The organism is Rubellimicrobium arenae (assembly GCF_017916275.1).
GTDB lineage: Bacteria > Pseudomonadota > Alphaproteobacteria > Rhodobacterales > Rhodobacteraceae > Rubellimicrobium > Rubellimicrobium arenae.
Genome location: NZ_JAFMST010000003.1, coordinates 393,826 through 445,360, shown reverse-complemented (window position 1 = coordinate 445,360; position 51,535 = coordinate 393,826). Strand labels below are relative to the sequence as shown.

43 protein-coding genes (1 of these 43 cut by a window edge) are annotated in these 51,535 nt (G+C 68.5%); 17 read left to right on the top strand and 26 right to left on the bottom strand.

Annotated elements, in window-relative coordinates; translation table 11 throughout:
• Window positions 1-528: 528 nt before the first annotated feature.
• Window positions 529-1,728 (top strand): NnrS family protein, encoded by a 1,200-nt coding sequence (locus J3P31_RS06845; protein ID WP_210527661.1) that lies wholly within the window; start codon window positions 529-531, stop codon window positions 1,726-1,728.
• A gap of 282 nt (window positions 1,729-2,010) precedes the next feature.
• Complete coding sequence (locus tag J3P31_RS06840) at window positions 2,011-2,586, top strand: nucleotidyltransferase family protein (RefSeq protein WP_210527660.1); 576 nt, start codon at window positions 2,011-2,013, stop codon at window positions 2,584-2,586.
• Between the two features lie 3 nt (window positions 2,587-2,589).
• Here J3P31_RS06840 and J3P31_RS06835 read toward each other — a convergent pair whose 3' ends face one another.
• From J3P31_RS06835 to J3P31_RS06815, 5 genes are all read right to left on the bottom strand, one after another.
• On the bottom strand, window positions 2,590-3,426 hold the full coding sequence (locus J3P31_RS06835; protein ID WP_210527659.1) for an aromatic ring-hydroxylating dioxygenase subunit alpha: 837 nt from the start codon (window positions 3,424-3,426) through the stop codon (window positions 2,590-2,592).
• Between the two features lie 78 nt (window positions 3,427-3,504).
• On the bottom strand, window positions 3,505-4,440 hold the full coding sequence (locus tag J3P31_RS06830) for an ABC transporter permease (protein ID WP_210527658.1): 936 nt from the start codon (window positions 4,438-4,440) through the stop codon (window positions 3,505-3,507).
• A 3-nt stretch (window positions 4,441-4,443) separates the two neighbouring features.
• Complete coding sequence (locus tag J3P31_RS06825; RefSeq protein ID WP_210527657.1) at window positions 4,444-5,496, bottom strand: ABC transporter permease; 1,053 nt, start codon at window positions 5,494-5,496, stop codon at window positions 4,444-4,446.
• Window positions 5,496-7,076 (bottom strand): ABC transporter ATP-binding protein, encoded by a 1,581-nt coding sequence (locus J3P31_RS06820; protein WP_246849302.1) that lies wholly within the window; start codon window positions 7,074-7,076, stop codon window positions 5,496-5,498. The genes J3P31_RS06825 and J3P31_RS06820 overlap by 1 nt, the downstream gene beginning before the upstream one ends.
• Window positions 7,076-8,197 carry a BMP family ABC transporter substrate-binding protein gene (locus J3P31_RS06815; protein WP_210527656.1) on the bottom strand — a complete coding sequence of 374 codons (1,122 nt, stop codon included), beginning with the start codon at window positions 8,195-8,197 and terminating at the stop codon, window positions 7,076-7,078. Before J3P31_RS06815 ends, J3P31_RS06820 begins: the two co-directional genes overlap by 1 nt.
• A 309-nt stretch (window positions 8,198-8,506) precedes the next feature.
• Here J3P31_RS06815 and J3P31_RS06810 point away from each other — a divergent pair, with 309 nt between their 5' ends.
• From J3P31_RS06810 to J3P31_RS06755, 12 genes are all read left to right on the top strand, one after another.
• Entirely contained in the window at window positions 8,507-8,782 is a 276-nt protein-coding gene (locus J3P31_RS06810) for a hypothetical protein (RefSeq protein ID WP_210527655.1), read from the top strand.
• Window positions 8,782-9,444 (top strand): Rieske 2Fe-2S domain-containing protein, encoded by a 663-nt coding sequence (locus J3P31_RS06805; protein WP_210527654.1) that lies wholly within the window; start codon window positions 8,782-8,784, stop codon window positions 9,442-9,444. Before J3P31_RS06810 ends, J3P31_RS06805 begins: the two co-directional genes overlap by 1 nt.
• 2 nt (window positions 9,445-9,446) lie before the next feature.
• Complete coding sequence (locus tag J3P31_RS06800) at window positions 9,447-10,073, top strand: glutathione S-transferase family protein (RefSeq protein WP_210527653.1); 627 nt, start codon at window positions 9,447-9,449, stop codon at window positions 10,071-10,073.
• 27 nt (window positions 10,074-10,100) lie between these two features.
• Complete coding sequence (locus tag J3P31_RS06795) at window positions 10,101-11,024, top strand: LysR family transcriptional regulator (RefSeq protein ID WP_210527652.1); 924 nt, start codon at window positions 10,101-10,103, stop codon at window positions 11,022-11,024.
• Between the two features lie 108 nt (window positions 11,025-11,132).
• A complete protein-coding gene (locus J3P31_RS06790; RefSeq protein ID WP_210527651.1) occupies window positions 11,133-11,633 on the top strand; it encodes a thiamine pyrophosphate-binding protein in 501 nt (166 codons plus the stop codon).
• On the top strand, window positions 11,630-12,238 hold the full coding sequence (locus tag J3P31_RS06785) for a thiamine pyrophosphate-dependent enzyme (RefSeq protein WP_210527650.1): 609 nt from the start codon (window positions 11,630-11,632) through the stop codon (window positions 12,236-12,238). Before J3P31_RS06790 ends, J3P31_RS06785 begins: the two co-directional genes overlap by 4 nt.
• Entirely contained in the window at window positions 12,238-13,761 is a 1,524-nt protein-coding gene (locus J3P31_RS06780; protein WP_210527649.1) for a GMC family oxidoreductase, read from the top strand. Before J3P31_RS06785 ends, J3P31_RS06780 begins: the two co-directional genes overlap by 1 nt.
• Window positions 13,758-15,140 carry an amidohydrolase family protein gene (locus J3P31_RS06775; protein WP_210527648.1) on the top strand — a complete coding sequence of 461 codons (1,383 nt, stop codon included), beginning with the start codon at window positions 13,758-13,760 and terminating at the stop codon, window positions 15,138-15,140. Before J3P31_RS06780 ends, J3P31_RS06775 begins: the two co-directional genes overlap by 4 nt.
• 1 nt (window position 15,141) lies before the next feature.
• Window positions 15,142-15,996, top strand: a complete 855-nt coding sequence (locus tag J3P31_RS06770; protein WP_210527647.1) for an aromatic ring-hydroxylating dioxygenase subunit alpha — start codon at window positions 15,142-15,144, stop codon at window positions 15,994-15,996.
• Complete coding sequence (locus J3P31_RS06765) at window positions 15,996-19,049, top strand: molybdopterin cofactor-binding domain-containing protein (protein WP_210527646.1); 3,054 nt, start codon at window positions 15,996-15,998, stop codon at window positions 19,047-19,049. The genes J3P31_RS06770 and J3P31_RS06765 overlap by 1 nt, the downstream gene beginning before the upstream one ends.
• Entirely contained in the window at window positions 19,049-19,525 is a 477-nt protein-coding gene (locus J3P31_RS06760) for a (2Fe-2S)-binding protein (RefSeq protein WP_210527645.1), read from the top strand. Before J3P31_RS06765 ends, J3P31_RS06760 begins: the two co-directional genes overlap by 1 nt.
• Window positions 19,516-21,024, top strand: coding sequence for an aldehyde dehydrogenase family protein (locus J3P31_RS06755; protein WP_210527644.1), 1,509 nt, complete (start codon window positions 19,516-19,518; stop codon window positions 21,022-21,024). Before J3P31_RS06760 ends, J3P31_RS06755 begins: the two co-directional genes overlap by 10 nt.
• Here J3P31_RS06755 and add read toward each other — a convergent pair.
• From add to J3P31_RS06740, 3 genes are all read right to left on the bottom strand, one after another.
• Window positions 20,988-22,031 carry an adenosine deaminase gene (gene add / locus J3P31_RS06750; protein WP_210527643.1) on the bottom strand — a complete coding sequence of 348 codons (1,044 nt, stop codon included), beginning with the start codon at window positions 22,029-22,031 and terminating at the stop codon, window positions 20,988-20,990. The two genes, J3P31_RS06755 and add, sit on opposite strands and share 37 nt — an antisense overlap.
• The gene (locus J3P31_RS06745; RefSeq protein ID WP_210527642.1) at window positions 22,028-23,854 is read right to left on the bottom strand and encodes an adenine deaminase; all 1,827 of its coding nucleotides are present in this window, start codon (window positions 23,852-23,854) and stop codon (window positions 22,028-22,030) included. The genes add and J3P31_RS06745 overlap by 4 nt, the downstream gene beginning before the upstream one ends.
• Window positions 23,855-24,089: 235 nt before the next feature.
• Window positions 24,090-27,878 (bottom strand): PAS domain S-box protein, encoded by a 3,789-nt coding sequence (locus J3P31_RS06740; RefSeq protein WP_210527641.1) that lies wholly within the window; start codon window positions 27,876-27,878, stop codon window positions 24,090-24,092.
• 470 nt (window positions 27,879-28,348) lie between these two features.
• Here J3P31_RS06740 and J3P31_RS06735 point away from each other — a divergent pair, with 470 nt between their 5' ends.
• Together J3P31_RS06735 and J3P31_RS06730 are read left to right on the top strand one after the other, a co-directional pair.
• Window positions 28,349-29,299, top strand: coding sequence for an MYG1 family protein (locus J3P31_RS06735; protein WP_210527640.1), 951 nt, complete (start codon window positions 28,349-28,351; stop codon window positions 29,297-29,299).
• A gap of 92 nt (window positions 29,300-29,391) precedes the next feature.
• Entirely contained in the window at window positions 29,392-30,495 is a 1,104-nt protein-coding gene (locus J3P31_RS06730) for a THUMP domain-containing class I SAM-dependent RNA methyltransferase (RefSeq protein WP_210527639.1), read from the top strand.
• A gap of 27 nt (window positions 30,496-30,522) precedes the next feature.
• Here the strand turns inward: J3P31_RS06730 and J3P31_RS06725 are convergent, their stop codons facing one another.
• From J3P31_RS06725 to J3P31_RS06700, 6 genes are all read right to left on the bottom strand, one after another.
• Window positions 30,523-31,308 carry an SDR family oxidoreductase gene (locus J3P31_RS06725; protein WP_210527638.1) on the bottom strand — a complete coding sequence of 262 codons (786 nt, stop codon included), beginning with the start codon at window positions 31,306-31,308 and terminating at the stop codon, window positions 30,523-30,525.
• Window positions 31,309-31,447: 139 nt separating this feature from the next.
• Window positions 31,448-32,500 carry a tRNA 2-selenouridine(34) synthase MnmH gene (mnmH, locus tag J3P31_RS06720; RefSeq protein ID WP_210527637.1) on the bottom strand — a complete coding sequence of 351 codons (1,053 nt, stop codon included), beginning with the start codon at window positions 32,498-32,500 and terminating at the stop codon, window positions 31,448-31,450.
• Window positions 32,501-32,551: 51 nt separating this feature from the next.
• Entirely contained in the window at window positions 32,552-33,616 is a 1,065-nt protein-coding gene (selD, locus tag J3P31_RS06715) for a selenide, water dikinase SelD (protein WP_246849303.1), read from the bottom strand.
• A gap of 166 nt (window positions 33,617-33,782) precedes the next feature.
• Window positions 33,783-34,751 carry an alcohol dehydrogenase catalytic domain-containing protein gene (locus J3P31_RS06710; RefSeq protein ID WP_210527636.1) on the bottom strand — a complete coding sequence of 323 codons (969 nt, stop codon included), beginning with the start codon at window positions 34,749-34,751 and terminating at the stop codon, window positions 33,783-33,785.
• A gap of 123 nt (window positions 34,752-34,874) precedes the next feature.
• Complete coding sequence (locus J3P31_RS06705; RefSeq protein ID WP_210527635.1) at window positions 34,875-35,069, bottom strand: hypothetical protein; 195 nt, start codon at window positions 35,067-35,069, stop codon at window positions 34,875-34,877.
• Window positions 35,070-35,216: 147 nt separating this feature from the next.
• Window positions 35,217-36,332 carry a 3-deoxy-7-phosphoheptulonate synthase gene (locus J3P31_RS06700; protein ID WP_210527634.1) on the bottom strand — a complete coding sequence of 372 codons (1,116 nt, stop codon included), beginning with the start codon at window positions 36,330-36,332 and terminating at the stop codon, window positions 35,217-35,219.
• Between the two features lie 403 nt (window positions 36,333-36,735).
• Between J3P31_RS06700 and J3P31_RS06695 the strand changes: the two genes are divergently transcribed.
• The gene (locus J3P31_RS06695; protein WP_210527633.1) at window positions 36,736-37,902 is read left to right on the top strand and encodes a hypothetical protein; all 1,167 of its coding nucleotides are present in this window, start codon (window positions 36,736-36,738) and stop codon (window positions 37,900-37,902) included.
• A 60-nt stretch (window positions 37,903-37,962) separates the two neighbouring features.
• Here the strand turns inward: J3P31_RS06695 and J3P31_RS06690 are convergent, their stop codons facing one another.
• From J3P31_RS06690 to J3P31_RS06635, 12 genes are all read right to left on the bottom strand, one after another.
• Window positions 37,963-39,189, bottom strand: a complete 1,227-nt coding sequence (locus J3P31_RS06690) for a lytic murein transglycosylase (RefSeq protein ID WP_210527687.1) — start codon at window positions 39,187-39,189, stop codon at window positions 37,963-37,965.
• Window positions 39,190-39,299: 110 nt separating this feature from the next.
• Window positions 39,300-39,776, bottom strand: coding sequence for a Cys-tRNA(Pro) deacylase (gene ybaK / locus J3P31_RS06685; RefSeq protein ID WP_210527632.1), 477 nt, complete (start codon window positions 39,774-39,776; stop codon window positions 39,300-39,302).
• 252 nt (window positions 39,777-40,028) lie between these two features.
• On the bottom strand, window positions 40,029-40,991 hold the full coding sequence (locus J3P31_RS06680; RefSeq protein ID WP_210527631.1) for a substrate-binding domain-containing protein: 963 nt from the start codon (window positions 40,989-40,991) through the stop codon (window positions 40,029-40,031).
• Between the two features lie 389 nt (window positions 40,992-41,380).
• Entirely contained in the window at window positions 41,381-42,334 is a 954-nt protein-coding gene (locus J3P31_RS06675; RefSeq protein WP_438270289.1) for an ABC transporter substrate-binding protein, read from the bottom strand.
• A 39-nt stretch (window positions 42,335-42,373) separates the two neighbouring features.
• Window positions 42,374-43,381, bottom strand: a complete 1,008-nt coding sequence (locus tag J3P31_RS06670) for an ABC transporter permease (protein ID WP_210527630.1) — start codon at window positions 43,379-43,381, stop codon at window positions 42,374-42,376.
• Complete coding sequence (locus J3P31_RS06665; protein WP_210527629.1) at window positions 43,378-44,886, bottom strand: sugar ABC transporter ATP-binding protein; 1,509 nt, start codon at window positions 44,884-44,886, stop codon at window positions 43,378-43,380. Before J3P31_RS06665 ends, J3P31_RS06670 begins: the two co-directional genes overlap by 4 nt.
• Window positions 44,887-45,178: 292 nt before the next feature.
• Complete coding sequence (locus J3P31_RS06660; RefSeq protein WP_210527628.1) at window positions 45,179-45,685, bottom strand: hypothetical protein; 507 nt, start codon at window positions 45,683-45,685, stop codon at window positions 45,179-45,181.
• A 1,130-nt stretch (window positions 45,686-46,815) separates the two neighbouring features.
• Window positions 46,816-47,628, bottom strand: coding sequence for a TIM barrel protein (locus J3P31_RS06655; protein ID WP_210527627.1), 813 nt, complete (start codon window positions 47,626-47,628; stop codon window positions 46,816-46,818).
• Between the two features lie 659 nt (window positions 47,629-48,287).
• On the bottom strand, window positions 48,288-49,346 hold the full coding sequence (locus J3P31_RS06650; protein ID WP_210527626.1) for a fatty acid desaturase family protein: 1,059 nt from the start codon (window positions 49,344-49,346) through the stop codon (window positions 48,288-48,290).
• Window positions 49,343-50,179 carry a TIM barrel protein gene (locus tag J3P31_RS06645; protein ID WP_210527625.1) on the bottom strand — a complete coding sequence of 279 codons (837 nt, stop codon included), beginning with the start codon at window positions 50,177-50,179 and terminating at the stop codon, window positions 49,343-49,345. The genes J3P31_RS06650 and J3P31_RS06645 overlap by 4 nt, the downstream gene beginning before the upstream one ends.
• On the bottom strand, window positions 50,176-51,396 hold the full coding sequence (locus tag J3P31_RS06640; protein WP_210527624.1) for a Gfo/Idh/MocA family protein: 1,221 nt from the start codon (window positions 51,394-51,396) through the stop codon (window positions 50,176-50,178). Before J3P31_RS06640 ends, J3P31_RS06645 begins: the two co-directional genes overlap by 4 nt.
• A 10-nt stretch (window positions 51,397-51,406) precedes the next feature.
• On the bottom strand, window positions 51,407-51,535 hold the 3' portion of the coding sequence (locus J3P31_RS06635; protein ID WP_210527623.1) for an ATP-binding cassette domain-containing protein. It continues 663 nt past the right edge of the window; 129 of the gene's 792 nt are visible here — the last part of the coding sequence; the start codon falls outside the window, past its right edge; the stop codon is at window positions 51,407-51,409.

The following is a 51,535-nucleotide window of genomic DNA, read 5'->3' as shown; positions in this document are numbered from 1 at the left end:
CCCGATATGCAAACGTCCAGTCCGTCGTTGCCAACCAACCCGGAACCGCCCGCATATCCCTTCAATGCGTCATCCATGTCAAACAGCCAGACCCCCGACGCCGATACCCAGCCCGCCCGCCCAAACCGGACGCCCAAGCCAGGATCCTGTCAGAAATCCCCCGCGCCCCGTCCAGCTCGCCGCCAGATCACCGCCGCAGTCCCGGCCCGCGCCCTCAGCGCCGCCGGTGACGGGCTATCTACGGATTGCCCCCACCCCGCGCAAGAGTAAAACCACTCCCCACCCCAAAGTTTTTTGCCCCCCATCCCCCACCCCCAGAACACAGAGCCGTGACCGCCACACCGACAACGCCGCCCGCACAGGAGAGGGCCAGGCTAGACGGAGTTTGTCCCCACGCAACGTCTGGCCCGATAGTTTGTGGGACTCTCCAGCCAGCCCGTCCATGCTCGCGGATGGCTGTCAGTCGGGGACCCGCTCCTCGTCGACCCGTTCCGCAGCAGCGACCTTCGTCAGCACCGGAGCAACCCGATGTCCTCTCGTTTCCCTTACATGGGGCCACCTCTTCTCAGCCACGGCTTCAGGCTCTTCTTCCTCGTCGCAGCCCTGTTCGCAGGGGCGTCGGTCCCCGCCTGGATCATGATCCGAGACGGCCTCATGGAGATCAGGGGTCCTTTCCTGCCCGCCGACTGGCATATCCACGAGATGATCTTCGGCTATGGCGCGGCGGTCCTTGCCGGCTTCCTGTTCACCGCAATTCCCAACTGGACCGGACGGATGCCGATCCGGGGCTGGCCGCTGGCGGCGCTCGCCCTGATCTGGCTGGCTGGCCGGCTCTCGGTCGCGGGGCTGATCCCTCTGCCTCCGGCGGGGATCATGGCGGTCGATGGGACCTTCCTGCTCGCAGTCAGCCTAATGGCGGTGCGCGAGATCGTCTCGGGCCGGAACTGGCGCAACATGCTGGTCATCGGGCCGGTCTTCGTGCTCCTGGCAGCGAATCTGGTCTTTCACCTTGAGGCCATGTGGAACGGTTCAGCCGACCTGGGCCGGAGGCTCGGCCTCGGAGTCATCGTGTTCCTGATCCTCCTGATCGGAGGACGGATCACCCCGAGCTTCACCCGCAACTGGCTTGTGCAACGGGGGGAAAATCGCCTTCCCACTCAGGTGAACCGCTTCGACGGCATCTGCCTGGCCTTGACGGCGGTTGCCCTACTGTCCTGGGCCGCAGCTCCGGCCAAGGCTGCCGGCACGGCGCTCATCGTGGCGGGGCTTCTCCAGGCCGTGCGACTCGCGCGGTGGCGGGGCTTTGCGACCTGGCGCTCGCCGCTGCTCCTCATGCTCCATGCCGCCTTCGCGTTCGTTCCATGCGGGTTGGTGGCAACAGGGTTGGCCTGTTGGGATGTCCTGCCAGCAGCAGCAGGCCTCCACCTCCTGGGCGTGGGCGGGATCGGGGGAATGACCCTCGCCGTGATGATGAGAGCCACGCTCGGCCACACCGGTCGGGATCTGAACGCCGGACCATGGCTCGTCGCGGCGTTCCTGGGCATCGCACTGGCCGCCGTCCTGCGGTCTGCCCTGCCAGACGCCATGGTCTTCGGGGTCACGGGGCTGGAGCTTGCGGCGGCATCCTGGACCCTGGCCTTCGGCCTCTTCATCGTCCGGGCAGGTCCCTGGCTGATCGGACCGCAAGCCGCTTCAAGAAAGGCCCGCGCCGTCCCGACCCCTCCATGATGAGACCGAGTACTGGTCACGTCGCTGTCTGCCGGGAGGGCTGATGGGTGCCGGGCGCAACACGCCCCGAATACATCTCCCTGGAAGGACAGGTCGCCGGTAGGGCATCATCGCTCCGGATCACTCACGACTGTGGATGCTGAGCTTGATGGAACTTCGGATCGCGCCGCTTCGGCCCTGGCGACCAGCCCTGCGCGACGTGGCTCCCTCAACTGGTCCGGTCGCCCCGCCATCCGCCACCCGACTCAACTGGCCCGACCGTCATGCCTTGGTGACGTTCGCATGAGAACGGCCGGAGTCCTCCTCGCGGCCGGGGCCTCCCGACGCTTCGGCCAAGCGGACAAGCTCTTGGCCGTTCTGCATGGACGCCAGCTCATCCGTCAGGCTGCCGATGCGGCAGATGCCGCGCAGCTCGACCTGCGGATCGCCGTGACCTCGTCCGACGAGGTGGCCAAAGCTCTTCCGGAGTTCCGGATCAGCAGGGTCGCCCCGGACCAGCCGCAGTCCACCAGCCTGGCCACCGGGATCATGGAGGCCATGGATCAGGGCGCCGACCGTGCGGTCGTCCTGCTGGCCGACATGCCGCTGATCACGGCGGATATGATCGATGGGGTTATCGAACTGGCAGGTGACGGGGTGGCCGCCATCACCGACGGGCGGCGCGTGTGTCCCCCGGCATGTTTTCCACGGGATCTCTTCCCCGAACTGACGCGCGTCTCGGGCGATCAGGGCGCGCGTGCGTTGCTCTCCGGGTTGGGGCCGCAGCAGCTGCTCAGGGTTCCGTCCAGCAGCCTGGTAGATATCGACACCCTGGAGGATCTGGACCGGCTCAGCCGCCCCCGCGGAACGCGGGCCTGACCGTCAGGCCGCGCCCAGAGTCGTTCCGTACACCAGCCCCTTTTCCTTGAGCCAGCGGCGATAGGCGACCGATGATGCGTCGGCCCGCGTCGGTATCTCGGCGCGTGGCTCGAGGGGGAGGAGAACCGGCCTCTGATTCTCGAGGATGATGCGGTCCTGAAGGAAGATGACCTGCTGGAAGCCGATCAGGTCGGCGCTCCGGGCCTCGTCGTCGATCAGGAACATCACCGGATGGGCCCGACAGCGACCCGGATCGAGCGGCTGGACGAACAGGCAGATCACGTCCCAACGGTCGGCAGCCATGGGACAGGTCTTGTAAAGGAGGACGGTGAACGGCGTCGTGATGCGGTAGATGTAATCCGTCTTGATCGCGCCCTCCGCCGACAGCGCCGCCCGCGGCTGGACAAAGGTGCAGTTCGTGGCCCAAACCTCGTCGACATCCCGGCGGATCTCGCAGTCGTAGTGTTCCACCTCGGTGTGCGGCTCGGAGCCGAGGATGTCGGTATGGACGAAGGGGAAATGCGCCATGTCGAGAAAGTTCTCGACGATGCGCAGCCCGGAAGCCTTCACCGCGATCGCCCCGCAGGGCACGTACCGGCGGTCGGGCTCTTCAGCCTCGGGGATCGAGGGCACGTCGCTGGGCGGCTCCCCGAGCGACGTCCACAGATAGCCGTACCTTTGTCGCGTCGGCAGGTCACGACCTTTGGCCGTCACCACGATGCGTTCGTCGCGATGGACCGAGAGGTCCGTTCCAAGCAGCCGGTTCCGGCTCTCCCCTTGGGGGATGTCGGCCAGGTTCTCGATGCAGTACCACTGATCCAGTGCGGCTTTTTCGGCCATGATCGTTCCTCAGGTCAGTCCCGGGCGCCGGGCATGTGTCGCAGGTCCCTGCCCCGTGTCAAACGGCCCGGCCACGCGTCAGCGAAGGTCACGGAAGAAGGGGAGGCTCAGCCCGGCCGGGGCCGCCATGATGCGGCGCATGCGCTGGAACGCCAGGACCGGCACGATGATCAGGGCGATCGTCCCCAGATAGGGCAGCATCGACAGGATCGAGGCTGCAACGGGCCAGTTCCGCGCCTGCCCGACGAAGCCCAGCGCCGTCACGAAGCCGAACATCAGCGCCGCCGCCACGGCGCTGAGCGGCCGGAAGCCTGCAAAGATGACCAGGGCCACCGCGATCCAGCCCCGTCCCGCCACCACGCCCTCCGACCAGGACGGCACGAAGGCGAGCGTGAGATAGGCTCCCGCGCCGGCCGCCATGGCCGAGCCGATGGCCGTGTACCAGAACCGGAAGGCCATGACGGGGATCCCGGCGGCGTCTGCGGCGGCCGGATTCTCCCCCACCGCGCGCATGTTCAGCCCATGGCGGGTCCGGAACATGAGCCAGTGCAGAAACAGCGGCAGGACGATGTAGATCACATAAACAAGGACGTTGTGGCTGAACAGGGCACGCCCGACGAACGGCAGATCGCTCAGGCCGGGGATCGATACGGGCCCGAAGGTCGCCGGCGCGGGCATGCCTGAATAAGCCTTGCCGACCGTGGCCGCGAGCCCTGTCCCGATCAGCGTGAGCGCGAGCCCGCAGAGCACCTGGTTCGCCCGCACCACCACGGTGGCGAGCGCGAAGACCATGCCGAACAGGAAGCCGACCAGCAGGGCGGCCAGAAGGCCCAGCACCGGGCTGAGGGTGGCCAGCACGGTCGCGATCCCGGTCACGGCCCCCAGCGCGATGAGACCTTCGACCCCGAGGTTCACGACGCCGACCCGCTCGGCCAGCACCTCGCCCAGCGCGGCCAGCGCAAGGACGCCGCCCGCCAGGAACGCCGTCTGGATCAGTCCCGCCAAGACATCCATCGCTCAAGCCCTTTGTGCCGTGGTGCGGATCACGCGGTAATGCGCCAGCTCGTCCCCGATCGCGGAGAAGAGCAGGATCAGTCCGGTGACCGCCAGCACCGTGTTCGTCGTCAGTCCCTGGGTCTGGAGGATGATGCCCCCGTTCAGGATCACGGCCATCAGCAGGGCCGAGGCGAGAACCCCGAGAGGGGCGGCCCGCGCCAGAACCGCCACCATGATCCCCAGATACCCGTAGTTGTTGGAAATGCCGCCCTGCAGGCGTCCCACCGTTCCGGCAACCTCCATGACGCCGCCCAGGCCGGCGATGGCTCCGGACATCAGCATCACCGTGATCAGATGCCGCCTGACGGGGATCCCCGCATAACGCGCAGCACCCGGGTTCGAGCCGGAGATCCGGATCTCGTAGCCCCACCGGGTCAACGCGAACAGGATCGCCAGCGCCATCGCCATAGCCACGGCCACGGGGAAGCCCCAGTGGACGATCCCCCAGAACTCGGGGATGGCCACGGGCAGGCGGGCCGTGGTGGCGAGGGCGTGGCCCGAGGGGTCCAGCCAGGGCCCCGTCGCCACATAATACACCAGCAGGAGCGCCACGAAGTTGAGAAGCAGGGTCGTGATCAGCTCGCTCACATCGGCGTAGGCGCGGGCCAGGGTGGGCACGAGGATCCAGGCCGCGCCGCCCAGGGCGCCGCCAAAGACCATCAGAGGCAGGACCATCCAGACGGGTCCCGGCACGAACAGCGCAACCCCGGCCGCACAGAACGCGCCGATGTTGAACTGACCCTCGGCCCCGATGTTCCAGGCGCCGATCCGGAGGCCGACGGCGACGGCCAGGCCGGTGTAGATCAGTGGCGTGAGCAGAAGGCCCAGATCCTCGATCCCGAAGCGGGAGCCGAAGCTGGACGACACGACCTCAGCCCCGAGATCGAACGGGTGGAACCCGGCGGCCGCGGTGACGAGGCCCGCCACCAGCAGGGCAAGGATCACCGAAACGGCCCGCGCGAGAAATGCAAGGCGCGGCTTGGCCGAGGGAAGTCGCTGAAGACGCCAGCCCATCATGCCGCCCTGTCGCGGCGCTGTCCGCCCATCATCAGCCCGATGTCGTCGAGATCGGCCGCGGCGGCTGGCACGATGCCCATGATCCGCCCGTGAAACATCACAGCGATGCGGTCCGACAGGTTCAGCAACTCTTCCAGCTCCTCGGAAACCAGCACCACCGCCACGCCCTGGTCGCGAAGTTCGGTGAGGTAGCGCATCATCATGTTGATCGCCCCGACATCGAGGCCGCGGCTCGGATAGGCGGCAACGATGGCCCGTCGGGCGATCCGCATCTCGCGGCGGGCGACCAGGCGCTGCTGGTTCCCCCCCGACAGGTTGCGGACCGGCATGGCAAAGTCCGGCACGACCACCTCGGCCGCGCCAGCGATGCGCCGGGCAAGATCGAGCGCGGCGCGCGGGCTGTACCATGGCCCCCGCGACACCGGGCGGTCCCGATACTCCCGCAGGACCGCGTTCTCGGTGATCGACAGCCCCGCGGCGACGCCGCTGGCCAGCCGGTCCTCGGGGATATGTCCCACGCCCATCGTGGCCACGGCCCCGGGACCGGCCCGCGAGATGTCCGCTCCGTCCAGCAGAACGCGGCCGGAGGTCGGCGCGGCGAGCCCGGTCATGATCTGGCAAAGCTCCCGCTGACCGTTCCCGGCCACCCCGGCGACCCCCAGCACCTCGCCGGCCCGGACCTCCAGGCTGATGTCCTGGAGGACGCCCTTCAGAGCGACGGCTTCGAGCCGGAGCACGGGCGCACCCGGCCCCGCGATCCCCGGCGCGCGCGTCCGCATATCGGTGAGGACGATCTCGCGCCCGACCATCATCTGCGCGAGCGAACGCTCGGTGCAGTCGGACGCCCATCGCGTGGCCACGTTCCGCCCGGCGCGCAGCACGGTGACCCGATGGGCGATCTCCAGCACCTCATCGAGCTTGTGGCTGATGAAGATCACGGCATTGCCTTGGGCGACAAAGGCCCGCAGCGCGGCGAACAGGTCTTGCGCCTCGCCGGGGGTCAGCACCGCCGTCGGCTCGTCGAGGATCAGCACCTTCGCATCCCGGGACAGCACCCGAAGGATCTCGACCCGCTGCTGCTCGCCCGTCGAAAGGTCTGCGACCGTCGCCTCGGGCCGGACGGCCAGGTTCAGCCGCGCCGCGAGTTCGGCCGTCCGCGCCTCGAGCATCGCCGCTCCGACCCGGGCCGGGGTCCGATCCCAGCCCAGGTGGACGTTCTCGGCCACGGTGAAGGCCTGCACGAGCTTGAAATGCTGGTGCACCATTCCGATCCCGGCGCGGATCGCATCCTGGGGGGAGGAAAAGGTCCGCGGATAGCCGGCGACGACGATCTCGCCCGAGTCGGGCTGGTAGATGCCCGTCAAGACGTTCATCAGAGTCGACTTGCCTGCGCCGTTCTCCCCCAGGAGGGCGTGGATCTCGCCGGGGAACACCTCGAGGTGGACGTCGGCGTTGGCGATGACGCCGGGGAACACCTTTCCGACGCCCCGAAGGGCAACCAGCGGCGGCGTGCCCGGATCGAGCCCGAGCCGGTGCCGGACATCCACCTCGTCGAGCATCGCGCCGCCCCCGTCCATCAGGAGTCGAGTCCCGACACGCCCTCGATCGACCAATCCCAGTTGTACAGCTCCGTCTCGGTCATGGTCTGCCCGGCCGCGATCCGGATGTTGCCCTTGGAGTCCTTGATCTCGCCGGTGAAGGGGCTCCATCCCGATAGGATCTTGTCCCGCGCGGCATCGGCCTGCGCGGCGACCTCGGCCGGAACGGACTGGCCCCAGGCGTCGCGATCCACGCCCTGCCCCATCGGCAGGATGTCCTGCGACGGCGTCCACTCGCCAGCCAGACGGCGGCGCACCTGCTCCACGTAGTAGGCGCCGAAGTCGACGACGATCGAGCTGACATAGGCGTTGGGCCCGTAACGGCGGATGTCGGTATTCCACATCACCGCCTTGGCGCCGCGCTGCTCGGCCACCTGGAGATAGGCGGCCTCGTCCATGATCCCGAACAGGAGGTCGCAGCCGTTGTCGATCAGGGCGGTGCCGGCCTGCGCGGCCGCCTGCGGGTCGAACCAGCTGTTGATGACGATGGTCTGGACGGTGGCGCTCGGGTTCACCGACCGCGCACCCATCAGGAAGGCGTTGGTGCCGGAATAGACGGACGGCACCGGGAAGGAGGCCACGTAGCCCAGCTTGCCTGTCTTGGACAGCAGCCCGGCGGCCACGCCGGTCACGTAGGACGGGTACCAGTGCTGCACGTAATAGGTGCCCAGGTTGTCCATCGGCGACCGGCCATCGCATTCGAAGAAGGCCACCTCGGGGGCACGGGCGGCGACGTCGTACAGGAAATCGCCGTAGTTCGAGTTGGCGAACACCATATGCGCGCCCTCGGAGACGAACTGCCGGTAGATGCGGCTCGCATCGGCGGAGTAGGGAACGCTCTCGACATAGATCGTCTTGAGTTTTGGATAGGCGTTCTGGACCGCCTGACGGCCCTGGTCGTGCGCCCAGGTCCAGCCTTCGTCGGCCGTGGGACCGACATAGCCCCAGGCGATCACCGCCTCCTCCTCGGCCACGGCCGGCAGCGGCCCGGCGGCACGCGCGGGCTGGATCAGGCCCGTCCGGGGCAGCATCAGGCCGAGCCCCGCCGCCGCGCCCATGTTGAGGAAGCCACGCCGCGAGAGCGGTCTGATCAACGTCATCGGTCCTTACCTCACTGTCATTCGGGCCTCTGTCCCCGGCCCCTGCGTCCCATGGCCGACCCGGTTCAACGACCTGGAACCAGCCGATGGGGATCAGCTTCCAGAGCCGTCACGTTCTGCCTAGTCGTATTCTTTCGACCCTTCCGTTGCGTTCAACGCAACACTTGACGGCCTTGGGAAAGCCCGCCCTTAGTTGGCCAGCAACAGCCGAACGCGGCCCGTCCCGAAAACCAGTTTGCTGAATTTACTGGCATTCTGAGAACTTCGGCACGGACGGTCGGGGCGCTGCGGACGTGGACAGGATGGTCGATGGACAAGGTCGAGGTGTTCGAATTCCGTGGACAGCTTCCGGTCGGAAGCTTTGCGGAATTCGCCCGGCATCGGGCCGGGCGGCTGTCGCTCGGCCTCGAAACCCTGTCGCAGAGCGAGAGCGAAGCGAGGTTCCGGGTCAGCGGCCCGGAGGATCTGGTCGACGCCTTCGAGATGGCGCTGAGCCTTGGTCCTTCCGACTGCCTGGTGCTGGACGTGGTGCGGATGGGAAATGGCCCGAGCGGGAGCAGTGACGGCCCAACAAGGAGGGAGTGATGCAGAAGGGATGGTATCCCCTTGCGCTGTCGCATGCGATCGCCGCGGGGACATCGGCCGGCACCGTGCTGCACGGGCAGGAGATCGTCGTCTGGCGCGACAGCTCCGGCGGGGCGCATACCTGGGAGGACCGTTGCCCCCACCGCGGCATGAAGATGAGCTTCGGCTTCGTTCGGGGCGATCACATCGCCTGCCTTTATCATGGTTGGGAGTATGACCAGGGCGGCCAGTGCCGATACATCCCGGCGCATCCGAAGCTCGAGGTCCCGAAGACCATCTGCGTGAAGACCTATCCGGCGGCCGAGGCGGCCGGAATGATCTGGGTCTGGATGCCCGTGGGGATGCCGGTCGAGGGCGGCCCGGCCGAACAGGAGGCCACGGGGGTGCGCAGCCTGTATCTCGATCGTGCGCTGGACGAGGTGGAGCCCCACCTTTCAGCCGGCTTCGGTGCGTCCGAGGCGGCCCGAGAGGATGGTGTCATCCGACTCGTCACCGATCTCGGACCGCTTCGGATCGGCCTTCAGCCGGTCAGCGCGGACCGTTGCGCCCTGCACATCACCCTGGCCGGAACCGCAGAGCCGGGAACCCTGGTGGCCGTGGCCGCACGGGCCGAGGCGTTCCGACGCCGGGTCGAATCCGCCACGCTCCTTGCTGCCGAATGACCATGCCACAGCTCTACAACTACGACCTCGACGAGAACTGCTACCGCGTGCGGCTCGTGGCCGCCTGCATCGGCCTTCCGCTGGACCTGCATGGCGTCGATGCCTTCCCGGGTCGCGAACACCAGAGCGCGCCGATGCTGGCGCTCAATCCGCTCGGGCGGCTGCCGATCCTCCGGGACGGCGACCTCGTGCTGACCCAGCCGGAAGCGATCCTCCTGCATCTGGCCGAACGGCATGATCCGCAGCGGCGCTTCGTGACCGATGATCCCGTTCGACGGGCCAGGATGATGGAATGGCTGATCTTCGCGGCACGCGACCTGTCGATGGCCGTTGCGGCGCGCACGACATCCATGCTGGGGGAGCCGGGCGACACCGACGCTCTTCGCGCCGGGGCCCGCCGTTGCCTGCGGATCATGGACGACCATATGACCCGCCAGTCGCTTGCCGGTTCGGACTTCTTCGTCGGCCCCGAGGCGACCCTGGCCGATCTGGCTCTCTTTCCGGCCTTTGCGCTGTCGAGGGACTTCAACGTCGATCACGACGAGTTCCCGGCGCTGCGGCTCTGGGCTCGGCGGCTGAGGTCGCTGCCAGGGTTCATCACCATGCCGGGCCTGCCCGACTACCATTGACAGGACGTCCGGTCCGGAGGGCAGCGCATGGATCTTCACCGCCTGGGGCTCATCTCGAGCCGCGTCCAGAACTTCGTCCTGGTGGCGCGGCTCGGGTCCATCCGACAGGCGGCGAAGGCGCTCAATGTCGCTCCGTCCTCGATCAGCCGGACCATCAAGCAGCTTGAGGAGGACCTGACGACACCCCTGTTCGAGCGATCGCAACAGCGGCTCAAGCTCACCTCGGCGGGCGAGCTCCTGTACTACCACATCCGGCAGAGCACCGGAGAGCTGAACCGTGCGATCACCGAGATCAACGATCTCCAGGGCCTGAGGCGCGGAACGGTCTCGATCGCCGTCATCGAGAGCGCGACGCGCGGCTTCCTGCCCGACGTGCTCGCGTCCTTCTGGATCCGCCACCCCGAGATCAGCGTCGATGTCCGGGTCGGCGGATCGCCCGAAGTGGCGAACATGCTCCTCCAAGGCGAGGCCGACCTCGCCATCGCCTTCGACGTGCGTGTGCCACGCAACGCCCGGCGCATCGCGTCGGTCGCCCTGCCGATGGGCGTGATGGCCCCGCCGGGCAGCCGCCTCGCCACAAAGGAGGGCCCGCTCCGCGTCTACGATCTGGCGGGGGAACGGGTGATCCTGTCCGACTCGAGCCTCACCCTCGGGTCCACCGTCGAGGAAGCCTTCTCCGGGTCGTTCGTGGAGTTCTCGCGCCGGGCGCGGACCAACTCGATCGGCCTCATGATCGATCTGGCGGCACGGGGCCTCGGGACCATCCTGCAAACCCGCATGGGCGTGGAGCGGGAGATCGAGCGCGGTGACCTCGTCTTCGTGCCGCTGGCGGACAGCCGGCTGCATCCGCGTCGCCTCCAGCTCCTGTCCCGCCCGAAATCCGAGATCTCCGAGGCGGCTTCCGTGCTGGCCAACAACCTGGCGCAAGCCATCGAGCGCATGGCGCCCTGACGGCATCCCGTTGCGCGCAACGCAACATGAGCATCGAACAACAGCAGCTATGCGGAACACCCACGTCCTGCCATCGTCGCCGTGACATCACCTTCCAGGCAGTGGGACATGAAGCAAAGCGCCGTGGACGCGGTCATTCGCGGGCTCAAGCGGGCGGGGGTCAGCATCGTCTGCTACCTGCCCGACTCGCTCTTCAAGGAACTCTATCCGGCGCTGGATGCGGACCCGGACATCCGAACCATCCGGGTCACCAACGAGGGTGAAGGCGCGGCCATATGCGGTGGCGTGTTCCTGTCCGGCAAAAGGGCGGCGCTCGTGATGGAGAACTCGGGGCTGCGGGCCTCGGTCGAGCCGCTGGCCCGGATGGGGCTGGGGGCAGGCATCCCTGTCGTCATGCTGATGAGCTACCGGGGCGAGCTGGGCGAGAACAACTGGTGGGCCATCCCGCATGGCATCACCATGGAGCCGGTGCTGAATGCGCTCCGCATCCCCTATCGGGTCGTGCGCGAGGAGGAGACGATCGAGCAGTCCATCCTCGACGCCTACAACTGGTCCTACAACGCCTATTACCACTCGGCGGTGGCGCTGGGCGGGAGCATCGTGCGATGAAACGGTACGATTGCATGACCCGCCTGGCCGCGCGGCTGACGGACGAACTCGTGATCCTGTCGCTCGGGGCGTCCGTGGACGAATGGTACAACGCGGCACCGCACATGCGCGCGGCGTCGCTGTTCCAGCAACAGCTGGGCTGCGTGACGCCGCAGGCCCTTGGGCTGGCCGCAGGGCTGCCGCACCGCCGGATCGTGTCGCTGGATACGGATGGCGGGATGATGTTCAACCTGGGCATCCTGGCCACCCTCGGGAACGAGAGGCCGAAGAACCTCTTCGTCGTGGTCTGGGACAATGAATGCTACCAGTCCATCGGCGGTCCGCCCACCCACACCGCTTCCGGTCGGGTGGATATCGCCGCCATTGCCCGGGGGTGCGGGATCACCCAGGCCCATACCGCCCGGACGATCGAGGAGTTCGAGGCCCATTGCGTCGCCGGCCTTGCGGCGGAGGAGCCCTACGTCGTCGTCGCGAAGGTGGCGGGCGCCGTGCAGCCCGACATCCGGCGCAAGCACTCCGACGGGCGCGAGGACAAGTACATCTTCGTGCGCCACGTCGAGGCGACCGAAGGTGTCGTCATCATGGGACCATCGGAGCACAACTGATGGCCACCTTCGACTTCATCGTTGTGGGAAGCGGGTCCGGGGGTTCGGCCGTCACCCGGAGGCTGGTCGAGGCGGGCGCCGAAGTTGCGCTCGTCGAGGCCGGGCCGCCTGGCTTCGGCGTCGAGGAACTGGACGACCCCGCACGATGGGTGTCGCTGGCAAAGGGAGCCTACGACTGGGGCCATGACTACGCGCCCACGGACCGCGTGCTCGGCCGGGTCATCCCGATTCCCCGCGGCCGCGTGCTGGGTGGCTCCACGGCGACGAACGCGATGATGTGGTACCGGGGACACCCGCTCGACTACGACCGCTGGGCCGACACCTCGCCGGGCTGGTCCTTTGCCGAGTGCCTTCCCGCCTTCAAGCGCAGCGAGGACTGGGAGGGCGGAGCCTCGGACCTTCGTGGCAGCGGGGGACCGTTGCGGATCACCCGCAGCCCCGACCCGCATCCGGTGGCGGCCGCCATGCTGGACGGCGCGGCCGAGATGGGGCTGCCGATCCTTGACGACCCGAATGGGCCGTCGAACGAAGGTGGGGCGCTGTCGAACCTGAACATTTCCGGCGGCCGTCGGCACAGCGCGGCGGACGGCTATCTTCGCCCGATCCTCGGGGCCGCCAATCTGACCCTGATTGCCGACAGTCCCGTGATCCGGGTGATCCTGAACGGCGATCGCGCCACCGGCATTGTCCATCGCCTTGGCGGGCGGGAGGTCGTGTCCGAGGCGCGGCTCGGGGTCATCCTCGCCGCCGGGGCGATCGAGACGCCGCGGCTCCTGGTCCTGTCGGGCATCGGGCCGGAGGACGATCTGAAGCGGCTGGGAATTGCGGTCGCCTTGTCCCGGCGGGGTGTCGGGCAGAACCTCCAGGATCACCCCCTTGTCCGGGCCGTCAACTGTCGGGCGCGGGTCCCGATGGGGCGGCCACGCGACAATGGCGGAGGCACCATCCTGAACTGGACATCGGACCCCGCCCTGCCCCAGGCCGACCTCCACGCCTTTCCCGTCCAGGGGCGGAGCGCCGTTCCGGCCGTCCTCGACCGGTATGGGCTGGACGGCGACCTGTTCGCCATTGGCCCCGGTCTGATGCGTTCGCATTCACGGGGCTACCTTCGGGTGCTGACCGCCGAGCCGGAGGGTCCGCTGGAGATCCAGCCCAACTTCCTGGCCGACCCCAGGGACCTTGCCGCGCTCTGCCGGGCCGTCGAGTTCGTGCAGGACATGGTCGAAGGGCCTGCCTTCGCGCATCTGTTCGACGGCCATGCCGCCCCATCGGCCCGGCTTTCGGGGGGCGACCTCGAGGGTTTCGTGCGCCTCGCCTGCTCCACGTTCTTCCACACCTGTGGAACGGCCCGGATGGGTGCGGACGACGACGCGGTCTGCACCCCGCGCCTCGCGGTCCGGGGCCTGCGCGGGCTCTGGATCGCGGATGCCTCGGTGATCCCGGACATCCCAAGCTGCAACACGCACGCGCCTGTCACCATGATCGGTGAACGCGCCGCCACCTTCGTGCTGGAGGACGCATGACACCTGCCCCCGACCTCATCCTGGCCGCGGATGCCGCCGTCACCATGGATGCGGATCTGAAGGTCGTCCCGCGCGGGGCCGTGGCCGTCGCCAAGGACCAGATCCTGGCCGTCGGTCCGCTGGCGGACCTTCAGGCGACCTATCCGGGTGCGCGGCTCCGCGACCTGGGGCGTGCGGTGCTGATGCCGGGCCTGATCAACGCCCATGCCCATTCGGGCTTCCTCCGGGGCACCGCCGAGCACCTGCCGGTCTGGGAATGGCTCACCCGGCACATCAACCCCATGCACCGGATGCTCCGCCCCGAGGAGGCGGAGGCCGCCAGCTACCTTTGCTATGGGGAAAGCCTGCTGTCCGGGGTCACCACGGTCGTCGACATGTGGCGCTTCATGCAAGGCTCGGCGCGGGCCGCCGAGGTGCTGGGCAACCGCCTGGTCGCGGTCCCCTATGTGGGCGAGCATCCCGACTACGACTACTTCGACCGGCTCGACATGAACGAGGCGCTGATCGAGTCCTGGAACGGCAAGGCCGGAGGTCGGATCACGGTCTGGGTGGGGCTCGAGCATCTGTTCTACGCCGATGAGGCCGGGCAGGCCCGCGCCATCGACTTGGCCAAGAAGCACGGGGTTCCCTTTCACACCCATTGCAGCGAGGCCGAGATCGAGGTCGAAGGCTTTCGCCAGCGCTACGACCGCAAGCCGATGCAGGTCTTCGACGACCTGGGGTTCTTCGAATGTCCGCTGACGATGTTCGCCCATGCCGTCTGGCTGGACGAGGAGGAGGTCGAGCTGATCGCCGGCCGATCGGTGTCGATCGCGCACAACCCGGTGTCGAACATGAAGCTCGCCTCGGGGATCGCGCCCGTGGCCGAGATGCTGGCGCGCGGCGTTCCGGTCGGCCTTGGGACGGACGGGGAGAAGGAGAACAACAACTTCGACATGTTCGAGGAGATGAAAGGCGCGTCCCTGCTGGGCAAGCTGCGGTTCCGCGACGCCGCGGCGATGGACAGCTGGGATTGCCTCCGCATGGCCACCTCCCTGGGTGCGCGGGCCATCGGGCAGGAGGCGCGGATCGGCTCGATCGAGCCGGGCAAGCAGGCCGACATCATCGCGGTGCGGGCCGACACGCCGCGCCTCACGCCCTTCTTCGCGGACGGTCCCTGGTTCAACCTCCAGCACAACCTCGTTCACGCCGTCCGTGGCTCGGACGTGACCATGACGATGGTGGCGGGCCAGATCGTGGTGGACGAGGGACGCCTGCTCACGGGGGACATGACCGAGATCATCGACCGCATCCACCGGTTGGCCCCCGGACATTTCTCGCGCCGCGCGGAATGGCTGGCGGCGAACGGCGGCGGAACGGTCCAATGGACGGATGCCTGACATGACCAAGACGACGGATCGGGTGGCGCTCGACCAGTGGTATGCGGTGGCAAGCCTGTCGGACCTCGGCCCGGCGGCGATCCGGACACGGCTGCTGGGGCAGGACATCGAGATCGCCCAGGGTCCGTCCGGCCCCGAGGTGCGCGAGGCCGGATCGGACCGGCTCCTGCCCGTGCAGGAGCGATACTGCTGCCTTTGGACCACGCTCGGTGCCCCCGGGCGCGAGATCTTCGACATCGAGGAAAGCCAGGAGCCCGACCGGCGCGTCGTGCCCTGCGGCTGGGTGACGATGCGGGCCAGCGGCCTCCGTGTCGTCGAGAACTTCCTCGACATGGCGCACTTTCCCTTCGTCCACACCGATATCCTGGGGAGCGAGCCTCATACCGAGGTCCCGAAGTACGACAGCGAGATCCGCCGCGACGTGGACGAGGTCTGGGCGACCAACTGCACCTTCTTCCAGTCCAGGATCGCCGCGACCGAAAGCTCCGGCGACTTCGTGCATCTGACCTATCGGGTGCCCACGCCCTTTGTGGTGATGCTCTACCGCATCTGCCCGTCCTGCCCGTCGCGGCTCGACGCCATCGCGCTCTTCATCCAGCCCATGGAGGAGGGGCTGTGCCGGGCGCAGCCGGTGATGTGGCTGGTGGACGACCTGTCCACGCAAACGGCACTGCTCAGCTTCGAGCAGGTGATCTTCCTTCAGGACCGCATCATCGTGGAGAACCAGCGCCCGCTCCTGCTGCCGCTGGAACCACGGCTTGAGGTTCCGACCCGGGCCGACAGTTCCTCGGTCGCCTACCGCCGATGGCTCAAGGAGAAAGGCCTACGGTTCGGCACGACCGCCGGAGGCCACTGATGCGGGTGGTGCAGCCATCCTGCCTCGACGGCGCTCTTTCCCTGCTCGATGAGCCGGGTGCCAAGGCCATCGCCGGGGGAACGGCGCTTCAGCTCGACTGGGCGCGGGGCGAGCCGCGTCCCGACCTGCTGGTGAACCTTGCGCCGCTCCTACCCTCGGAGATCATCCACCGGGGCGACAAGGTCGAGATCGGGGCGGGTTGCACGCTGGAAGCCCTGCGGCTCGCCGGACTTCCGCTCCTGTCCCGTGCGGCGGCCGATGTGGCAGCACCGGGGGTGCGCCGCCTCGGAACCGTCGGGGGCACGATCGGCTGGGGGGCGGGCGACCTGCTTCCCGCGCTGCTCGTGCTGGAGGCCAGCGTCGTGACGACGTCGGGCGTCGCCATGCTTCGCGACTGGATCGTCCAGCCGAACGGGCTCCTCCTGTCGGTCCAAGTGCCGGTCCCCCCGCCTGCGGCAAGGCTCGTGTGGCGGAAAGTCGGCCTTCGCGCCGCCTTCACCCCTTCCATCATCGCCGTCGCTGGCGCGATGACCTGCGAGGACGGCAAGGTCTCAGTCCTGTCCCTGGCGGTTGGAGGTGGCGCCGTGCCTCCGAGCCGTCTTGAAGACGCCGAAGCCGACCTGATCGGCCGCAGCCCTGACATCGGCACGTTCGAAGGGGCGATCAGCACGGCCTTGCCGGCGGTGGATTGCCCGTTCCGGAGCGCCGCGTATCGGCGCCGCGTGGCCGCGCGCGCATTGACCTGGGGTCTCCTTGCGCCAGCCGGCGACGGCCGCAGGCTAGAACCACCGCGCCGGGCACCCGGTAACTCGTCGGCGCTTTCGCGCGAAAACGAGGGAGACCGGTGGCACATCCGGCCCGACATGCCGGGCAAGGTCGCCGGAACCTGGCCGTATCTCACGGACCTGCGACGGCCGGGGATGCTGGTCGGCCGCATCCTGCGCGCCGCGCATCCCCATGCCCGGATCCGCGGGATCGACGTCTCGGCCGCCGAAGCCTGTCCGGGGGTCCGCGCAGTCGTGACCGCGCAGGACGTTCCTGGGCTCAACGCGTTCGGGATCGTGCTGCAGGACCAGCCCGCGCTTTGCGCCGACAAGGTTCGCTATCTGGGCGACGCGGTCGCTGCCGTGGCCGCGTTGGACGACGCCACCGCCGAGAGGGCCCTGTCGCTGATCCGCGTCGACTACGATCCCCTGCCGGTCGTGGAGGATCCAGAGGCCGCCCTGCTCCCTGATTCCGCCAAGGTCCATGCCACGGGAAACCTTGTCACCGAACTCGGCCTCGTGCGCGGGGAGCCGGACATGGGCTTTGCCTCCGCCGCCCATGTGGTCGAGGACATCTATGAAACGCCCCGCCAGATGCATGGCTTCCTCGAAACCGAGGGCGGCTACGCCGAAGTTCAGCCCGACGGGACGCTGCTCGTGGCGGTCGGGGGGCAGCACGGAGCCCGGGACCGCCTCCAGCTGTCGCGCATCCTGGGATGGCCGGAACAGCGCATCCGGGTCGTGACCAGCCCGACCGGTGGAGCCTTCGGCGGCAAGGACGAGCTGACGGTCCAGCCGGCCCTGGCTCTTCTGGCGCTCAAAAGCCGGGCTCCGGTCCGGCTCCAGCTGTCACGGGCCGAGTCGGTCCTCGCGGGGACGAAACGGAGCCCCATGCGGATCAGGATGAGGACGGCCTGCGACGCCGAAGGGCACCTCCTGGCCCAGGAGGTGGATGTCGTCGCCGATGCCGGCGCCTACGCGTCGCTGTCGCCCGGAGTGCTCGAGACGGCCCTCGAACATGCGGCCGGACCCTATGTCGTTCCCAACCTGCGGACGCGCGGACGACTCGTTTACACGAACAACGGCACCTGCGGGGCCTTCCGCGGCTTTGGCGCCAACCAGATGACCTTTGCGGTCGAGTGCCAGATCGACCGGCTGGCCGCCGCCTGCGGCCTCGATCCCATCGAGATGCGGCGCAGGAACCTTCGCAGCCCCGGCATGCCGGGCGCTCTCGGCCAGGTCGTCGCCCCGTCCGAGCGCCTCCGGGAGATGCTGGACACCGCCGCCGCCAGTCCCCTCTGGGCGCCGCTTAGCGGGCAGGGCGAATGGCTGGGCGGAACGGGCATGGCCCTCATGTGGCAGGGGAACGGGCTTGGAACCCTTCCGCACGACGAAGGCGCCGGGGAGTTGCGGCTGTCACCGGACGGAGCCATCGAGGTGCTGTGCGGGCTCGACGAGATGGGCCAGGGCTTGATGGCGTCGCTGACATCCGTGGTGGCCGACCGCCTGGGCTGCGCCCGCGGGGACGTGCGCCCGGTGATCGGCGACACCGCCCGAACCCCGGATTCGGGCTCGACCACGGCCTCGCGCGGCGGTTTCGTGGTCTGGAAGATCGCCGAAGCGGCCGGACCGACCTTTGCCAGCAAGGTTCTGGCCCTGTCCGCACGCCTGACGGGGATTTCGGACGACAAGCTCAGGATCGTTCCCGGCGGCGTGGGCGAGATCGGACAAAACAGTCCCTCCCCGCTGCTCAGCTTTGCGGAGCTGGCCAGGGTGGCCGGACCCCTCGTCACCACGGTCAGGTTCCCGTTTCCGAAGGCCGATTACACGAAGGGAAACGCCCGGTTCATCTTCGCTTCGGCCGCCATTCTGGCCCGGGTGGCGGTCAGCCGGGTCACGGGCCAGATCCGGGTGGCGGACCTGCACCTGCATACGGCCGCCGGGCCTGTCATCGATCTCGCCTCCTATCTCGGGCAGATGGAGGGCGGCGCGGTTCAGGGCCTGGGCTTCACGCTGACCGAGGATGTCAGGATGGCGCAGGGACGTCCGCTGACGCCCAACCTCGACACCTACGCGATGCCGGGGATCCGCGACATCCCTGACCGGCTGGTCGTCACGGCACTGGAAGACCTCGATCCGGGAGATCCTTATGGCCCGCGGGGTGCGGGCGAACTTGGGATCGGGGCGGTCACGCCGGCCGTCTGCAACGCCGTGGCCCAGGCTGTCGGGGGGTCGCCCGCCGTCATGCCGATCAGACCCGAAACCATCCTGGAATGGCTGGACCGCTGATGATCCGCTTCGAACTGAACGGCCGACCTGTCGCGGTCGAAGCCTCGGCCGATCGCAATCTGGCCGCGCTCCTGCGGGAGGAACTGGACCTGCGGGGCACCAAGCTCGGCTGCCAGATCGGCCGCTGCGGGGCCTGCATCGTGCTCCTCGACGGAGAGGCCGTGAACAGTTGCCTTCTCATGGGGTGGCAGGTGGAAGGACGGCGCGTCACCACCATCGAAGGCCTCGGGGCGCACCCGGCCGGAAGGGCCCTGATGCAAGGACTGACCGAGGAGAACGCGTTCCAGTGCGGCTATTGCGCGCCGGGCGTCGTCATGTCCCTCGCCGGGCTTCTGGCCGGCGAGCCCGACCCCGACGAGGAGCAGGTCAAGGCCGCCCTCGAGGGGAATATCTGCCGATGCACCGGCTACCATTCCATCCTGCGCGGCGCGTTGGCGGCCGTGCGCCACCAGAAGGACCGCTCCCCATGCCTTTGACGCTTCGCCCGCAGGAGCCGCGCACCCCGGGCGCCCGGGCGTTCCTGGCCAGTGGCCCGAAACGGCTGCTGATCGACGGGGCATGGACCGAGACGGCCCGAACCTTCGAGACACATGACCCGGCGACGGGCGTCAAGCTTGCGGATCTGGCGCGCGCGGGGCAGGCCGAGGCCGATCTGGCCGTGGCCGCCGCCGCATCGGCGCTGGGCCGCTCCGACTGGGCCGGCATGACCCCGGCCCATCGGGCAGCCCTGCTCTGGCGCATCGCCGACATCGTCGAGGCGCACGCCGATGAGCTGTCCGAGCTCGAGACGCTCGACCAGGGCAAAACGCTCCGCACCGGGCGGATGGGCGAGATCCCGGCCGCCATCGCGCAGTTCCGGTATTATGCGGGCTTCGCGACCAAGATCCTGGGGACGACCATCCCCACGTCCATCGCGCATCAACCGGCCGGGAAGCAGGTCTTCGCATACACCCGACGCGAGCCCATCGGCGTCGTGGCCTGCATCACGCCCTGGAACTCGCCGCTCCTGATGGCCGCCATGAAGCTGGCCCCAGCTCTCTGCGCCGGCTGCACGGTGGTCCTGAAGCCGGCCGAGGAAACCTCGCTCACGACGCTGCGGCTGGGCGAACTCATGATCGAAGCCGGTCTGCCGCACGGTGTCGTCAACATCCTGACAGGCTTCGGGCACGAGGTCGGGGCCGCGCTGACCGGGCATCCGGACGTGGCCAAGGTGGCCTTCACGGGATCCACCGAGGTGGGTCGCATCCTGATCGGGGCGGCGCGTGGCAATCTGAAGAAGCTCACCCTGGAGCTCGGGGGCAAGTCACCCGCCATCGTTCTGCCCGACGCCGACCTGTCGCTGGCCGTCCCGGGCATCGCGAGGGGGATCTTTGGCAATTCAGGCCAGGTCTGCGTGGCGGGGTCGCGGGTCTACGCCCACCGCAGCCTGCACGACGCGCTGGTCAATGGCCTTGCCGCCGAAGCGAACCGCCTTCCCCTGGGGCACGGCCTGGATCCGGAGGCCGAACTGGGACCGCTCGTGAGCCCGGCCCAGGCCGAACGGGTCGGCGCTTATGTCACCGAAGGCGTAGCCCAAGGGGCCGAGGTCGCCGCAGGCGGCACCGGCTTTGCCGAAGCGGCCGCCTTCTACGCCCCGACCGTCCTGACCCGGACCCGGCCCGAGATGCGTCTCATGCGCGAGGAGATCTTCGGCCCAGTCGTGGCCGTCACCCCGTTCGATGAACCGGAGGAGGCCATCGCCCTGGCGAATGACACGGAGTACGGGCTTGCCGCGTCGGTCTGGACGGAAAGCCTGTCCTCGGCGCATCGCATGGCTGCGGCGATGAAGGCGGGAACCGTCTGGGTCAACTGCCACTCCTACTTCTCGCCCGAGTTGCCCAAGGGAGGCCACAAGGCCTCCGGCTGGGGCTACGAGAATGGCGCGCAGGGGCTTGAGAACTACCTGGAAACCAAGACCGTCTGCATGGTGGTCTGATCCTCCGCCAGGATCGAGGCGATCTCCGCCTCCCATTCGACCCGGAGGCGAGCCTTGTCGCCTTCGGGCAGCCAGCAGCTCGCAAGACCGGTCAGGATCGAGTCGCCGAGATCCCGAAGCGAGAAGCCAAGGTCGCGGTGCGCGATCAGGTATTCCCGCGCCAGCGTCGTGCCGAAGAAGGGCGGATCGTCCGAGTTGATGGTGACGGCCAGACCCGCCTCGCGCATCAGCCGGATCGGGTGATCGGCCGCCGTCAGGTCGCGCCATGGCGTGGTGTAGCGCGTCGTGGTCGGGCAGCAGGTGAAGAGCACGCCGTCCTCCCGGCACCGCGCCACGAGGTCCGGGTCCTGCACCACCGCATAGCCGTGGTCGATCCGACGGACGCCTAGCCTGTCCAGGGACCCTCGGACATAGGCGGCCGGTCCCCCCTCGCCCGCATGGGCCGAGACCTGGAGGCCCGCCGCCCTCGCCCGAGCGAAGACAGGGGCGAAGGGCTCCGGCGGGAACGGCGCCTCGTTGTAGTCGAGGCCGAGGCCGACCATCTCCTCGCAGCGCACCGCCAGGCAGGCGTCGAGATACTCCTCGGCCGCCGCTGGTCCCAGCTCGCGGTTGATGCCCGGCGCGAACAGGGCAGTGAGGCCGAAATCCGCGCGGGCTTCGGCGATCCCCGCGCGGATCCCGTCGAACTGCGTCGCGAAGGGGATGCCGAAATGCGCGTGCGGGCTGATGAAGAACTCCACATGGCGCGCGCCGGACCGGGCGCAGGTTTCCAGCATTTCATAGGTGATGCGGCGGAAGTCATCGGCGGTCACCACCGCCTGGCAGATCCGGCCATAGACGGCCAGGAACTGGGCGAGGTCATCGTAGACATACAGATCCTGCGGCGCAGCGCCCAGCGGGACGCCATTGCGGACGGCCAGCTCCACGGCGGTCTCGGGCCGGATGGCGCCTTCGAGATGCAGGTGAAGCTCGGCCTTGGGCAGGCGGGTCAGCAGGTCCTGGATCATGAGGCCGCCTCGTTGGTGAGGGGCTCGAACACCGGCACGATCTCCATCTGCGGCACCGTGACGAGGCCCATGTCGGTGATGCGGATCTCGGGGATGACCGACAGGGGGATGAGGTTGAACCCCATGTAGGGGATCCGGCATCCCGCCGCGCTCCAGGCGGCCTTGAGCGCCCGCGTCTCCTCGGCCACGTCGGTCACCCGCTTGTCGGACATCAGCCCGGCGATCGGCAATGCGACGAAGGCCGTGACCTGTCCGCCCTGCACCACCGCGATGCCGCCCTGCGCGTCCCTCACGGCCTCGAGGGCAAGCCGCATGTCGCGTTCCGATGTCCCGGCCACGATGATGTTATGGCTGTCATGCCCGACCGAGGAGGCGACCGCTCCGTTCCTGAGCCCGAAGTTGTGCAGGAAGCCGTGGGCCACGTTGCCGTCCGTCTTCCCGTGCCGCTCCACGACGGCGACAAAGGTCAGGTCGTGGGCGTCCAGCGTCTCGGCCCAGTCCTGCCCGGGAACGAGGCGGATCCTGCGATGCGGCAGGACGATGCCCGGCAGTTCGATCCCGATGGCGTTCACGGTGACCGGAGCCTCGGGGAGGGCCGGGACGAGGGGACGGTCATCCGCAACCTTGACGGTCCGATAGGCCGCCTCCGGATAGCGGTAGCGCGTGGACAGGGTCTGGTCGAGCAGCGCGGTGATCCGGCCCCCTTCGACCATCAGTTCGCCCCCATACCAGGTGTTCTGGACGCGCAGGTCGTCGTCGAGCAGGACCACGTCGGCCCGCCGCCCGCCGCCCAGGCCGCCGATCTCCCCGTCCATCCCGAAGCGCGTCGCGCCATGAAGCGAGCCCATCGCCCAGGCCGTCTCGCGGCTCAGGCCCAGGCGCACCGCTTCGCGCGCCACCCAGTCGAGCCCGAAGGTCATCAGGTCGTCGGCGTCCCGGTCGTCGGTGCAGATGCAGAACCGCTTGGGAGACGCGCCGAATTCGGTGATCGCGCCGATGGCCTGCTCGATCGAGTTCCAGGGCGTGGCCGGGTTGCCGCCCCGCAGGAACACCCAGATCCCGGCCTCGGCGAAGTCCTGGGCGATGTCGCGGTCCACGGCTTCGTGGGTGTCGGTGACGCCCGAGGCCGCGTAGCCGGCCACGAAGTCCCGGCCGTAGACATGGCCGGACACCGGGCGCCCGCGCCTGAGGGCCTCGGCGAGGATGGCGTGGCTGCGGGGATCGCCCATCACGACCGGGACGAAGTCCATCTTCTCGCCCAAGGCGACCGCCTCGGGCCACCGGTCGAAGAGGTGGCCGATCTTTTCGGGCGTCAGGTCGCCCCCAGCGGTTTCAAGGTCGGGAGAGGTCGCCGGGACAGTCGACGGCACGGTCAGGAAGATCGAGAGAGGAGCCTGCCGCGCGTCCTCCAGCATCGCCTCGACGCCGGCGACGTCCATCACGTTGCCGATCTCGTGGCTGTCGCAGAAGATGGTCGTCGTGCCGTTCAGCAGCGCGGCCTCGGCATAAGCGGAGGCGGTCACCATGCTGCTTTCCACATGGATGTGCGGGTCGCAAAGGCCGGGCGCGAGGATGCCGCCCCGGGCGTCATAGATGGCGCGCGGCGGGGGAGCCTGCCGATGGGCCCCCAGGGGCTTGACCGCCACGACCCGCCCCGCCGAGAGCCAGAGTTCCTGGGCCGGGGAGATCCGGTCGGTGTAGGTGCTCAGGATCCGCGCGTCGGTGATGACCAGGTCGGCTGGCGCCCGTCCTCCTGCCACGTCGGCCAGGTGGCGCGTCACCTGCCAGAGCGGTTGAACCGAGAAACGCGTGATCGGCGCCATGAACCTTCTCCTCAGATGTCGTGGAGGAGGAGACTGTGCTTTGCAGTCCGCATCAACGGCGACTGGCCCGCTGCGGACTGCCTTTGCCCGGGGTTCGATCGCCTGCGTCACATCCCTTGGGCAGGATGGCGCGCGATTGGGCAGTCGTCCGCCCGTGGGACGACGGAATGCCACCAGATGCGGCAGGCGAGTCGCACCTCCGAGACTGCTGCCCTGCGCCTGGTTGCGTCCGGCGCTAGGCGCCCGCGGCCGAATGTGTGGCGGGCACCGCCTCGAGCATCGCCGCCAGTTCCGCCTCGAGCCGCCGATGGTCGATCGGCTTGGCCAGGTAGCGCCCCCGGTGGAAGACCGGGCTCTGCTGGCGGCCCGAGTAGGCCGAAACGGTCAGGAAGGGCACACCCGCCTCGACCAGACGACGGGCGACAGGCTCGGACGTCTCGCGGCCGAGATTGATGTCGAGCAGGGCGGCGTCGCAGCCGCCTTCGTCGAGGGTCCTCATGGCCTGCTCCACCGTCGCCACCGGCCCGAGCACGACATGCCCCAGGGCCTCGAGGGCCATGGCGACGTCGAGGGCCACGACGACCTCATCCTCGACCACCAGGATGCGGCGGCCCCGCGCGGGCGCGGTGGATGCGGACTCCGGCCTGCGCAGGCCGCCAGCCGGACGGTCCTGGATCGCCCTCGCCTGCACCTTCTCCGTCACATGGGAGATGTCGGCCTCGACCCGCCAGCTCAGGCCTTCGGGCGCGAAATCGACGACCACCTCGGCGTCCAGGGTCGACTTGACCAGGCTATCGATCATGCGTGTGCCAAAGCCCATCGTCTCAGGCGGGGAGACGGGCGGGCCCTCCCTCTCCTCCCAGTTCAGCACGATGAGCTCCCGATCCGAATCCGGCTCGCAGCGGATGGTCCATCCAAGCGCGACCCGCCCCGTGTCGTTCGACAGGGCCCCGTATTTCCCGGCATTGGTTGCCAGTTCATGGAAGGCCATGCCCAGCGTCTGCGCCGCCGCCGCCGTGATGTTGAAGTCGGGCCCGTCCACGAGAACGCGCGTTCCGATCAGGTCCTTGAAGTGGGCCAGCTGCGACAGCGCCAGTTCCCGCAGCGACACGCCCTGCCAGCCATTGGTGACCAGGAGGTTCTGGGCGGCGGCGATGGCCTGGATGCGCTCGTCGAACCGCGCCAGGAAGTCGCGCGGGCTGCTTCGGGCCGTCTGTCGCGCGACCGCCTGGATGAGCGACAGCATGTTCTTGGACCGGTGATTGACCTCGCGCATGAGAAGCTGCGCGCGCTCCTCGGCTCTCTTGCGATCGCTGATGTCGGTGAAAAGGCCGATGGTCCCGACCGCACGCCCTGCGGCATCGCGCAGCGCCGAGACGTGCTTCTGGATCCACAGCGTCTCGCCGTCCCGGGTGCGGCACCGGTTGTTGGTCTCGTAGGACGGAACCTGGCCGGAGAGAACCTGGCGGATCGCTTCCTCGTTCTCCTCGAGGTCGTCGGGGTGGATGATGTCGGCGATGGTGAGGCCGACAAGGTCCTTTTCGGCGTAGCCCAGCATGCGGCACAGGGCCGGGTTGGCCGAGATCAACCGACGCTGGGTGTCCACGATGACGATCCCGGTGCCCGCGTACTGGAACACGCCCCTGAAGCGAGCCTCGCTGTCGCGCAGGAGCTCCTCCGCCCGCTTCCGCTCGGTCACGTCGAAGCCGGAATGGACGAGGCAGACGACCTGGCCGTCCGCGTCCCGGACGGGCGTCAGCATGAAGTCGATGGTGAGCCGCGCATCCCCGGCCATGCGGACCACGGCGTCATGCCGCACCGTTTCGCCAAGACCGGCCCGAGCCACGGAGTCGCGCACCCGCGCGATCACGGCCGGGTCATGGTTGAACCATGCCGCTTCCCAGACCTTGCGGCCGGTGACCGCCTCGCGCGTGACGCCGGCTGCCTGCAGGATCGCGGCATTGGCCTCGCGCAGGGTGCCGTCGGGATCCATGACACCGATGAAGGCGCTCGACCCGTCCAAGATGAGCTGCAGCCGCGCCTCGTTCTCCCGCAGGGCCCAGGCGGCCTGCAGTTCGTCCGTGACGTCAAGGGCAGCCATGATCGCGCGGCTTGGACGCCGGGCCGGCCCTGCGCCCTCGAAGAGCACCTGCCGACGAACCCGCACGGTCCGGGTCTGGCCATCCGGGCGCAGGATGCGGTGGGTCATCTCGAAGAGCCCCCCGCTGGCCGGGTCATCGGCGCGCGCCAACTCTGCAAGGACGCTGTCCCTGTCCTCCGGGTGGACCAGTTCGATGAGCGCGCTGCGCGGCAGTTCCATGCCGTGGTCGCCCAGGCCGTAAAGGCGGGCCGCCCAGTCGCTGAGATGCACGCGCGACGACCTGAAGTCCGCCTCGACTAGCGCGAGCCCCGCGATCTCGACCCCCAGCGCCAGGCGGGCCTCGCTCGCCCGGAGAGCCTCCTCGGTCGTCCGCCGGGTCGTCACGTCGAAATTTACTCCGGTCATTCGAACCGGCGTGCCGTCCTTGGCCATCACCGCACGCCCGCGGCCAGCGACATAGAGGATCCGTCCATCCGTGCGGACGATCCGGAACTCCTCGTCGTAGATGCCGCCGGTCGCGATCGCCTGGGCAAAGCGCTCGCGCACCCGGAGGACGTCATCCGGATGGACATGGCGGAAGAACAGGTCGGCGGTGGGCGGCTCGGCCCCGTCGAGGCCCAGGATCACGTCGAGCTGGGCGGACCACTCGGCCCGGCCGGTGGTCAGGTCCACCTCCCAGTAGGCGATCCCGGTCGCCTCATAGGCCATCTCGAGCCGCGCGAGGCTCTTCCTGAGGGCGCGCTCCCGTTCCCGACGTTCGGTGACGTCGGACACGATCCCGACCGCCCGCCGCGCACTGCGGCCATCCTCCCCCGGGACCGGCCGCCCGCTCACCGAGAGCCACCGCGCGCTGCCGTCCGGACGCAGTATCCTGTGTTCGCCGGACAGCTTGGCCCCGCCCTTCATCGCGTCCCGGATGGTGTCCTGAACGCAGGGCGCGTCGGCGGGATGAGCAGTCCGGGCCGGCGCCAGATCGGTGAGCCGCGTTTCCGCGGGCACGCCGTAAAGTTGTTGGGCCACCGCATCGCAGCTCAGGCGCCCGCCCTCGAAATCCATCTCCCAGATGCCGAAGCCCGCCGCCTCCTGCGCCAGCGCAAACCGATGCTCGCTGTCCCGGAGGGCGCGTTCATAGACGTTGCGCTCGGTGAGATCGTAGAACTGGCAGACCACCCCGGGACAACCATCGGACAGCGTGATGCGCTCGATCGTCCAGTCGTAGCTCTCGGATTGGTTCAGATCGATCCGGTGCGCGACCACGCTGGGCTCCCGGTACGCCTCGCCTGTCTCCAGGGTATGACGGAACTGCCCGATGATCCGCTCGGCCATGGGCTCGGGCCAGAGAAGCCGCATGACCTCGGCGAAGTCGCGGCCGACCAGAGGCTCGATGCCCGCAAAGGTCCGGCGGGCGCCCGGGCTCACATGGCGGAGCCGGAACGCGCCATCGACGGTGTAGATGCCAAAGGGTGAGCTCGCAACCAACTGCTCGAAGGCTTCGGCCGATCGGCTGGGTGGAGGCGGCGCCAGAGTGGTGACGTCGGTCTGGACGACGCGCAGGATCATGTCGTCGGCCGTCCGCTCGGCGACACCTCGCGCCAGGATGCGCCGTATGGCCCCGCTGGGCTGAAGGATGCGGAACTGATGATCCAAGGGCGCGCCGGTCGCGAAGGCCAGCGCCACGTCCGTCCTGACGCGGTCGCGGTCCTCTGGGTGGACAACAGCGAGAAACCCGGCTTCGTCGCATGGCGCTTCCGCCATTCCGTAGACGGCCAGCAGATCGCACGACCAGACCATGCGTCCGTCGGCCCCGTGCCATTCGAGGTGCCCGTAGCCGTAGGCTCCTGCCCCTGACCTGCCGGCCGACTGGATCGACCCCTCGGGTGCATCCGGGCAGTCCTGGGGAAAGGAGAAGCCAGCCAGGGTCACGCGCGCCCTCCTTCGACATGGCCCGGCTCGGCCTGACGGCGAGAAGGCTTCCGCCGGCAGTCAGGTTGACCGATCTGGCCGTACGACGTTGTTGCGCGGCGGAATTTCACCCGTCGACCCCACGATTAGCTTGCAGTTGTTCGTGACCCACTCAGTTCGCCCATAGCACGAAATGGCCAAGATCGAGGACAAAAAGCGCCGACAAGCGGCATCATGCCTCGATCCCGTGGTCGGACCGCCCGGACAGCGGGCAGCTTGGGCAGATCCGGCCGGAGAACCAGGCCTTACCTTTGTCGGGCTGCGGCAGTCCGGCCCTCATGCCGGTCCGGCAAGACTGCGGCTCGATAGCCCCTCTCGATCGCGAAGCCGGCGGGGTCCAGCGGTCCCTCCAGGCGATCTCCGGCGCCGATCCCGGTTGACGCAGGCGCGCGGGGACGTCACCTGCTGACGCCGACACGTCAGGAGGGATCATGGCCGATCAAGGCGTCGAGACGCTCATCACCCATTCCGGCAGCTTTCACGCCGACGATCTGCTGGCGTTCGCGGTCCTCTCGGCGCTCCATCCCGACGCAAGCCTCCTGCGCACCCGGGACCCACAGGTCATCGCGGCGGCCGAAGGACGGGCCATCGTGTTCGATGTGGGGTTTCGCTACGCGCCCGAGCGGCATCTCTACGATCATCACCAGCCCGATCGGCCACGCCGCCCCGAGGGCCTCGCCTACTCCAGCTTCGGGCTGATCTGGCAGCACTTTGGCCGGGCCTTTATCGCCGCCGTGCTTGGCGGGCAGGACAGCGCCTCTCCCGACATCATGGACATGATCCATGCCGAGATGGACGCCGGCCTCGTGCGCGACATCGATGCGGTCGACAATGGCGAGCTTGGGGAGGATCAGCGGGCGCTGATGCACCCGCTGTCCCTGCCGGGCCTCTTGATGTGGTTCCGCCCTGCGTTCGACGACGAACGGGCCGGGCGCGACGATCTGGCGTTCCTCGAGGCGGCATCGGTCGCGCGGCAGATCCTCCGTGCCCAAGTGGACAGCACCGCCGCGCGCCTGCGGTCGAACGCGATCGTCGCCGCCGCGATCGCCGGTCGAAGCCATCCGAACTGGATCGAACTCCCGCGATCCATGGACTACCTTGGACCCATCCTGGCGGCGGATCCGGCATCGGGCGCTGCACGGATCCAGTACGTCGTGGCGCCGTCCCGGGACGAATGGCAGCTCAACACCGTCAATGTTGCCCTGGACAGCTTCCAGTCCAGAAAGCCGCTGCCGGATCGATGGGCCGGGCTGCGCGGTCCCGATTTCGCCGCGGTCACGGGCGTGCCGGACGCCGTCTTCTGCCACGCCGGGCGGTTCATCGCCATCGCGCGAAGCCGCGATGGAGTGATGGAGTTGCTCCGACAGGCGCTTGAGGACTGAAGCGGCGCCCCGCCTGGTCGAGATTCCCGGGGGAGCGGATGCGGCACAGATTCCTGTCGTAGCTCCCGCGTCGTTCGGCTATCGCGCCGGGCATGTCCGATAACGATCTCCTCGACATCTACCTCGTGGCCCCACCGGGGCTGGAACAGGCGCTTCTCCAGGAGGCCACCGCCAAGGGCTTCCAGAACCCCGTGGCTTCGATCGGCGGCGTGACGGTTCAGGGACACTGGCCCGAGGTCTGGCGCGCGAATCTGGAGCTGCGCGGGGCCAGCCGGATCCTTGCCCGCGTCGGCGCGTTCCGGGCCCTGCACCTCGCCCAGCTCGACAAGCGCGCCCGCAAGTTTCCCTGGGCCGACGTGCTGCGCCCCGACCGGCCGGTGCGGGTCGAGGCCTCCTGCAAGGGCAGCCGGATTTATCACGCCGGAGCCGTCGTTCAGCGCATCGAGGCCGCGATCCGGGAGGAGCTGGGCGCACCCGTCCAGGACGACGCCGAGATCAGGATCATGGCCCGGGTCGAGGATGATCTTTGCACCATCAGCGTCGACACCTCGGGCGAGCTTCTGCACCGGCGCGGCCACAAGGAAGCGGTGAACAAGGCGCCCCTGCGCGAGAACCTGGCCGCCCTGTTCCTCCGCGAATGCGGCTACGAGGGCGCCGAGCCGGTGCTCGATCCCATGTGCGGCTCGGGGACCTTCGTGATCGAGGCGGCCGAGATCGCAGCAGGACTGCAGCCGGGCCGGTCGCGGTCCTTTGCCTTCGAGCAACTGGCGACGTTCGACGCCAGGGCCTGGGCAGGCCTGGCCAGGCCCTCGGGCGCGGCCAACGTACCCTTCCGGTTCATCGGATACGACCGGGATGCCGGCGCCGTCACGATGAGCCGTGCCAATGCCGAACGCGCCGGCGTCTCTGCGCTGACCGAGTTCCAGTGCCAGCCAATCGCCGAGCTTCGACGACCCGAAGGTCCTTCGGGACTGGTGATGGTCAACCCGCCCTATGGCGCGCGCATCGGAAACAAGAAGCTGCTCTACGGGCTCTATGCCGCCCTGGGCGAGACGCTGAAACGGGAGCTTTCGGGTTGGCGCGTCGGCCTCGTGACCAGCGAACCCTCGCTGGCCAAGGTCACGGGCCTGTCATTCAAGTCGGTCGGAGCGCCGGTGCCGCACGGGGGCCTGAAGGTCAGCCTTTACCGCACCTGACCGGCGCGCCCGGGTCGGGCCGATCCATCATCCCACGAGCAGGGATTCGGCGCCGTCGATCCAGACCGGAGTCCCGGTGATGTGCCGCGCCCGGTCCGACAGGAGGAAGGCGACAAGCTCGGCGACCTCCTCCGAGCTTCCGGGCTCGCCGTCGGTCAGGGGAATCTCGCCCTCGGGGTACTCGACCGGCTCGCCCGCGACCTCCGGGTCGCGATGGGTCGTGCTGTCGTCGATGGCCGTCTCGATGGCTCCGGGGCAGACCACGTTGACCCGGATGCGGAACTTGGCAAGCTCGAGCGCCAGCATTTGGGTCATCGCCACCTGGGCTGCCTTGGTGGAGCTGTAGGCTGTCGCCCCCGCGTTCGAGAAGACGCGCGTGCCGTTGACCGAAGCGGTGATCACCACGGCCCCGCCTCCTGCCTGCTTGAGGTGCGGCACCCCGTAATGCAGCGTCAGGTAAGTGCCCCGGAGATTGGTGTTGATGGTCCGGTCCCACTCCTCCGGGGTGATCTCGTCGATCGGGGCCCAGACCCCGTTGATGCCTGCGTTGGCGAACAGGAAATCGAGCCGACCGAACTCGCCGACCAGGCGGTCGATGGCCGCCTTCATGTCGTGCTCGGACGCCACGTCCGCCTGCAGCGCGAGCGCTCGGCCGCCTGACGTCCGGACCTGCTCGACCACCTCGTCCACCTTGGCCTGCGTGTGCCCCAGCACGCCGACCGCACAACCCTCCCGGGCCAAGCGGAGGACCGTCGCGCGTCCGATGCCCGAGCTCCCCCCGGTGACCAGGGCGACCTTTCCGTTGAAACTCATCCGAATCTCCTGTCGATGCGAGGTGGTCAGGGCCCGTCAGGTCCGAGTCGTCGACCTGCCCCTGCTCAACACCACCGCCGCCCGACGGTTCACCTCATGCCGGAATGTCCTCCGGACCGGAGGCAAGCCGCGAGGGGGATCATAGGCGGCTTACGGACTGGGCGATGCATTCTGCGGCCCGGTCCAACTCGGCCTCGGTCAAGGCGCCGGCGGACACGCTGGCCAGCCATGAAGCCGGATGCCGGGCGCGGCTGCGGCGGTAGGCCGGGTCGTAGTGGTCTGCCATCAGCGACGCGGCCAGCGCCTGGGCCTCCCGCGCGCGCAGGAGCGCGACCCAGCGGTCAACTGTAGCCCGGCCACGCAGCATCGTGAGCTGCCTGAGCAGCCCTTCGAGCCGATCCGGATCGGCGGCCAGGTCGGCATAGGATCGCGCCAGATGGCGTGCCCTCGCGTCGGGTGTCGCGGTCACCTCGATCCGCGGGGCCGCCACCATGGCCGACCACAAGCTGGGCGGCAGGGCGATCTGGCCGACCTTGCTGCTTTCGGCTTCGGCCAGGACAGGCCGGGCGGGATCAAGGACGGCCAGCCGTGCCGCGAGCGCGCTCTCGAATCCCTTCTGGCTGGGCTGTCCTTCCGGCATCGCCCCCAGCAGCGATCCCCGGTGCCGGGCCAGATGCTCGAGGTCGAGGGTCTGCAGTCCCAGGCGGTCCAGCCGATGCAGGAGCTCGGTCTTCGCAGTCCCCGTCAACCCGTCAAGGAGAACGAGCCGATGCGGAAGCGGCGCGTCGTAAAGCGTCCGCTGCACCAGCCTCCGCCAGCTGCGGTAGCCCCCCTCCACGGTGTCGGCCCGCCAGCCGATCTGGCTCAGGATCGACGCAAAGCTGCCCGAGCGCTGGCCACCCCGCCAGCAGTAGACGAGCGGGCGCCACCCCCCGTCACGATCCGACAGCGGCCCTTCGATGTGGACGGCCGCGTTGCGGGCGACCAGAGCGGCCCCGATCTTGCGCGCCCGGAACGGGCTTTCCTGAACATAGATGGTCCCGACCCTGGCGCGTTCGGCATCGTCCAGCACCGGAAGGGAGATCGCGCCCGGGACATGGTCTTCGGCGAACTCGGACGGGCTGCGGACGTCGATCAGGTCGTCGAACCCATGGGCGAGGAAGTCGGCAAGGGACGCAAAGGCGCGGGACATGGATCGGGCTCCTGAAGCGGCAGTCGTCGCGGCGGGTCGTGACGGAGCCGGTCAGGCGACCAGGAGACGCGGCGCTCCCGCCGGTTCGGACGCGCCGCCGATCACGGCCGCGCCTTCGAAGCCATGGCGACGGAAGACCTGCATCACCCCATCGACCGCCGAAGGGGAGCAGGCGACGAGGAGGCCTCCGCTGGTCTGCGGGTCGGCGAGGAGCGCCCGGTCCTCGGGCGCGAAGGCGTCCGGCAGGACCACCTCGCCGCCGTAGCTGCTCCAGTTGCGACCCGAGGCGCCGGTCACATAGCCCCGGGCAGCCAGAGCCCGAACGCCCTCCAGAAGCGGGACTCGGGACCACTCGAGCCGCATGTCGCATCCCGAGCCGCGCGCCATCTCAAGCGCGTGCCCGGCCAGGCCGAAGCCGGTCACGTCCGTCATCGCGTGGACGCCCGGCAGGCGGGCGAGTTCGGGGCCAGGGGTGTTCAGCTTCGTGGTCATGGCGATCATCCGGCCATAGCCGTCAGGGTCCAGCACCCCCTTCTTGAGCGCCGCCGACATCACGCCCACGCCGAGCGGCTTGCCCAGGACGAGCACGTCCCCCGGCTGCGCCCGGGCGTTCCTCTTGACCAGGTCGGGGTGAACGAGGCCGAGCGCGACCAGGCCGTAGATCGGCTCGACCGAGTCGATGGAGTGTCCCCCCGCGATGGGGATCCCGGCGGCGCGGCAGACCGAGGCACCCCCCGCGAGGACCCGGGCGATCGTCTCGCCCGAAAGGACGTTGATCGGCATGCCCACCAGCGCCAGGGCCATGATCGGCTGTCCGCCCATGGCGTAAACGTCGCTTATGGCATTCGTCGCCGCGATCCGGCCAAAGTCATGGGGATCGTCGACGATCGGCATGAAGAAGTCGGTCGTCGCGACCAGGGCCTGATTGTCGTTCAGGCGGTACACCGCCGCGTCGTCCGAGGTTTCGATCCCGACCAGCAGTTCCTCGGGAATGGGCAGGGACGCCGTGCCGCGGAGCATCCCCGACAGCACCCCCGGCGCGATCTTGCAGCCGCAACCGCCGCCATGCGACAGCGAGGTCAGCCGCGGCTCCATCTGTCCTTCGGGTGCGTTCATGCGCCATCCTCCCAATCTGCGATCCGCCTGCCGGCGGTGATCCGCGCGACCGTGCCGCCCGTCCAAGACCTTCGGCTACCACAGGGACTCCGCGGGGCCAACGCGCCCCGACATCGCTCCCTCGACCTCTTGGGCGCGGTTCCATGTCCCGCCCTGCCGACCCGGGTCAGGGCTCCAGGACGATCTTCCCGGCCCGCCCCGGCTCGGCAGAGGCGCGCACCGCGTCAGAGATGTTCGTGAGGCGGAACCTGCCCCCAACAGGGAGTGCAAGGCGTCCCGCAGCGGCGTCCTGTCCCAGTTCCTGCAACATGCGCCCGATGTCCTGCGGAGCGAGGGGCGGCCGGGCTGCCCAGAAGCCGTTCAGCGTCATCCCACGGAACAGGAGCAGCGCCGGCGGAACCCGAAGCGGCTGGTTCGTCATCGCGCCGAAGCTGGTGATGGTCCCCCCGTCCGCCATGACCTCGGCAAGCTGCGACGGCCCCTCGCCGGACAGGGAATCGATGGCCTTCCGGATGGGCGCTCCATCCGTCAGCCTGCGGGCCTGCTCCGGCCAGTCATCGGCCTCGGTCGAGATCACCGTCTCGATGCCCTGAGCCTTCAGTTCGGCCACCGCCCCGTCCCGTCGCACGAGGCTCAGGACATGAATGCCCTGTTCGGCGCCGTAGCGGGACACCAGGCGGGCCACCATGCCATTGCCGGCATTCTGCACGAGCCAGTCGCCGGGCTTCAGGTCCAGGGTAGCCAGGATCATCTTGGCCGAAAGCGGCATCGCCACGAGCTGGCAGGCCGTCTCGTCGCTGACGGCGTCCGGCACGGGGAAGGCGCGCGCGGCCTCGACCAGATAGAACTCGGCCCAGGTCTGCTGCGCCCCGCCGGCGATCCGCTGGCCCACGGCCAGGTTGGTCACGTCCGGACCCAGCGCCTCGACGACGCCCACCGCTTCGGTGCCCCCCACCGCGGGAAGCCGCGGCTTGTGCCCGTAGCTGCCCGACACGGTCATGATGTCATGATTGTGGATCGGCGACAGCACCATCCGCACGAGCGCCTGCCCAGGCCCGGGCTCGGGCATCGCCCACTCGACCGCCTTGAGCACCTGCTCGGGACGGCCGAACTCCTCATGGACGATGGCACGCATGGGTCTCTCCTGGATGTCCGGTTCAGAGGGCGGCCGCCCCGTCGCGGGCGCCGTCCCAGGCCATCTAGGGTGGCCAAGCCAAATCGGCGACCTGTCCGGGCGGCAGGCCGCCGTGGTCGCGGCTCAGGTCCGGTGCGGCCCCCGGATGATCCAGCCGATCCGGCGACCGCCGCGGATCAGCGGCGTCTTCTCCATCACGAGCAAGGAGCCGCTGGGGGCCTCGTCACAGGGGAATCGTTCATTGACCTGAGGCACCACGCCAACCCGGTCGACATGATGGTACATGACTTCCACTGTCATCAGGCCATCAACGATCATTCGGTCACCTCCTTGGGGCTACTTGGGATTGTTCGATGCTTCAACTTAGCTGGGGGCCGGTCGGTTTCGCGGAAACCGACCAATCCGGGCCGCCGGGCCCTGCGCCGGGGCTCCGGCCCTGTCAGATTTCATCCCAGCATGGGGATGTCAGGAGGCTACCTCCAGCGCAGCCGGAGCTGCCGCGCCACCTGCACCGGAGATCCCGCCCAGGGCGGCACGGCGGCGTGCCACATCGTCCGCCAGCCGCCCGAGCGCCTCCTCGGTGGTCGCCCAGTCAATGCAACCGTCGGTGATCGACTGGCCATAGACCAGCGGCCGACCTGGGCGGAGATCCTGCCGTCCAGCCACCAGGTTGGACTCCGCCATCACGCCAATGATGCGCTGGTCTCCGCCCGCAACCTGCGCGCCGATCTCGGCCAGGACCTTGGGCTGGTTCTCGGGCTTCTTGGACGAGTTGCCGTGGCTTGCGTCGATCATCACGGCCGCCCGGCCGCCGGACCGCTCGATCTCGGCGCAGGCGTCGGCCAGGCTTGCGGCATCATGGTTCGGCGCCCGTCCGCCCCGCAGGATGACATGGCAATCGGCGTTCCCGGTCGTCGAGGCGATGGCCGAGCGGCCGTCCTTGGTCACCGCCAGGAAGTGGTGCGGATGGCTGGCCGACAACACGGCGTCCACGGCGATGCGGACGTTGCCATCCGTGCCGTTCTTGAATCCCACGGGGCAGGACAGGCCCGAGGCCAGCTCGCGGTGGATCTGCGATTCCGTGGTCCTCGCGCCGATGGCGGCCCAGGACACGAGGTCGGCGATGTACTGCGGCGTGGTCATGTCCAGGAACTCGCAGGCCGCCGGCAGGCCCAGCTCGTTGACCTCGAGGAGCAGCTTCCGCGCCGTCCGCAGGCCCTCGTCGATGGCGAAGGAGCCGTCCAGCCGGGGGTCGTTGATCAGCCCCTTCCAGCCCACCGTGGTCCGCGGCTTCTCGAAATAGACCCGCATGATGACCTCGAGCCGGTCGCCGAGCCGGTGCCGCAGACCGGCCAGCCGCCGGGCGTAATCCATGGCGGCCACCGGGTCATGGACCGAGCAGGGGCCGACGATCACGGCGAGGCGGTCGTCCTCGCCCGACAGGATGCGAGCGAAGGCCTGACGCGCCTTGAGCACCGTGCGTGTGGCGGCCTCCGTTCGCGGGTGCGCGGCGATCACATCCTGCGGCGTGGCAAGTTCGCGGATCTCACGGATGCGGAGGTCGTCGGTCGCGGTCGTCATCGGGTCGTCTCCTGGTTTGAACGGGAGGCGGCCCTTGGACAAAGCCGCCTCGCGAGAGGGGCGGCTGCTGTCGGGGTTGGTCGGGTCCGGGTGGGATCAGATCAAGCGCACGATAGCCTCCGCCGAGGGCGGATAGCTAAAGTACCAATAGGCATAGGTTGCGGTGGACCGGATCATGCCCCAGTCGTAGAACGCCCAAAGCCGCCTGTCCAGACATTCCGGATGACGTCGCGTCGCCGGGCCTCGGGCCGCGTCCTTCCGAACGTAAAGCCCGGCCAACGCGCCTGAAACTCTGTGCGAGCCCGTCCGGCGGCCACTGGTTGCAGACCCCCGCCGTGCCTAGATCTCGGCCAAGCACGACAGCCCGGCCCGAGCGCGGGCCACATGGATCGGAATGGGGCACATGGATCCTGCGGAACTGGACATCGGCGGCGCCCCGGCCGCTCCCCGGGCCCGCCCTCGCAAGGCGGTTCTCGAGGCTCTGGAGCGCCTGCTCCGCGCCCAGATCGCCTTGTCCGGGCACCGGGAACCGGAAGGTGCATACGGCCTGTTGCGACCCGCTCGGGACGAGGAGATGGTCCTGATCGAGGCGGTTTTCCTTCATGGCGGCGTCCCGCTTCCGGACCCCCTGCGCGCGGTCTATCAGCGGACTCTCGGCGTCGGAAACCCGGTCTCCGATCTGCCGGTCCTGTCGGTTCCGTTCCTGCGGGCGGCCCTCCCGGACGAGGGGTTCGGCCCTCCGATCGTCGGCCTTGAGGCCTTCGAATCCGAGCTCGGGCTCCATCCGCAGGAGGACGCACAGGACAGGCCGCCATTCCTGTATATCGGCCATGCCGCGCCGCTCGGGTTGACGGTCAGCCGCAACGGGCTCTGGTCGCTCCAGGACTACCAGGGCGGGCGGGCGCATCCAGAGGCCCAGGACTTCAACCTCGTGTTCGAGGCCGCCTTCTGCACGTTCGTCGAGCAGGTCCTGCTGGTCTGGGCCAACGATCTCGCCGGGGACATCGTGAAGCGTCAGGATCTGGACGTCCTGCAGGGAGCCCGCCTGGCCACGATGCCTGCATCGCTGCAGGAGGCTTGGAACCATCTCCTGGCGCCCCGCTCCCTCGGCCCGAAGGGTTGGGGCGACGTGCAGCCCCTGGACAGCCCCGACCTTTTGCGCGCCACGCGCCGCAGCCACGACGCGGGGTCGGAGGACCGCCCTGCATCGCATGTCACGATCGTCGGACTTCCTTACGGCGAGCGTCCCGACCTGGCCGATCTCATCGGACCCGGGGCGTTGCTCCGGCCTCGACCCGTGGATGACAACCCGCACGACCCGTTCGCGGTCGAGGTCTGGCACGATGGTCGGCAACCCCTGCGGATCGGCTTCGTCGCGCGACGCGAGGCGCCCGCCATCCGCAACCTTCCCGAGGGACCCGACTCTTGGAGGCTCCGGGTCGTGGGACGCTCCGACCATGTGCTGTTCGCGATGATCGAGCGAACGAGGGCGTCGGACAGACCCGCCGAGGACCAGAACGGCCAGACGGCGTCGGACGGCGAACCGGACCTGTTCTCCCATGGGACATGACGTGCAGGCCCATGTCCGGCCCAAGCCCGGGATCGGGCCTTTCGGCCGATCCGGTGACGGTCACGGGGCCAAGGCGGCCACCAGGCCCTGCTCTGGGAAGCAGGTCGCAGTCTGCCCATTTGCCTCCTGCCACCGTCCGATGGACCGGCGGGTCTTGTAGCCCGGCAGGCCGTCGGCCCCGCCGACGTCGTGGCCCAGCGCTTCCAAGGCCCGCTGCATGGAAGCGATCTGCGGGCGAGTGAGGTCGCCCACGTCGCGCCAGGGCGCAGCGAAATCGCCCACGCCATATTCGATCCGGTCCCCGACATGCCCCACAAAGAGGGCGTAAAGGTCGCTCGTGTTATAGTCCTTGAGGACATAGAAGTTCGGCGTGACGATGAACGCGGGCCCGTTCCGGCCAGCCGGCATCAGGAGAAAGCCTTCGGCCTGCCGCTCGGCCTCGGGGAACGGACGGCTGCCGACCCGCGCGATCCCCAGAGCTTCCCATTCCGCAATCCGACGTCCCTGGTCGGGTCCTTCCCGCGTGCAGGACACATCCGGCGGCACCGTCACCTCGAACCCCCAGTCCCGTCCCGGCTGCCAGCCATGGCGTGCGAGATAGTTCCCGATCGACGCGATGGTGTCGGCCTCGGAGTTCCAGATATCGGCCCGGCCATCGCCGTCGCCATCCGCCGCGTAGCCGAGGACGCTGGATGGCATGAACTGCGGCTGGCCCAGGGCGCCGGCCCAACTGCTCCTGAGGGACCCCGGCGGCCATTGCCCCGCCTCGGCGATCTCCAGCGCCGCGATAAGTTCGTCGGTGAAGTACTCCGCCCGTGTGCTCATGAACCCCTTGGTCCCCAGCACCTCGAAGGCATCGTGGGGAATGTCCACGCGGCCGTAGCCACTCTCGCGGCCCCAGATCGCCAGGATGACGCGGCCCGGCACTCCGGTCGCCCGCTCGACCGCTGTCAGCGTGGCCGCATGGCGCGCGGCCATCTGCCGCCCGACCGTGGTGGCGTCATCGACCGAACGTCGGCCGAAGTAGGCTGCAGGAGAACGGAACTCTGCCTGATGCTGTCCGTCGCGCGGGCTGACCTCCTGGCCGGGTGGGACCAGGTCGGGGAGATCCCAGTTGAGCCGCACGTTCGCGAAGGCCGCCTCGAACGTGCGCCGGGTAACGCCTTCGGCCTGCGCCCGAGGCCAGACGCTCTGCTCCAGCCAGGTCCGGAACTGACCCTCGATCCGGGCGCGATCCTGAGCCGGCGCCGGGCTGGCCAGGACCGCAAGACAGAGGAGAAACGACATGCGGACCAAGGAAGATCGGCTCCTGACCGGAGGGATCCGCGGCGCGTTGCCTTGCGGAGTTTTCTCCCTCGTCTGTCCCGGACCTGCGGACCGGCGGCGGATCCAGCCGCTCATTCCGCGCACAAGGGCTGCGCCTTGGCCGCAGCCGCCTCGAGCGCATCCGCCGGAGCGAGCGCGACCATCAGCCCACGCCGCCCGCCGTTGATGACGACCTCGGGCACGGCCAGGGCCGACGCCTCGAACGCGGTGGGATGACGGCGCTTCTGGCCGAAGGGACTGATGCCGCCGGTATGGTAGCCGGTCAGCCGCTCGGCCTTGTCGGGGGGCATCATCTGGGCGGACTTGCCCCCGAAGGCGGCGGCCACCCGCTTCATCGAGAGAGACCGGTCGGAGGGGATGACGGCGCAGGCCGGCTTGCCGTCAACCTCGACCATCAAGGTCTTGAGCACCCGGCCCGGATCCGCGCCGATGGCCTCGGCGGCATGAAGCCCGATCCGGTCCTGCCCCGTCACGTAGTCATACTCTAGGACGCGGAAACGGACCTGCGCCTGCGACAGCGCGCGCGTGGCAGGGGTGCCGATGCTCATTCCCGGGCTCTCCGTTCCGCGGCAGACGGGCTGCTCCATCCTCCCGATCCTGTCCCCCAAACGACGGAACGGCGGGATGGGAGTCCGCTGCCATCACGAGCATGCCTCTTCACGCTTGTCGAGGGTGGCCGAACAAGAGCCGCCCGCGGCCGTCAACGGTTGGCTCCGGTCGCAAGGCCCAGTGCGGCCGCGCTGCGATCCGCGAGGACCCGAGCAGGCCTTCACCCGCCCGGGCCGGATCGCCGCCCCCGATCAGTAGGGGCTTTCGGGGAAGTAGTATTCGGCCGCGTTCTCGGACGTGATCAACGGGCTGTCCAGGACGTACTGGCCCGCGATCGGGGCCTGGGTGGCGAACCGCATGGCCGTAAGCTCGATGGCGGGGATGATCAGCGTCGGCGGGTAGAAGATGTCGGCATCGATCAGCGGGTCGTCCTTCATGATCATGTCGATCACCTTGTTCATCCCGGACCCGCCCAGGAGAACCATCTCGCCTTCGCGCCCGGCCTGCTCGATGGCGGCCTTGGCCCCCAAGGCAGCGTCATCGTCACCGGCCCAGACGCCGTCGATCTCGGCAAAGCGGGTCAGGTAGTCCTGCATGACCTCGAACCCCTTGTCGGGGTTCCAGTTGGCGTACTGCATGTCGAGGATCTCGACGCCGGAGCCTTCCAGCGCCTTCTGGAACGCCTCGATCCGGATGTTGTCGATGGCGGTCGGGATGCCGCGCATGACCACGATCTTTCCGCCCTCGGGCATCTTGTCGAGGAAGTACTGCGCGGCGATCGTCCCATAGCCGGGATTGTTGCCGCCGACATAAAGGTCCTCGATGCCTTCCTCCGACAGCCCGCGGTCCACGGTCGTGATGAAGATCCCCTCCTCGGCCGCCGCTTTCACCGGTCCGGTCAGGGGGTCGCTCTCGAAGGGCAGGATCACGAGGGCGTCGACGCCCTGCGCCCGGAGATCCTCGACATTGCTGACCTGCTCGTCCGCGGTCGCGGCCGTGGTCAGGATGAAGTCGATCTGCGGGAACGCTGCTTCCATGGCCGCGATGGTCCGCTCGGCATGGTAGTTCAGCCCGCCGGTCCAGCCATGCGTCGCGGCCGGGATCGACACGCCGATGGTGGCCCCGTTCTCCTCCTGCGCGAACCCGGGCGTCGCACCGGCCAGCGCCAGCACGGCCGCAGAGGCCGCCAGCATGTGGCGTCGCGTAATGGTCATGTGTCTCTCCTCCTCAGATCGGTCCTGCGAGCGGGTCAGGTCCTTGCGTGGGATCGGGCGCAGCCGGGCGCGTCATCGGTTCCGCCAGCCCAAGGGGCCGCGCCGCTGATCGAGCCTGTCGCGTCGGATCCATCGGCCGTCGAAGCTGGCCCACTCCTCCCGCAGACTTCATCTCATGCGAGCTCGTGGCCCCGCAATAGCTAATTGCGAAATACCTGTTGTCGCAAATTATATTGCTGGCGCGTGGGATCGGATCATCCGTCCAGGGGCCGTGATTGGCCGGGCTTGGCCCCCCCTGCTTGTCGGGGCATCGGCCGTATCGCCTTGCCCTGCCCCGATCCATCGAGGGAGATCACGCGCCGCCATGGCGGCGCGTGACACGATGGTCCTCAGAACGGGCTGTCGGGGAAGTAGTAGCGTTCGGCGTTCTCGGAGGTGACCAGCTCCGAGCCGATGATGAAGCGGCCCGAAACGGGTGCATCCGAGACCAGGCCAAGCGCCGTGATCTCGATCGCGGTCGCGATCATCGAGGGCGGATAGGTGACGTTGGCCGGCACCATCGCATCCCCCTGCTGGGTCCGCTGGATCATCTCCTTCATGCCGGCGCCGCCCAGCACGAACTTGACGTCGCTCCGCCCGGCGGCCTCGATCGCGGCGAGCACGCCCACGGCCATGTCGTCGTCAGACGCCCAGACGGCGTCGATCTGCGGGTACTTCGACAGGAAGTCCTGCATCACGGTGAAGGCATCGTCACGGTTCCAGTTGCCGTGCTCCATCCCCAGCACTTCGATGTTGTGGCCTTCGATGGCCTGCTCGAAGCCTTGCACGCGTTCGTTGTCGATCGTGGTCGGGATGCCCCGCAGCGCGACGATCTTGCCGCCCTCGGGCAGCGCCGAGACCATGTACTCCCCGGACACGCGCCCGAAGCCGGGATTGTCGCCCGCCACGTACAGGTCCTCGATCCCGGGTTCGGCCAGGCCACGGTCCACCACCGTTACCCAGATCCCCTGGTCGGCCACGGATTTCACGGGCCCGGTCAGGGGCTCGGATTCAAAGGGCAGAACCACGAGGGCGTCGATCCCCCGGGTGGCGACCATGTCCTCGATGTCGCTGACCTGCTTGGCAGGGTCCGATGCCGTGGCCAGCACGAAGTCGAGCTGCGGATAGGTTTCCTCCAGCCTCTCCACGGCCTCCTGCGCGAAGTAGTTCATGCCGCCGGCCCAGCCGTGCGTCGCCGCCGGAATGGAGACGCCGACCACCTGCGTTTCCTCGGCCTCCTGCGCGGCCAGCGGGCCGGCCAAGAGAGCCAAGGCCGAGGTGGTCATAAGTGCGAAGTGTTTCACCAAGTTCCTCCCGTGTTGTCTTGATGTCGGTCCGGGGGTTCAGCCCTCGGGCCGGCTTTCGCGCTGCAGGATCACAGCGAGAACGATGATGACCCCCTGGATCGCGCCGTTCAGGTACGGGCTCACCCAGTCGGTCAGGTTCAGGATGTTGCCGATGAGGCTGAGGATCAGGACGCCGACCACCGTGCCCCAGACCCGCCCGAAGCCGCCCTTCAGCATCGTGCCGCCGATGATCACCGCGGCGATGGCCTCGAGTTCCCAGAGCACGCCGGTCGCGGCGGAGGCCGAGCCCAGGCGCGGCACGTACATGATGGTCGCCACCCCGACGAGGATCCCCAGCCCCACATAGGTCAGGAGCCGCACCCGGTTCACGTCCACCGACGAATAGCGCGCCACCTGGTCATTCGAGCCGATCGCCGCGCAGTAGCGTCCGAAGGCGGTCTTCCGCATCACGATCTCCCCCAGGATGGCGACCAGGAGGAAGGTCAGGATCGGCCAGCTGATCCCGAAGAGCCCGCCGTAGTAGACCGGCTCGTAGGCCTCGCGCAGTCCGAAATCGAGGCTGAGCGTCCCGCCGTCGGCCAGCCATGTGACCAGGCTCCGGTAGATCCCCATAGTGCCGAGGGTCACGATGAAGGCCTCGATGCGCATTCGCGTGATCAGGACGCCGTTGATGAGCCCGGCGAACAGGCCCGCGACCAGCGCCACCACCATCCCGACCAGGATCACGGATATGCCCGCCCCCATGGATGGCACCAGAAGGTTCATCACGAGGATCATCAGCCCGGCGATGAAAGCCGCCATGGAGCCCACCGACAGGTCGAGCCCGCCGGCCGTGATGACGAAGGTCATGCCGACCGCGATGATGCCGATGAAGGCCGAGCGCGCCAGGACGTTCGTGACGTTGGCGTAGCTCAGGAAGTTCGAGTTCATCAGGGCGCCGGCCACGATCAGCACGACCAGCGCCACGATCGGCCCCAGCACGTGAAGATTGATGCCGTGCCCTGGCCGGGCCTGCTGGCTGGCCCGTGTCGCCTGCGTGGTCATGCTGCCTCTCCTTCCGTCCGCGCATCAAGCCCCATGGCGAGGCGGACTATGGCGTCTTCTGTTTTTGCTGGCCCTTCCACGGCGCCCATGAGGCGGCCCTGCCGCATCACGAGGACACGGTCCGACAGGCCGATGACCTCGGGCAGTTCGGACGAGATGACGATGATGGACACGCCCTGCCCCGAGAGCCGATGGATGAAGTCGTAGATCTGCTGCTTGGTGCCGATGTCGATGCCGCGCGTGGGCTCGTCGATGATCACGATCCGGGGGTCGGCCTGCATGATCTTTGCGATGAGCAGCTTCTGCTGGTTGCCGCCCGACAGGTTGCGGACGCGCACGGCGCGCGAGGGCGCGCGGATGTCGAAGTCGCGCACGGCCCGGTCGAGGGCCGCGTCCTCGGCCGTCCGGTCGAGGAAGGGCTGCGCGAACCTGGGCAGGCTTTGAAGGGTCAGGTTCTCGCGCATGCCCATGTTGAGCACGAGCCCGCGTCCCTTGCGGTCCTCCGTGAGATACACCAGGCCCAGCGCCTGCGCCTCGCGCGGGCTGCGGATCACCACGGGACGGCCCTCGATCTCCACCTGCCCGACATGGCGGCGCAGGCCGACGAGCCCTTCCATGGTCTCGGTCCGGCCCGAGCCCACGAGGCCCGCCATCCCCAGGATCTCGCCGCGGCGCAGGTCGAAGGAGATGTCCTCCGCATGGCCGGGCACGGTCAGGCCGCGCACCCGCAGGGCCACGTCCCCACCCAGCGGCGTCGTGCGCCGCGGGAACAGGTCGGACATCTCGCGCCCCACCATGGCGTTGGCCATGGCATCCTCGGTCATCTCCGAGGTCGGCGCCGTCAGCACGACGCGTCCGTCCCGCATCACCGTCACCCGGTCCGAGATCCGCTTGACCTCGTCGAGCTTGTGGGACGTGAACAGGATCGCCACGCCCTCGGACCGCAGACGGTCGACCTGCTCGAAGAGCACCTCGGCCTCGCGGTTGGTGAGCACGGCGGTCGGCTCGTCCATGATGAGGACGCGCGCATTGCGGCCCAATGCCTTGGCGATCTCGACCATCTGCTTGTCGGGATTCGAGATGTCGCGCACCCGGGCATCCGGATGCACGCGGCATTGCAGCCGGTCGAGAAGCGTCGCCGTCTGCGCGCGCATCGCCCGCTTGTCGAGGAACAAGCCGCGCCGCAGCTCGCGTCCGAGAAAGATGTTCTGCTCGACCGAGAGCTGCTCGGCCAGGTTGAACTCCTGGTGGATCAGCACGACGCCCTGCGCCTCGGCGTTCTGGCTGCCCCCGAACGCGACGGGCCGCTGGTCGAGACGCACCTCCCCTGTCGTCGGCGCGAGGTAGCCGGACATGATCTTCATGGTCGTGGACTTGCCCGCGCCATTCTCGCCGATCAGGGCGTGAACCTCGCCGGGGCGGAGGTCGATCGAAACATCGAACAGGATCTGGATGGGACCGAAGCTACGGTTCACCCCGTTCAGCGACAGGATGGGAGCCGTCACGGCACGGCTCGCTGGCCTGAGGCCCCCGGGCGCGCGGCCCTGACCCCGGTTCGAGCAGTCTTGGCCACCATGGCGTCTCTCCTCCCGTTTTCATCGGACTATGGTTACCGCCCATGGACCGGTCAACAAGTACCGAGTTCGCTCGCGGCGCGGGTTCAGCGCCGCAGGTTTCGTCTGCATGGACGCGCAAGGGCGCCCCCGTCCAGCGACAGAGATCGCGGGCCTGCACCGGCCGCGGGCGCGCCATTCCAAAGTGGCTTGCACGGCTCCCGTTCCGCTGGTCACTCCGCGATCAGGCGGAGGGCACCTTGGCGGTCGAGCCACCCTTCCTGGCACCGTTCCGGGTTCGCTTGACCGGAGAGCGGGGCCTGGTTGACGCCGGCCGTTTCGGCACATCCGTCAGAACCTTGACTGGTTTGTTGTTCGAAGTCGGCTTCGACTTGGGCGCGGATCGGACCTTCACAGGGCTCACCACCTCGACGGGCCCGAGCTCGGGAGGGCCATCGTCCCGGGGTCGGACCATACGCTCGAAGACGAGACCGAAGATCCCTCCTCCCAGGAGGGCACCACCGTAGACGCCGAAGCCCAGCGAGGGCGTACCATAGAGCGGCTCCGAGCGAAACAGGTCGGCCACCAGCAGAACCTGGAGCGTCGTCAGGCATCCGGCGCCGATCGCGATCGGCGTGGTCAATCGCCCCATCCACCTGTTCGCAGCCCAGACGGTCCACAGGAAGGGGGCCACATGGCTGGGCAGGGCCAGTGCGATCAGCCCAAGAAGCGCAGGCAGGAACGCCTCCATCGCAACGTCGATCAGCCCTCCGTTCGGAGGACGGATGGCCGCCCTGACGACCAGCAGAGCCCCAAGGCCAGCCGCGCAACCTGCCCCAACGCCAGCGGCATAGCCCAGGATCAGCGTGGGCACGCGGCGGATCAGTCGACCCACGTGGCCGGCCTGTCCTGTCCCGAGGTGCATCATGCGGCGCAGGTCCCATCGGCTGTGAAACTCAAGCATACCCCGACCGGCCCCCCTCAGGAATGTCCGACGCGACGCCAACCGGGAGTGCCGACGGATGCCGACCCTGCATCTGAGATCCAGTGCATCGAGTTCAGTTCAGGGCAAGCCGGCCAGCACGGCCGGTCACCCGATTCCAGACTGAGGAATTTCGCGCCAAACCCGCCCAGAGACACGGCACCCGGTCGCCCTCCGTTGCGCTGGACGCATGTCGGATCTGCGGTGACGTTCATTGTGCATCTGCAGCATTAGCGCTAACTTGGACCTCAATGGCGACGGACCATCCTCCTCCCGGTTCGTCGCACACTGTATCGGAACGATCGTCCTCTCCTCCTCCCTGGACGATCATCTGCCGACCCAGGCGGCGCTCCTCCTCCCGGAGCTGCCGCCTTTTCTTTTTTCAGCTCCGATGGCCGCCTCGGGTTGCTGCATCCAAGCGAGGTCCAGAGCCGGTCATGCCCGACGCCCTCGCCGCAGACGGCCTGAGAGCCTGCGCCCGGAGGCGGTCTCTCAGGTTTCCGGGTCCGTGTTCATCAGGGGGTCTCTGAGGGTCCAGCGACCTCGCTTATCGCGGGATCCGCAGGCAAGGTCGGCCATTCTCTGCTCCATGAGGATGACAGGCACCGCCAGGGCCGGGTCAGGGACGCACCCCATGGTCTCAGCGTCCAGACCGGGGGGCCTGGGGACTCCGGACCCCGTCCGGGCCGGGCCCGAGCGGCGGAGATGGCCTAGACTGAGGACCGGGCCGCCCGCCAAGAGCCGTCTTGGCACGCGTTCCGGTCTGGGCCGGATCCGGCACATCCCGCCCCCATGCGGCCAATCCGCATCAGAGCGGAGGCCTGCCGGCCGAAGTCGGCCGCGACCTGATCGCCTCGCCATCCGGCGGCACCTGGCCGTGGCGACCATCCGCCGGGCGCTCAGGCCGAAGCGAGTGCCGGACCTGGGGCGGTTGCGGGCAGCGTGAAGGTGGCGCCGAAGGCCTCAAGCGCAGCCTCGGGTGCGCCCGAGGCGTAGGCTTCAAGGCAGACGGGTCCGCCGTAGCCCATCACAGAGAGACCCCGCGCAACATTGAGGTAGTTGATCTCGCCGGTCCCGGGCTCCATCCGGCCCGGCACATCGGCCACCTGCACCTCGCCGATCCAGGGCTGGCACCGACGGCACCACTCGATCAGGTTCCCCTCTCCGATCTGGACATGGTAAAGGTCGAGGTTGAGCCGCAGACCCGGGTGGTCAATGGACGACACCAGCGCGAGCGTGTCCTCGATGCGGGCAAACGGCACCCCGGGATGGTCGACGGGCAGGTTCAGGTTCTCGAGCATGAAAGTCACCCCTTCGGCCTCGGCGAGGTCGGCAATGCGGGCGAGGGTGTTCCGGGCCCGGAGCCACATGGTCCCCGTTGCGACCTCGCACGGCGTGACGGGCTTGCCGCCTTCCCCGAGGCCGGTGCCGTGCAGGTTCAGCCGGGCGACATTCAGCCGCTTGCCTACCTCGATGGCCTGCCGGGCTGTGGCCAGAAGCTCCTCGGCCCCGGCTTCGTCGGACAGGCGGCCACGAAGGTAGCCGGTCATTGAGGAGAACGTGGCGCCTGACCGTTCGAGCGCGGCGAGATCGTGACCCGTCCAGCTCCATATGCCGCACTGGAAACCCATCTCGGTCAGCCGCCGAAGCCGCCAGTCCATCGGCCGTTCCGGCCAGAGCATCTCGGCACATACAGCCAGGGGAAACGTCATCTCATCGGTCCTTTCCTAAACCTGTCGGCGATGCGCCGCGATGCCGGCCAGCCTGACGCCCTGGGGAAGCCCGCCAGGCGCGACGAACAGCCGACCGGATCGGGTCCTTTTCCACCTGCGGCCGTGAACATCCCATACCGCTTTGCCGGAGGAGCCACCGCGTTACGTTGCACCTCGAGACTTGGGCGACCAAGACCGAGTGGCCTGATGATGCGGGGGCTTTCCGTTCCCGAACGGCCTCATCCGATCGCAGGGCCGGGTGGTCCTGCGGAACGCTGGCATCCCTGTCAGGCCATCCCGACCAGCACCCGTCCCGCCTTCCCCCGCACGGGACAGATGGTGAGGTTCACGCAGACGAGGGCGCGCTTGGCCAGTGCAGAAGAACTCGCCGTCCGGGCTGTGGTAGATGGCGTAGGTCCGCCCGCCGTGGTCCCAGCTCATCACGTCCCGCTCGTCGAGCTCGTCCACCGCGCAGGCGTCCACCCATTTCGTCGGCGCAACCGTTCGGGCGGCCTGGGTCATGGCGCTTTCTCCTGTCGGGATCGGGGGATGGGGGGCCGGACCCTGTCAAGGCCCGGCCCTGGAGGGCCGGACAGGAGCTCCGGCCTGATAGGGGCGGCTTTGGGAGAGAGAAGCCGCCCCGCCATTCTCGCAGGCGGCTACTCGGCCGCGTGCAGGCCCGCCGAGGCGGCGTCCGGCAACCGGCGCTCGACGAAGTAGTGGGGCTCGCGGATCTGGCGCCACAAGGCAGGAAGGATCTCCCGCCAGGCGGCCAGGAGCGAGGGATAGGGCGGAGGACAGTCGGCCCTCATCGCCTCATGAAGCCGGGGCAGCGCGTGATAGGGCACCATCGGGAACATGTGATGCTCCAGGTGGTAGTTCATGTTCCAGTAGATGAAGCGGAACACGGGATTCATGTAGACGGTCCGGCAGTTCAGACGGTGATCCAGCACATCCTCGGCCAGCCCCGCGTGCTGGGTGTAGCCGAAGAGGACCGTGTCCACCCAGGCGCCCACGAAGGTCGGCAGGCCCACGAAGAACAGCGGAAGCCAGCTCTGCTGCCAGACCGCCAGACCGATCACGCCCGCCAGGATCCCCGCCTGGATCCGGGCTTCCAGGAAGCACTTCCAGCGTTCGGATTCAGGAACGAAGTCCTTCTCGTCCCCGTTCATCGCGCCGAAGGTGAAGCGCGCCATGCGCCAGAGCTGGTTGGACGCGTCCTGCAGGTACAGGACGTTCAGGATCATGTTCAGAAAGCTGGGCGGGCGTGTCACCGCGATCTCGGGGTCCCGGCCCACGATGATCGTGTCGGTATGGTGGCGGGCATGGCTCCAGCGCCAGAGGCTGCCGTTCCGGAACACCATGAAGGATGCGAGATGATAGACCGCATCGTTCATCCAGCGGGTGCGAAAGGCCGTCCCGTGGCCGCACTCGTGCCAGCGCGAGTCGCCACAGGAGCCGTAGAACACCGCATAGGCGTAGAAGACCGGGACGAACCACCAGCTTCCCCATGTCTGGAGCATGAGCCAGCCCAGGACGCCCAGCACCGCGAACCAGATCAGCGTATCGCGGATCGCGGGACCGTCGCGGCGCTGCATGAGGTCTTTCATGATCTTGCGCGGGATCGGCGAGGCGTACCACTGCCCGCTGGAAAGGCCGGCTTCGACCTTCCGCCGGCTTTCGGGTCCGCTCAGGGAATAATCCTTCCAGCTGGTCATGCGGCGGTCTCCCTGGGGCGGACCGCCGCGTCGAGGAACTCGAGGCTGGCCTTCAGCCGGGCGCCGATCGCCGGATCGCGCTGGGTTTCGGGACTGAAGGGCTCCATCGAGATGTAGCCTCCGTAGCCCGTGGCCAGAAGACGTCGCAACTGCTCGACGTTGCCGGCGCGGTCGTTCACGAACACGAACTCCCGGTCCGGCTCGGTCAGGTCGGCAGGCATGAGATCGCGGCGCGAGATGCCTGAAACGTGGACCAGGCCGACATGCTCGGGGAATGTCCTGTCATCCCCGCACCGGAAGAACTGGAACGTATCGTAGCAAAGCGCAAAATTGCTCCAGCCATCGATCTCCGACACAGCCTCGACCGCAATGGCCTGTCGACTGAGGGTCGAGCCCCGCATCCCCAGGGGCTCCACGTAGCCCAGGACTCCATGCTCCGCGAGGATCGGCCGAAGGCCCCGCAGGCCCTCGCGCAGATTACGAGCCAGCTCCGAGTCGGACCAGCCGTGCGCCTCCTCCACCACCGGGCAGAGGACAAGGCCCGGTGCCCCCAGCTCGCCCGCATAGGCGATGAGCGCCCGAGCTTCGCGGTCCCGGTCGGACGTCCAGTCGTTGAACCTCTGGAGCGCGTTGACCGAGGCTACAGCCAGACCCGCCGAGTCGAGCCGGTCGCGCAACTCGGCTGCCGGGGTGCCGTTCATGAACTCCTGCCCCGGGAGGTCGTTGCGGATCTCCACGGCGGACACGTCGGCGGCATGTGCCAGGCCGATGAAGTCGTCGAGCGTCCGCTCCGGCGCGCAGGTGCGATTGATGGCGAACCGGAGCCGGGTCATTCCGCCGCCTGCCCCGCTGCGACGGCAGCGTCGTCGAGTGTGACCCAGACCCCGCCGGCTTCGTGGCTGTCGGCGCAGGCACTCACGAAGCGCACGCCGGCCGCGCCCTCCTCGGCTGTCGTGAAGGTCACGTAGCCCTCCGGCAGGGTCGCCCCCGCGCGGCGCGCGGCGACCGCGTGCCCGATCTCGGCGTAAAGGTTGCCCCAGGCATCGGTCAGCGCCTCGCCGTGACCGCGCGGCAGGTGCACGAGCCGCTCCGCTTCGGGGAGCATCCCGGCTCCGGTGCCACGGTGGATCGTCTGCTGCGGCTGGTCCAGCGGCGTGAAGCGGAGCTGCTCGGGGTATTCCTGATCCCACTCGAGCCCGCCCTTGTCGCCGAACACGCGCAGTCGGAGCGCGCAGTAGTTCCCCGGGGCCGCCTGGGTGAGCCAGAGCGTGCCCGGCGCGCCGTTCGACAGGCGCAGGCTCACGAAGGCGGTGTCCTCCATGTCCTTGGGCGCGCCGCAGACGTGGAAGTCCGCCCTGAGCTGGGCCACGTCCAGCCCGGTCACGAAATGCAGGAGGTGGTAGGCGTGTGTGCCGATATCCCCGGTGGCCGAGGCCCGCCCGACCTTGCTGGGGTCGCGCCGCCATTGCGCGCCCTTGAAGCCTGCGTCCGCCGGCCCGGTCGCCCAATCCTGGACGTATTCCACATGGGCCTGCCGGACCTTCCCGATCATGCCATGCGCGATCATGGCCGACATCTGCCGCACCATGGCATGATGCGTGTAGGGGTAGGTCATGGCGAGCACGAGCCCGCTGTCGCGCGCCGTGGCCACGAGATCCTCGGCCTCCTCGACCGAGATGGTCATGGGCTTGTCGAGGATCACATCGATCCCGGCCGCCAGGAAGGCCTTCGCGATCGGGTGGTGGGTCCAGTTCGGCGTGCAGATGACGACCGCCTCGATCCCGTCCGGGCGAACGGATTCGGCGCGCGCCATCTCCTCCCAGGTTCCGTAGCTGCGTTCGGAGGCGATCCCCCAGTCGGCGGCCGAGGCGCGGGCGTTCTCGGGGTCGGAGCTCAGGGCACCGGCGACGATGTCCCAGTGCGCCGAGAGCCGTGCGCCCGCGGCGTGCCACTCGCCCACCAGGCCGCCGCGCCCCCCGCCCACGAACCCGAGCCGCAGCCGCCGTCCCAGAGGCGGCACGCGGAGCTTGCTGTCTGCCTTGAATCCCATTGGTGCCCCCTCAGGTCCGGATCACGTGATAGGTGACTTCCTCGATGCTGGTGTCCTCCTTGCGGGCCTCGTAGACCTTGGTGCCATGGCTCATGACCACGAAGCGGTCGCAGACCTGGAAGGCGTGGTAGAGGTTGTG

What these genes read in the sequence shown, in the direction of transcription:
- J3P31_RS06710 (WP_210527636.1), bottom strand. Translation starts at nt 34,751, where the DNA reads ATGCGTGCCATCGTCCATGAGGAGTTCGGCCGTCCCGAGCAGGTGCTC.
- J3P31_RS06815 (WP_210527656.1), bottom strand. Translation starts at nt 8,197, where the DNA reads ATGACGTTGATCAGACCGCTCTCGCGGCGTGGCTTCCTCAACATGGGC.
- J3P31_RS06680 (WP_210527631.1), bottom strand. Translation starts at nt 40,991, where the DNA reads ATGACCATTACGCGACGCCACATGCTGGCGGCCTCTGCGGCCGTGCTG.
- J3P31_RS06725 (WP_210527638.1), bottom strand. Translation starts at nt 31,308, where the DNA reads ATGAGTTTCAACGGAAAGGTCGCCCTGGTCACCGGGGGGAGCTCGGGC.
- J3P31_RS06805 (WP_210527654.1), top strand. Translation starts at nt 8,782, where the DNA reads ATGCAGAAGGGATGGTATCCCCTTGCGCTGTCGCATGCGATCGCCGCG.
- J3P31_RS06660 (WP_210527628.1), bottom strand. Translation starts at nt 45,685, where the DNA reads ATGGAGGCGTTCCTGCCTGCGCTTCTTGGGCTGATCGCACTGGCCCTG.
- J3P31_RS06820 (WP_246849302.1), bottom strand. Translation starts at nt 7,076, where the DNA reads ATGGACGGGGGCGGCGCGATGCTCGACGAGGTGGATGTCCGGCACCGG.
- J3P31_RS06765 (WP_210527646.1), top strand. Translation starts at nt 15,996, where the DNA reads ATGCGGGTGGTGCAGCCATCCTGCCTCGACGGCGCTCTTTCCCTGCTC.
- J3P31_RS06745 (WP_210527642.1), bottom strand. Translation starts at nt 23,854, where the DNA reads ATGGCGCCGATCACGCGTTTCTCGGTTCAACCGCTCTGGCAGGTGACG.
- J3P31_RS06800 (WP_210527653.1), top strand. Translation starts at nt 9,447, where the DNA reads ATGCCACAGCTCTACAACTACGACCTCGACGAGAACTGCTACCGCGTG.
- J3P31_RS06695 (WP_210527633.1), top strand. Translation starts at nt 36,736, where the DNA reads ATGGATCCTGCGGAACTGGACATCGGCGGCGCCCCGGCCGCTCCCCGG.
- J3P31_RS06835 (WP_210527659.1), bottom strand. Translation starts at nt 3,426, where the DNA reads ATGGCCGAAAAAGCCGCACTGGATCAGTGGTACTGCATCGAGAACCTG.
- J3P31_RS06825 (WP_210527657.1), bottom strand. Translation starts at nt 5,496, where the DNA reads ATGGGCTGGCGTCTTCAGCGACTTCCCTCGGCCAAGCCGCGCCTTGCA.
- J3P31_RS06730 (WP_210527639.1), top strand. Translation starts at nt 29,392, where the DNA reads ATGTCCGATAACGATCTCCTCGACATCTACCTCGTGGCCCCACCGGGG.
- J3P31_RS06845 (WP_210527661.1), top strand. Translation starts at nt 529, where the DNA reads ATGTCCTCTCGTTTCCCTTACATGGGGCCACCTCTTCTCAGCCACGGC.
- J3P31_RS06700 (WP_210527634.1), bottom strand. Translation starts at nt 36,332, where the DNA reads ATGACGACCGCGACCGACGACCTCCGCATCCGTGAGATCCGCGAACTT.
- J3P31_RS06690 (WP_210527687.1), bottom strand. Translation starts at nt 39,189, where the DNA reads ATGTCGTTTCTCCTCTGTCTTGCGGTCCTGGCCAGCCCGGCGCCGGCT.
- J3P31_RS06810 (WP_210527655.1), top strand. Translation starts at nt 8,507, where the DNA reads ATGGACAAGGTCGAGGTGTTCGAATTCCGTGGACAGCTTCCGGTCGGA.
- ybaK (WP_210527632.1), bottom strand. Translation starts at nt 39,776, where the DNA reads ATGAGCATCGGCACCCCTGCCACGCGCGCGCTGTCGCAGGCGCAGGTC.
- J3P31_RS06760 (WP_210527645.1), top strand. Translation starts at nt 19,049, where the DNA reads ATGATCCGCTTCGAACTGAACGGCCGACCTGTCGCGGTCGAAGCCTCG.
- J3P31_RS06650 (WP_210527626.1), bottom strand. Translation starts at nt 49,346, where the DNA reads ATGACCAGCTGGAAGGATTATTCCCTGAGCGGACCCGAAAGCCGGCGG.
- J3P31_RS06770 (WP_210527647.1), top strand. Translation starts at nt 15,142, where the DNA reads ATGACCAAGACGACGGATCGGGTGGCGCTCGACCAGTGGTATGCGGTG.
- selD (WP_246849303.1), bottom strand. Translation starts at nt 33,616, where the DNA reads ATGAACGCACCCGAAGGACAGATGGAGCCGCGGCTGACCTCGCTGTCG.
- J3P31_RS06790 (WP_210527651.1), top strand. Translation starts at nt 11,133, where the DNA reads ATGAAGCAAAGCGCCGTGGACGCGGTCATTCGCGGGCTCAAGCGGGCG.
- J3P31_RS06785 (WP_210527650.1), top strand. Translation starts at nt 11,630, where the DNA reads ATGAAACGGTACGATTGCATGACCCGCCTGGCCGCGCGGCTGACGGAC.
- J3P31_RS06705 (WP_210527635.1), bottom strand. Translation starts at nt 35,069, where the DNA reads ATGATCGTTGATGGCCTGATGACAGTGGAAGTCATGTACCATCATGTC.
- J3P31_RS06830 (WP_210527658.1), bottom strand. Translation starts at nt 4,440, where the DNA reads ATGGATGTCTTGGCGGGACTGATCCAGACGGCGTTCCTGGCGGGCGGC.
- J3P31_RS06670 (WP_210527630.1), bottom strand. Translation starts at nt 43,381, where the DNA reads ATGACCACGCAGGCGACACGGGCCAGCCAGCAGGCCCGGCCAGGGCAC.
- J3P31_RS06735 (WP_210527640.1), top strand. Translation starts at nt 28,349, where the DNA reads ATGGCCGATCAAGGCGTCGAGACGCTCATCACCCATTCCGGCAGCTTT.
- mnmH (WP_210527637.1), bottom strand. Translation starts at nt 32,500, where the DNA reads ATGTCCCGCGCCTTTGCGTCCCTTGCCGACTTCCTCGCCCATGGGTTC.
- J3P31_RS06840 (WP_210527660.1), top strand. Translation starts at nt 2,011, where the DNA reads ATGAGAACGGCCGGAGTCCTCCTCGCGGCCGGGGCCTCCCGACGCTTC.
- J3P31_RS06795 (WP_210527652.1), top strand. Translation starts at nt 10,101, where the DNA reads ATGGATCTTCACCGCCTGGGGCTCATCTCGAGCCGCGTCCAGAACTTC.
- J3P31_RS06640 (WP_210527624.1), bottom strand. Translation starts at nt 51,396, where the DNA reads ATGGGATTCAAGGCAGACAGCAAGCTCCGCGTGCCGCCTCTGGGACGG.
- J3P31_RS06645 (WP_210527625.1), bottom strand. Translation starts at nt 50,179, where the DNA reads ATGACCCGGCTCCGGTTCGCCATCAATCGCACCTGCGCGCCGGAGCGG.
- J3P31_RS06755 (WP_210527644.1), top strand. Translation starts at nt 19,516, where the DNA reads ATGCCTTTGACGCTTCGCCCGCAGGAGCCGCGCACCCCGGGCGCCCGG.
- J3P31_RS06775 (WP_210527648.1), top strand. Translation starts at nt 13,758, where the DNA reads ATGACACCTGCCCCCGACCTCATCCTGGCCGCGGATGCCGCCGTCACC.
- J3P31_RS06780 (WP_210527649.1), top strand. Translation starts at nt 12,238, where the DNA reads ATGGCCACCTTCGACTTCATCGTTGTGGGAAGCGGGTCCGGGGGTTCG.
- J3P31_RS06655 (WP_210527627.1), bottom strand. Translation starts at nt 47,628, where the DNA reads ATGACGTTTCCCCTGGCTGTATGTGCCGAGATGCTCTGGCCGGAACGG.
- add (WP_210527643.1), bottom strand. Translation starts at nt 22,031, where the DNA reads ATGATCCAGGACCTGCTGACCCGCCTGCCCAAGGCCGAGCTTCACCTG.